A 57,335-nucleotide genomic window follows, 5' to 3' on the forward strand; every position below is an offset into this window, starting at 1 on the left:
GGCCGAGGGCTTGTCCTCAGTTGCTCGCGTCCACTGTGTTTGTTCTGAAGCAACGAACAGTTGCTGGTTGAGCAGAACCCACTTAATTGAAGAGTGTGCTTGTTCGCTCGAAACCGATAGGGTTTCGGTGGTCATAGCGTTAGGGAAACGCCCGGTTACATTCCGAACCCGGAAGCTAAGCCTTTCAGCGCCGATGGTACTGCAGGGGGGACCCTGTGGGAGAGTAGGACGCCGCCGAACAATATTTCAGGACCCTTGGTCCCAGCGTTCACGCTGGGACCAAGGGTCCTTTTGTTTTTCCGCTTTGCTTTGCCGAAGCGCGTCGGGCAGCCGACTGCGCGAGAATGACTGCAGTACCCGAAGACTAGGAGTCACGATGTCCACCAACTCTCCCGACGATCGTCCGGAGCGCGAGTCGCGCCGTCAGGACGGTGGTGACCGGGGCGGCTACCGCGGTGGTCGAGACGACCGCGGTCCGCGTCGTGACAACGACCGGGGTGGTTACGGCGGGCGTCGTGACGACAGCCGTGGTGGCTCCTCCAGCGGCGGTTACCCCCGCCGTGACGACCGCGGCGGCCGTCCCGCCGGCGGTGGCGGTAGCTCGTACGGGCGTCGTGATGACCGTCCGGCTCCGCGTCGTGATGATGACCGTGGTGGGTTCCGTCGCGATGACAGCCGTGGCGGCTCCTCGGGCGGTGGTTTCCGCCGTGACGACAGCCGTGGTGGGTCCTCCGGCGGTGGGTACGGGCGTCGTGATGACCGTCCGGCTCCGCGTCGTGACGATGACCGTGGTGGGTTCCGTCGCGATGACAGCCGTGGTGGGTCCTCCGGCGGTGGGTTCCGCCGTGACGACAGCCGCGGGGGCGGTAGCTCCTACGGGCGTCGTGATGACCGTCCCGCTCCGCGTCGTGATGATGACCGTGGTGGGTTCCGTCGCGATGACAGCCGTGGTGGGTCCTCCGGCGGTGGGTTCCGTCGGGACGACAGCCGTGGCGGCGGTAGCTCCTACGGCCGTCGCGATGACCGTCTGGCTCCGCGTCGTGATGACGACCGCGGTGGTTTCCGTCGGGACGACAATCGCGGTGGTGGCGGCTCGTACGGCCGTCGTGACGATCGTCCGGCTCCGCGTCGTGATGATGACCGTGGTGGGTTCCGGCGTGACGACCGGGGCGACCGTGGTGGGTTCTCCGGCGGCGGCTTCCGGCGTGACGACAACCGTGGCGGCGGCAGCTCCTACGGCCGTCGTGATGACAGCCGTGGTGGTGGCTCGTACGGGCGTCGTGACGATCGTCCGGCTCCGCGTCGTGACGATGACCGTGATGGGTTCCGTCGCGATGACAGCCGTGGTGGGTCCTCCGGCGGTGGGTTCCGCCGTGACGACAGCCGCGGGGGCGGTAGCTCGTACGGGCGTCGTGATGACCGGCCGGCTCCGCGTCGTGATGACGAGCGTGGTGGCTCGTACGGGCGTCGGGACGATCGTCCGGCTCCCCGTCGTGACGATGACCGCGGTGGATTCCGCCGTGACGACAGCCGTGGCGGCGGTGGCTCGTACGGGCGTCGTGATGACCGGCCGGCTCCGCGTCGTGATGACGAGCGTGGTGGCTCGTACGGGCGTCGGGACGATCGTCCGGCTCCCCGTCGTGATGACGACCGCGGTGGGTTCCGCCGTGACGACCGGGGCGACCGCGGTGGGTACCGCGGGCGGAACGACCGGCGGGACGACCGGGGTGGCTACGGGGCGCGTGACGAGCGCGGTGGCTTCGGGCGTCGGGACGACCGGGATCGCGACCGCGACCGCGAGCCCGTCAAGCGGCTGCCGATCGACGAGGACGTCACCGGCGACGAGATCGACGCGGATGTGCGCCAGGAGCTGATGAGCCTGCCCAAGGGCCTCGCCGAGGAGGTTGCGTGCAACCTGGTGATGGTCGCGCGGCTCATCGACGAGGAGCCCGAGCAGGCCTACGCCTACTCCCGCATCGCGCTGCGGCTCGCCTCTCGTGTGGCCGCCGTTCGCGAGGCCGCCGGCTTCGCCGCGTACGCCACGCAGAAGTACTCGGAGGCGCTCGCGGAGTTCCGTGCCGCGCGTCGGATGACCGGCTCCGTCGAGCTGTGGCCCGTCATGGCGGACTGCGAGCGCGGGCTCGGCCGTCCCGAGCGCGCGCTGGCGATGGCCGGCGAGCCCGAGGTGGCCAAGCTCGACAAGGCCGGCCAGGTCGAGATGCGCCTGGTCGCGGCCGGGGCGCGGCGGGACATGGGGCAGCTGGACGCCGCCATCGTGACCCTGCAGAGCCCCGAGCTCGCGTCGAACTCCGCACAGCCCTGGACCGCGCGACTGCGGTACGCCTACGCCGACGCGCTCCTTGCCGCCGAGCGTGAGGACGAGGCCCGCGAGTGGTTCGCCAAGGCGCTCGAGGCGGACAAGGAAGGCACGACCGACGCCTCCGACCGGCTCGCCGAGCTCGACGGTATCGACTTCGTCGACGCCATGGTCGAGGACGACATCGAGCCCGACAGCGACATCGACGCCGAGGGTGACCTCGACGAGCCGCGCGTCGAGATCGAGGACGAGCCCGACTTCGACGACGAGGGTGAGGAAGAGGACGACTTCGAGGGCGACGACGCCGAGATCGTCCGCGCCGCCGAGGTCGTCGACGCCGACCTGGTGGAGCCCGCGCCGGGCGAGCCCGTCCCGTCGGTCGAGAAGATCGAGAAGATCGAGAAGGACGCCTGACGTCTGGCAAAGGACGTCCGACGCCTGACGTCTGACAAGTGAAGTGAAAGGAGGCGGTGCCCCACCCGGGGCACCGCCTCTTTTTTTGTGTCAGTTCACGGTCAGGCTGCGCAGCACCAGGCCCGTTGCCGGCTTCGGGCCGAACGACGTCGACTTGCGGGGCATCGTGACGCCCTGGCGGGCCAGGTCCCGGACGACTTCCTCGCGTACGGGATGCATCAGGACCGCCGTCTTGTTGTGGCGTTCCGCCTGCTCGACGGCCGCGGCCGTGTCGTGGATGTACGCGATGTCGTCGGGCGTGTCCGGGATGCGCCAGATCTCGTCGAGCAGGGTCGAGTGCAGGACCGTCGCGTCCAGTGAGCGCCAGGCCGGCGGCCGGTCGGCCCGGATCGTACGGGCGAGCAGTGCCTCGTCCGGGCGGTCCAGGAGGTGGAAGCGGCCGTCGCCCGCGAGCAGGAAGGCGTTGCTCTCGGACGCCGCTTCGCTCAGCGCCTCCAGGGCGCGGGCGAGCGGGACGTCGAGCGTGCGGATGCGGAAGGCGTCCGAATCCGTGACCGCGGCCAGGGCCTTGGCCACCGGGAGGCGGTGCAGGAGGCGGTGGATCGCGCGGACCCGCAGTGGGTAGCGGGCGGTGTCGACGAGCAGGACCAGGCCGAAGTCCCAGGGGCCCGGCGAGCTCTGTTCGTCGCGCAGGCGCAGGTAGGTGGCCCAGCGGTGGTGGCCGTCGGCGATGACCGCCTGGTGGGCCGTGAGGTCGGCCTGGACCTCCGCGAGATCGGCCGGATCCGTGAGTGCCCACAGGCGGTGGCGGAAACCGTCCTCCGTGGTGGTGCGCAGGAGCGGCTCGCGCAGGATGGCGCGGTCGATGACGGCGGTCGCGCCGGTCGGGGTGCTGTTGCCGTGGTAGGTCAGGAGCAGTGGTTCGAGGTGGGCGGCGGTGGTGCGCATGAGGTCCGCGCGGTCCTCGACCACGTGCGGCATCACGTCCTCGTGCGGCAGGACGATGCCGGCGGCTGGCTCGGACAGGGCGAGCGCCCCGATGAGACCGCGCTGCAGTATGCCGTCGCCCTCCTGCTCGTAGACGTACAGGGCCGGCTCGGGATCCGGGGCGAGGACGCCCTCGTCGAGCCAGTCGTCCAGGGTCAGGGCGGCCTTCCGGTTGCGGGCGGCCGGGGAGGACGCCTGCGGGAGGATCAGCCGGACGATGTTGTAGGGATCCGCCGACTCCAGGTGCAGCAGCCCGTCGGGGCGTACGACCACGTCGTACGGCGGTGAGGTCACCGCGGCGAGGCTGCCCACCCGCTCGGGAACATAGCGCAGTCCGCGGAACGGGATCAGGCGCAGCCCGAGGTCCGCACGCCCAGTTGTGCTCATCTGTGCATCGTATGTGGGAGACGGGCATGCGCGATGATCGGGGGGAGAGCATCGAACAAGGAGTGGATGAAGATGAGCCAGACCGGCCGGATCATGCCGAGCGGCAGCCAGCGGGCGCTGAACGAGGCGTACGACACGGCCCTGCTGGATCTGGACGGGGTGGTCTACGCGGGCGGTGCGGCGATCGCGCATGCCGTCGATGCGCTCGCCGTGGCGCGGGACGGCGGGATGCATCTCGCCTACGTGACCAACAACGCGCTGCGGACGCCGGACGCGGTGGCCGCGCACCTCACCGAGCTCGGCGTGCCCGCCGAGCCGGCCGATGTGATCACCTCCGCGCAGGCGGTGGCCCGGCTCATCGCCGATCAACTCCCGCAGGGGTCAAGGGTGTTGCTCATCGGCGGCGAGGGGCTGCGGGTCGCGCTGATCGAGCGCGGGCTCGTGCCGGTGGAGTCGGCCGACGACGATCCGGCGGCCGTGGTGCAGGGGTACGGCGGCCCGGACATCACCTGGGCGCGGTTCGCGGAGGCCTCGTACGCGGTGGCCCGCGGGGTGCCGTGGTTCGCCTCCAACACCGATCTGACGATTCCGAGCGGGCGGGGGATCGCGCCCGGCAACGGCGCCGCGGTCGAGGTCGTCCGGATCGCGACCGGCGCCGAGCCCCAGGTGGCGGGCAAGCCGCTGCCCCCGATGCACCGCGAGACGGTGCTGCGGACCGGCGCCGAGCGGCCGCTGGTGGTGGGGGACCGGCTCGACACGGACATCGAGGGCGCGTTCAACGGCGGCGTCGACTCGCTGCTCGTGCTGACCGGGGTCACCGATGCCGCGCAGCTCCTGGCCGCGCGGCCGGAGCACCGGCCCACCTTCGTCGACGCGGATCTGCGCGGCCTGCTGACCGGGCAGCCCGAAGTGGCCCGGAAGGAGGACGGGTTCGTGTGCGGCGGGTGGACCGCGTCCGTTGCCGACGGGGCGTTTGCGCTCGACGGGGACGGGGAGGCGATGGACGGGCTGCGGGCGCTGTGCGCGGCCGCCTGGACCCAGGCCGGCGACGGGGTGTGCGATCTCGACCCGTCGAAGGTGCTGGAGCTGCTGGGGCTCTGAGCTGCTTGAACCCGGGGGCGGGCTCGGCTGAATGCAGGGTAGGCTAGCCTAACTTGTCGTGTTGGTAGACAGTCCTCCTCAGCCGCGCGACGGGACCACGTCCGCGCCCCCGGCCCCGACGGCCAGGCGCCGTACGCTACGAGCCGCCGGTCTGGTCGTGTCCGTGGGCGCCCTGGCGCTCGTAGCCGTCGCCAGCATCGCCGTCGGCGCGAAACCCATGCCGCTCGGCGACGTCTGGCACGGCCTCTTCCACGCCTCCGGCACCGCCAACGACGTCCTCATCCACGACGTACGGGTGCCGCGGACGCTGCTCGGGCTGCTCGTCGGGGCCGCGCTCGGGCTGGCCGGCGCGGTCATGCAGGCGCTCACCCGCAATCCGCTCGCCGAACCCGGCATCCTCGGGGTCAACGCGGGAGCGGCGGCCGCGGTGGTCTCCGCGATCAGCTTCCTCGGGGTCAACTCCCTCACGGGGTATGTGTGGTTCGCCTTCCTGGGCGCGGGTGTCGTGTCGGCCGCGGTGTACCTGCTCGGCGGCAGCCGGGCCGCCACCCCAGTGCGGCTCGCGCTCGCGGGGACGGCGGCGAGCGCCGCGCTCTACGGCTACATCAACGCCATACAGCTCACCGACTCCACCGCTCTCGACCAGCTGAGGTTCTGGCAGGTCGGCTCGCTGGCCACGGCGGACATGGCGACCGTCACCAAGGTCGCGCCGTTCATCCTCGTCGGGCTCGTCGTCGCCCTGCTGCTCGCGCGGCCGCTCAACGCGATGGCCATGGGCGACGACACCGCCCGCGCGCTCGGCGCCCGTCTCACCCGGACCCGCATCACGTCGATGGCCGTGATCACCCTGCTGTGCGGGGCCGCGACCGCCGCGTGCGGGCCCATCGTGTTCATCGGGCTCATGGTCCCGCACATCGTCCGGGCCATCACCGGGCCCGACCTGCGCTGGATCCTGCCGTACGCGGCCGTGCTCTCGCCCGTGCTGCTGCTCGGCTCCGACGTGGTCGGGCGGGTCATCACGCGGCCCGGCGAACTCCAGGTCGGCATCGTCACCGCGCTCATCGGCGGGCCCGTCTTCATCTGTCTCGTACGCCGCAAGAGGATGGCCCAGCTGTGAAGGCGATACGTATCCCCGGCGGCCTCTCCTTCCGGGCCGAGCCGCGCGCGCTCGCCGTGATCTGCGGGCTCACCGTTCTCGCGCTCGCGGCCGGCGTCGTCCTGATCGGCACCGGCGACTTCTCGATCGGCCCCGCCGACGTCGTGAGCAGCCTGCTCGGCTCCGGCACGCCCGCGCAGGACTTCATCGTCAACGAGCTGCGGCTGCCGCGCGTGCTCGTGGCACTCCTCGTGGGCGCCTCGCTCGGGATCTCGGGGGCGCTGTTCCAGTCCATCTCCCGCAATCCGCTGGGCAGTCCGGACGTCATCGGCTTCGGGCAGGGCTCCTCGGTCGGCGCGCTCACGGTCATCGTGTTCTTCCAGGGCGGCGCGGTCGCGGTCTCGTTCGGCGCGCTGGTCGGCGGGCTCGCGACCGGGATCGCCGTCTACCTCCTGGCCTGGAAGAAGGGCGTGCACGGCTACCGGCTCGTGCTTGTCGGCATCGGCGCGGCAGCGATGCTCACCGCCTGCATTCACTACCTGCTCACCAAGTCGACCCTGGTCGACGCCACCCGCGCGACGGTCTGGCTCACCGGCTCCCTCGACGGGCGCGACTGGGCCCAGGTCCGGCCGCTGTTCGTGCTGTTCGTGGTGCTGCTTCCGGTGGTCCTCGGGTACGGGCGGCCGCTGAGGATGCTGGAGATGGGCGACGACGCGGCGTACGCGCTCGGCGTGCCGGTGCAGCGGACCCGTACCGTCCTGATGCTCGGCGCGGTGCTGTTGAACGCCTCCGCGACCGCGGCCGCCGGGCCCATCTCCTTCGTCGCGCTGACCGCGCCGCAGCTGGCCCGTCGCCTCACCCGCGCGACCGGGCCGAACATCCTCGCCTCCGCGTGCATGGGCGCTGCCCTGCTGGTCGTCGCCGACTGGGCGGCACAGCGGCTGTTCGGCGAGAGCACGCTGCCGGTGGGGGTGCTCACCGGGATGGTCGGCGGCGTCTATCTGCTCTGGCTCCTCGTCACCGAGCGCAGGGCGGGCCGCATATGAGCAGCCGACCCGCGACGCCCACCACCCCCAACTCTCTTGCGGATCACGGCACTTCACCCAGGAGTACGAGCATGCAGCGCCTCAGCGCCGAATCGGTCACCCTCGGCTACGACCAGCGGGTGATCGCCAAGGACCTGTCGGTCGAGATCCCGGACAACTCCTTCACGGTGATCGTCGGGCCCAACGCGTGCGGCAAGTCGACCCTGCTGCGCGCCCTGTCCCGGATGCTCAAGCCGGACCGGGGGCGGGTGCTGCTCGACGGGCAGAGCATCCACGCGCTGCCCGCGAAGAAGGTCGCCAGGACGCTCGGGCTGCTCCCGCAGTCCTCCATCGCGCCGGACGGGATCACGGTGGGGGACCTCGTGGCGCGCGGGCGCTATCCGCACCAGGGGCTGCTGCGGCAGTGGTCGCCCGAGGACGAGCGGATCGTCCAGGAGTCCATGGACGCGACCGGGGTCGGCGGGCTCGGTGAGCGGTACGTCGACGAGCTGTCCGGGGGGCAGCGGCAGCGGGTCTGGATCGCCATGGCGCTCGCTCAGCAGACGCCGTTGCTGCTGCTCGACGAGCCGACGACGTTTCTGGACATCCAGCACCAGATCGAGGTGCTGGACCTTTGCGCTCAGCTCCATGAGTCGCAGGGGCGGACGCTGGTGGCCGTGCTGCACGATCTCAACCAGGCGGCTCGGTACGCCTCTCACCTCATCGCCATGAGGGAGGGGGAGGTGGTGGCTTCGGGGGAGCCGGGTTCCGTGGTCACGGCGGAGCTGGTCGAGCGGGTGTTCGGGGTGCGGTGTCAGGTGATTCCGGATCCGGAGACGGGGACGCCGCTGGTGGTGCCGGCGGCGCCTCGGCGTGGGGCTCCGGTGGGCTGAGTTCCCCACCCCGCCCCTTCCCGAGGCCCTCCGGGGGTTGGGAAGGGTGCAGCCCGTCTTCCTGGGGCTCCGCCCCAGACCCCGTTCGCGCCTTGAGGGCGCTCGTCCTCAATCTCCCCCAAGGCCTCAAGGGCCAGGGGGGACCCCCATGACGGGCTGAAATGCTCGGTGCGGACCGGCATCAACCCTGCCAGGGGCGCGGGGAACTGCGGCCGGGGGTGGTCAGAGCAGGGTGCGCAGGCGGAGGAGGTCTCGGAAGCCTGCTTCCAGGCGGACCCTGCCCGACGCCCAGGCCTTCGCGAAGTTCAGCTCCCCGTCCACCATCGCCACCAGATCGTCCCCCTTCATCGCCAGGCGGATCTGTGCCTTCTCCCGCGGCGGGCCGGAAGCCGTGTCGTGGACCTCGATGCGCCCGGACCGGAGGCGGCCCGCGAACGTGACGTCCAGGTCCGTGATGTGGCAGCTCAGCGAGCGGTCCAGCGCGGCGGCGGAATGCACCTCGCCCTCCGCCCGGGCCAGATTGTCCGAAAGTTTGTCGAGTGCGCTGCGGCACTCCTCCATGGTCGCCATCGTGATCGACCGTACCTCAGGGCTTCGCGGTAGCGTCTTGGCATGAGCGACTCGATGCCGGGCCCCGAGACGGAAGCGATCATGGAACCCGAGCCGGGGCCCGAGGTGGCCGGGCCCTCTCCCCTTGGCGTACCCCGTAGCCCTACCGGTGACGCCGGGATCGACGTCCTCGTCGAGCGGCTCGGGGACGTCGACCACCTCGGTACGGACGGCCACCTCGAGGTGTACGAGGATGTACACCGGGGGCTGCGTGACTCGCTGACCGCGCTCGATGCCCGGCAGGGGCCGGGAACCTCCGGCTGAACCCGGCCGTTGGCCGACCAGCGCCCCTGGGCGGTCCGCCGGACCGCCCGGAACTACGACTACAGGAGCTGAACCGAACGTGGCAGGAGTGGCACGCCGCCGCCTCGACGCCGAGCTGGTGCGCCGGAAACTCGCGCGGTCGCGGGAGCACGCCGCCCAGCTGATCGCCGCGGGGCGGGTGAGTGTCGGCAAGACCGTCGCCACGAAGTCCGCGACGCAGGTCGAGACCGCTGCCGCCATCGTGGTCGTCGAGGACGACAGCGACCCCGACTACGTCTCGCGCGGCGGACACAAGCTCGCCGGTGCCCTCGCGGCCTTCGTGCCGCAGGGGCTCAGGATCGAGGGGCGGCGGGCGCTCGACGCGGGCGCCTCCACCGGCGGCTTCACCGATGTGCTGCTGCGCGCCGGAGCCGGGCACGTGGTCGCCGTCGACGTCGGCTACGGACAGCTCGCCTGGTCCCTGCAGAGTGACGAGCGGGTCACCGTGAAGGACCGTACGAACGTACGCGAGTTGACGCTCGACGACATCGACGGGCAGCCCGCGGACATCGTCGTGGGCGATCTCTCCTTCATCGCGCTCGGCCTGGTCCTGCCCGCCCTCGTGCGCTGCTCGGCGCCCGACGCGGACCTGGTCCTCATGGTCAAGCCGCAGTTCGAGATCGGCAAGGAGCGGCTCGGGAGCGGCGGCGTCGTGCGCAGCCCCGAACTGCGGGCCGAGACGGTGCGGACCGTGGCGGCGCAGGCGGCCACGCTCGGCCTCGGGGTCGTCGGGGTCACCGCGAGCCCGCTGCCCGGGCCTTCCGGCAACGTCGAGTACTTTCTGTGGCTGCGGGCCGGGGCGCCCGCGCTCGATCCCGCGGACGTGGAGCGCGCAGTGGCGGAGGGACCTCGTTGAGCTCGTCGGAGAACAACCCGGAGAACAGCACGGCGGCACGCACCGTATTCCTGCTCGCGCACACCGGAAGGCCGGCCGCCATCCGCAGCGCGGAGCTGGTCGTCCGGGGCCTGCTGCGCAGCGGCCTCGGCGTACGGGTGCTGCGGGCGGAAGCGGCCGACCTGCCGCTGCCCGCCGAGGCGGAGATCGTCGAGGAGGCCACCCCCGAGTGCCTCGACGCCTGTGAGCTGCTCATCGTCCTCGGCGGTGACGGCACGCTGCTGCGCGGCGCCGAGCTCGCCCGGGCGTCCGGCGTGCCGATGCTCGGCGTCAACCTCGGCCGCGTCGGCTTCCTCGCGGAGGCCGAGCGCGACGACCTCGACAAGGTCGTCGACCGGGTCGTGACACGGGCCTACGAGGTCGAGGAGCGGATGACCCTCGACGTCGTCGTGCACAACAACGGCGATGTGGTGCACCAGGACTGGGCCCTCAACGAGGCGGCCGTCCAGAAGGTCTCGCCCGAGCGGATGCTGGAGGTCGTCCTGGAGATCGACGGCCGTCCCGTGACCGGGTTCGGCTGCGACGGCATCGTGTGCGCCACCCCGACCGGTTCGACCGCGTACGCCTTCTCGGCCGGCGGGCCCGTGGTGTGGCCCGAGGTCGAGGCGCTGCTCATGGTGCCGATCAGCGCGCACGCGCTGTTCGCCAAGCCCCTGGTCACCTCGCCCACCTCGGTGCTCGCGGTCGAGGTGCAGCCGCACACGCCGCACGGCGTGCTGTGGTGCGACGGGCGCCGCACGGTCGAACTCCCTTCGGGCGCGCGGGTGGAGGTGCGGCGAGGGGCCGTTCCGGTACGGCTCGCCCGGCTGCACCACGCCTCGTTCACCGACCGGCTCGTCGCCAAGTTCGCCCTGCCGGTGTCGGGTTGGCGCGGCGCGCCGCACTGACCGGTCCGTATACGGAGGGCCTCAGGACGCGGCCAGCGTCCTGATCGCCCGCCTGCGCAGCGCCGACCGCACCGGCACGCCCGTGGCCAGCAGGGTGAGCACCAGCGTGCCGCCGGGTATGCCGAGCGCGGTCGGCCACGGCAGGTACGGGATCCACGAGCCGAACGCGGCCGTCAGCATCGGGGCCAGGGTCGCGAGCGCGACCACCGCGCCGAGCACCAGGGCCGTGGCCGCGACGATGCCCGCCTCCCACGCCGCCATCGAGCGGACCTGGCCCGGCAGGGTGCCGACCACCCGGAGCAGGGCTATGTCGCGGCGCCGCTCGAAGGAGATCATCGCCAGGGTGTTGGCCGCGGCGATCGCGGCGAAGCCGGCGTACAGAGCGGTGCCGAAGTAGTCCAGCCAGACCTCGCCCGCGCTGCCCGACGAACCCGTGTAGTGGGCCGCCGTCGTATGCATCGCGATCTTGGTGAGCCCGAAGCCCGTGACCAGGACCAGCGGCACGACCGCGGCCGAGAAGCGGCGCGGCTGCGAGCGGACGTTGAGCATCGCCAGGCGCGCGCTGCCGCCGAACCGGCGGGCCGGCGCCGAGACGAGCCGGGCGGCCGGGCCGACGACCTTCGGGCCGAGCAGCCCCGCGCCGACGCAGAACAGCAGCAGCACCAGGAACGAGGCCTGCGCCGCGTCGTCGGACGACTGGTGGGCGAGGGACACCGACAGGGCGCCGCCGCCCGCCACCGCGATCACGCCGAGCGGGGCCCGCACCCTGCCGAGCCCGCGCCGGCCCGCCGACGCCTCGTCCAGGGCCCTTGCCGGGCGCAGCAGCGAGAAGCGCAGCGAGGCAAAGAACGCGGCGAGCGCCGAGGTCACCACGGCGACGGCCAGACACACGGGCAGCGCGGACCAGGTGAACCGGTACGTCACTTCGGCCGGGACCAGCCCGTGGTCGCGCAGCCCCGCGAACCAGACCCGGCTCAGCAGGCCGCCGCCGAGCAGGAACCCGGCGAGCGCGGCCGGCACCGCGGCCGCGACCGCCTGGACCACCACGGCCCGCCGCACCTGCCGCGGCCGGGCGCCGATGGCCCGTACGAGGGCGAGCTCGCGGTGCTGCTGGGTCACCGCGGTGCCCATCGTCGAGGCGATCACGAAGATCGACATGTAGATGGAGCCGATGAGCATCACCACTGCCATGTTGCCGATGCCGTTGGCCGCGAGTGCGCCGCGGGCCTCGGCGGACAGGCCCTTTGTCGATGTGCTGACGAGGAGAGTCATCGACGCGCTCACCACGGTCGCGGCGAACAGCGCGGCCACGAACGTCCCGACGAACGCCGGGCGGTGGCCGCGCAGGGCGGAGTGGGCCAGTCCTGTGCTCATGCGTCAAGCCTCGTGGGCAAGGTGGTGCCAGGACCATCCGGCCAGCCTCATGATCTTGCTGAGGTTTTCCCCCGCATCGACGGTTCGGGCTCCACGAGAGGGTGACGGGCCGGGGGGCGTCGCACACCGGCCCCCGGACCTCGTAAGGTCGTGTCCGTGTTGGAGGAGATGCGGATACGGTCGCTCGGGGTCATCGACGACGCTGTCGTGGAGCTTTCGCCCGGTTTCACCGCGGTGACCGGCGAGACCGGCGCGGGCAAGACCATGGTCGTCACCAGCCTGGGGCTGCTGCTCGGCGGACGCGCCGACCCCGCCCTGGTGCGGATCGGCGCCAAGGCGGCGGTCGTCGAGGGGCGGATCGCGCTGCGGCCCGGCACCTCGGCGGTGCTGCGGGCCGAGGAGGCCGGGGCCGAGCTCGACGACGGCGCGCTGCTCGTGAGCCGTACCGTTTCGGCGGAGGGCCGCTCACGGGCGTTCCTCGGCGGGCGGTCGGTGCCGGTCGGGGTGCTCGCCGAACTCGCCGACGAACTTGTCGCGGTGCACGGCCAGACCGACCAGCAGGGCCTGCTGCGCCCGGCCCGGCAGCGCGAGGCGCTCGACCGGTACGCGGGTGACGCGGTGGCGGGCCCCCTCGCCAAGTACGCCGGGGCCTACAAGCGGCTGCGGGCCGTCGCCGTCGAGCTGGAGGAGCTGGTCACGCGGGCGCGCGAGCGTGCGCAGGAGGCCGATCTGCTGCGGTTCGGCCTGAACGAGATCGCCTCCGTCGAGCCGCTGCCCGGCGAGGACGCCGAGCTCGCGGCCGAGGCCGAACGGCTCGGGCACGCCGAGGCGCTCGCCTCCGCGGCGGCTATCGGGCACGCGGCCCTGGCCGGAAACCCCGAGGACCCGGAGAGCGTGGACGCCACGACCCTGGTCGCGGGCGCGCACAGGGCACTTGAGGCCGTACGTTCCCACGATCCCGCGCTCGCGGCGCTCGCCGAGCGCATCGGCGAGGTCGCCATCCTGCTCGGCGACGTGGCGGGCGAACTCGCCGGATACGCCGACGACCTGGACGCCGACCCGCTGCGGCTCGCCGCCGTCGAGGAGCGCCGGGCCGCCCTGACCGCCCTGACGCGCAAGTACGGCGAGGACATCACGGCCGTACTCGCCTGGGCGCAGGAAGGGGCCGCGCGGCTCACCGAGCTCGACGGCGACGACGACCGGATCGGGGAGCTCACGGCCGAGCGGGACGGGCTGCGGGCCGAACTGTCCGTGCTGGCCCAGGAGTTGACCAACGCCCGCACCGAGGCCGCGGCCCGGTTCGCCGAGGCCGTCACAGCCGAGCTCGCCTCGCTCGCGATGCCGCACGCACGGGTGTCGTTCGCGGTCGGCCAGAGCGAGGATCCCGAGGGCGTCGAGGTCGGCGGCAGGACGGTGGCGTACGGGCCGACCGGCGCCGACGAGGTCGAGCTGCTGCTCGCCCCGCACCCGGGCGCGCCGCCCCGGCCGATCGCCAAGGGCGCCTCGGGCGGTGAGCTCTCGCGGGTGATGCTCGCGGTGGAGGTCGTCTTCGCGGGCACCGACCCGGTGCCGACGTATCTCTTCGACGAGGTCGACGCGGGTGTCGGTGGCAAGGCGGCGGTCGAGATCGGCCGCAGGCTCGCCAAGCTCGCGAAGTCCGCGCAGGTCGTGGTGGTCACGCACCTGCCGCAGGTGGCGGCGTTCGCCGACCGCCAGCTCCTGGTCGAGAAGACCAACGACGGCACGGTCACGCGGTCCGGCGTCACGGTCCTGGAGGGCGAGGACCGGGTGCGAGAGCTGTCGCGCATGCTGGCCGGCCAGGAGGACTCGGAGACGGCCCGGGCGCACGCGGAGGAACTCCTGGCCACCGCCCGCGCGGACGGATAGCCCCCGTAGGGTGCCCGTATGACTGATGTGACGGGTGGGGTCAGGGCGTTCGGTGTGGCCGGGGCGGTGGCCCGGGCCGCCTATGCCGGGCTCAGGACGCGGCGGGACGAGCGGTTCACGCGGAAGAATTACGCGGGCCGCACCGTCGACCTGTACTCCGGTCCGGCCGTCGCACTCGGCGCGCTCGCCGGGAGCGCGACCCTGCGGACCCGCGCGGCCGGGCTCGTCGCGGTGGGGGCGGGCGCGCTGTGCGGGGCGTACGACGATGTCCGGGGGGACCACCGGCGCGGCTTCCGGGACCACCTCACGGCGCTGCGCAGCGGCGAAGTCACCAGCGGGGCCGTCAAGTTGATCGGGATCGGCGGCGCCGGTCTCGTCGCCGGGGCGCTGCTCAAGGAGCGGCCTGTCGACAAAGTCCTCGCCGGGGTGGTGGTGGCCGGAACCGCGCACCTCGTCAACCTGGTGGACCTGAGGCCCGGCCGCGCCACCGGCCTCGTCCTCGCGCTCGGCGCTCCGGGGCTGCTGCGCGGGCCCGAGGCGGCCGTGCCGATGGGAGCGGCCGCCGCGGTCCTCGCCGACGACCTCGGCGAGCGCACGATGATCGGCGACAGCGGCGCGCACGCGCTGGGGGCGGCCCTCGGAGTCGCCGTCGCCGGCGGCAACGGGCGGACCGGACTCGCCGTGCACGCCGCCGCGCTGCTCGCCGCGGCCGCCTGGGCGGAGTCCCGCATTCCGCGCTGAGGGCCGCGCGGCGACCGCTGGGCGGAGTCCTGTGTTCCGCGAGCCGAAACCCTTGGCGCACGTGTTCGTTCACCCATCGGGGTGTTTCGGGTGTGGTGATCTCCCCGGCGCGCCACGGAAGGAACCTCCGGACGGTGCCGGAACGCCCGTACGGACTGGCATCCTTGGCCGGGAACCACCGACCTCCACCGCCGACTCGGCCGCTCCGGGAGCCTGTTCACGTGACTCAGCTGCGTACGGTCCAAGTACTGGGCGGCGGCAGCGCGGGCAGCAGCGCGCACGTCAGGTCGCTCGCGGCCGGTCTGGTCGCGCGAGGCGTGCGCGTCACCGTCTGCGCGCCGGCCGAACTGGAGCGGGAGTACGACTTCCGCGCCGCCGGGGCTCATTTCGTACCGGTCTCGCGGCGCAGCGACCCGGCGGCGGTCGGCGCTCTGCGGGCCGCCTGCGCCGACGCGGACGTCGTCCACGCGCACGGGCTGCACGCGGCCGTACGCGCGGCCCTCGCGCTCCCGGGCCGCAAGGGCGTGCCGCTGGTCGTCACCTGGCACACCCGCGCGCACGCCGAAGGTGCCCGCGGGCAGGTCCTGCGTCTCCTGGAGCGCCGGGTCTCGCGGGCCGCGGCCGTGGTGCTCGCCACCTCCTCCGACCTCGTCGACCGGGCCCGCAGCCGCGGCGCGCGGGACGCCCGGCTCGCCGCGGTCGCCGTCCCCGCCCCGCGCCTTCCGTCCGGGCTCCTCGACGGCAAGGCGCGGGCCGAACTCGGCGCCGTGGAACGGCCGTTGCTGATGGCCGTGGGCAGCCTCGTCGAGCACCGCGGCTACGAGGTGCTTCTGGACGCGGCCCGCACCTGGCGCGATCTCGACACCGTGCCGCTGCTCGTCATCGCGGGGGAGGGGCGTGGGCGGGCCGCGCTGCAACGCCGGATCGAGGCGGAGTCCCTGCCGGTCCGGCTCGTCGGGCGGCGCGACGACATCACCGAGCTGCTCGCGGCCGCCGACATCGCGGTCCTGCCCAGCCGCTGGGAGGCCCGCTCGCTGCTCGCCCAGGAGGCGCTGCGCCTCGGGGTGCCGCTGGTCGCGACGGCCGTCGGCGGGGTGCCGGAGCTGGTGGGGGACGCGGCGCTGCTCGTCCCGTACGGGGACGCCGGGGCGCTCGCGGACGCGGTCGTACGCCTTCTCGCGGACCCTGAGGCATGCCGTGTGCTGGCCGAGGCCGGGCGGGCGCAGGCCGACACCTGGCCCACCGAGGACGAAACTGTTGCTCAAGTCCTGGCCGTCTACGACGAGTTGGTGCCCTCGTAGGCGCTAGCCCGCCACGTGTCTGCGGGCCCGCAGCGCGAGCGACAGGGCGAGCACCGTCTGCGGGTCGTCCAGATCCGTGCCGAGGAGGTCCGCGATGCGGGCCAGGCGGTTGTACAGGGTCTGGCGGTTGAGATGGAGCTCGCGGGCGGTCTCCGCCTTGCGGCCCGCGTGCGCCAGATAGGTCTGGAGGGTGGGCAGCAGGGGCGGCCGGGAGGCGCGGTCGTGGGCCTGGAGCGGGCCGATCGCGCGCTCCACGAACGCCGCGAGGTCGGGGTGTTCGCGCAGCCGCCACAGCAGCAGGTCGATGTCCAGGCGGCGGGCGTCGTACCAGCACCGCTCGGGCAGGCCCTGGGCGGCCGCCGCGGTTTCCGCCGCGTGCCTCAGGCCGGCCCCGGCCGCCGCCCAGCCACCGGCGACACCCACCACGACCACCGGCTGCGTCCCGGCCCGCGCGCCCATCAGGCCGGCCCGCTCGACGCCCGCCCGCAGAGCCGCCGCGACCCGGTCGGCCACCGCCGTACGCTCCGACTCCGAGCGCAGCCCGAGCAGCAGCGGCACCCGGCCCTCGACGGGGCGTACGCCGAGCAGGACCGGCACGCCGACCGAGGACAGCTCTTCGAGGACGGCCCGCGCAAGGACCGCCCAGTTGCCCGTCGGGGCGAGCTCCGAGGCCAGGCGCATCACCACCGGGAGCAGCGGCCCCTCGCCGGGCTTGAAGCCGAGGACCTTGGCCTGGCCGGGCGCGTCCTCGGGGGTGATGCGGCCCTCGGCGAGGTCGGTCAGGAAGTCGCCCCGGCCGCGCGCGGCCAGCTCCTCCTCCTGGCGGGCCTGCATGAGGACGACGGCCAGGATGCCCGCGGCCCGCTCGGCCGCCATCCGGTGCACGGGAAGGAGCGGCGGGCCGACCGCGAGCAGAGCCAGGCGGGCCCGTACCGAGCCCGCGCCGTGGCCGCCGCCCGGCACGTCCACCAGGACCGCGCCCGTCGGCGGCCCCGACGCGCGGGCCTCGCGCTGGCCGCGCAGCCCCTCCCAGACCTGGAGCGGGTCGGCGGCCGCCTCGCCCGCCTCGCAGGCCGCGGCGTACAGGAGCTGGCCGTCGGGAGTCTCCAGGAAGACCGGGTTGGCGGTGAAGTCGGCCAGAATGCCCAGGACTTGAGGGATCCCGCCGCCCCCGAGCAGCGCGCCCGTACAGCGCTGGTGGACCTCCTCGGCGCGCTGGAGCAGGGCGTAGTGGCCGTTGACGATCTCGGTGTGGATCTCCTCGGTCACCGCGACGAACGGCACTTCGCGGTGCAGCTGGACGAGCGGGAGCCCGGCGGCCCGCGCGGTTTCGACGATGGTGGCCGGGAGGCGGGCGAAGCGCGGGCCGAGCTCGACCACCAGGGCCGCGATGCCCCGGTCCGCGAGCCTTCGTACGAAGGCTCGCTGTTCGGCGGGGCGGGTGCCGAGCCCGAGCCCGGTGGTCAGGAGGAGCTCGCCGCCCTTGAGCAGCGAGGCGATGTTGGGCACCTCGCCCGCGTGCACCCAGCGCACTGTGCGCTGCAGCCGCTCGGCGCCCGCCACGACCTCCGGGAGGCCGCCGCGCAGCCCCGGCAGCTCAAGGGCCCGCTGCACGGTGATCCCGCCCTGCGTGTCCACCGCACCCACCTCTCGTCCCGCGGGACCCGGAGCCCGACCCCGGGACGACACCGCATGCGCCGGACGCTACCTGCGGTTACGCGCCCGGACCCGCCCGTTGTGGCGTACGTCACCCCGATATGCGGACGGGCCGCCTCCCGGGCACCCGTGGGCACCCGGGGACGACCCGTGGGCCGGTCCGACCGTCAGCCGCCGTACGCGCCCGACGCGGTGAGGCGCAGGGCCGTGTCGATCAGCGGAACGTGGCTGAAGGCCTGCGGGAAGTTGCCGACCTGGCGCTGGAGGTGCGGATCCCACTCCTCCGCGAGCAGCCCGAGGTCGTTGCGCAGGGCCAGGAGCTTCTCGAAGAGCTTGCGGGCCTCGTCGACCCGGCCGATCATCGCGAGGTCGTCCGCCAGCCAGAACGAGCAGGCCAGGAACGCGCCCTCCTCGCCCAGGAGGCCGTCCAGGTTGTCCGCGTCGCCGCCCGTGGTCGGGTAGCGCAGGATGAACCCGTCCGGCGTGGACAGCTCGCGCTGGATCGCCTCGATGGTGCCGATCACGCGCTTGTCGTCCGGCGGCAGGAAGCCCATCTGCGGGATGAGCAGCAACGACGCGTCCAGCTCCTGCGAGCCGTAGGACTGCGTGAAGGTGTTGCGTTCCTTGTCGTAGCCCTTCTCGCAGACGTCCCGGTGGATGTCGTCGCGCAGCTCGCGCCACTTGTCGAGCGGGCCGTCCGCGTCGCCGGACTCGATGAGCTTGATCGTGCGGTCGACGGCGACCCAGGCCATCACCTTGGAGTGCACGAAGTGGCGGCGCGGGCCGCGCACCTCCCAGATGCCCTCGTCCGGCTGGTCCCAGTGGCTCTCCAGGTAGCGGATCAGCTTGAGCTGGAGCAGCGAGGCGTAGTCGTTGCGGGCCAGGCCCGTCATGTGCGCCAGGTGCAGCGCCTCGGTGACCTCGCCGTACACGTCGAGCTGGAGCTGGTGGGCGGCGCCGTTGCCGGCCCGTACCGGCGTCGAGTTCTCGTACCCGGGCAGCCAGTCGAGCTCGGTCTCGCCGAGTTCCCGCTCGCCCGCGATGCCGTACATGATCTGGAGGTTCTCGGGGTCGCCCGCGACCGAGCGGAGCAGCCACTCGCGCCAGGCGCGGGCCTCCTCGCGGTAGCCGGTGCGCAGCAGCGAGGACAGGGTGATCGCGGCGTCCCGCAGCCAGGTGTAGCGGTAGTCCCAGTTGCGCTCGCCGCCGATGTGCTCGGGCAGCGAGGTGGTGGGCGCGGCCACGATGCCGCCGGTCGGGGCGTAGGTGAGCGCCTTCAGCGTGATCAGGGAGCGGACCACGGCCTCGCGGTAGGGCCCGTGGTAGGTGCAGTGCTCCACCCACTCCCGCCAGAAGTCCTCGGTCGCCACCAGGGACGCCTCGGGCTCCGGCAGCGCGGGCTCCTCGCGGTGCGAGGGCTGCCAGCTGATGGTGAACGCGACCCGCTCGCCGGGCGAGACCGTGAAGTCGGAGTACGTCGTGAGGTCCTTGCCGTACGTCTCCGCCTCGGTGTCCAGCCACACCGAATCGGGGCCCGCGACGGCCACCGTGCGGTTGTCGACCTTGTGCACCCACGGGGTGATCCGCCCGTAACTGAACCGCATGCGCAGCATGGAGCGCATCGGGACCCGGCCGGTGACGCCCTCCACGATGCGGATCAGCTGCGGGGCGCCGTCGCGCGGCGGCATGAAGTCGGTCACCCGGACCGTGCCGCGCGGGGTGTCCCACTCGGACTCCAGGATGAGCGAGTCGCCCCGGTAGCGGCGGCGGTCGGCCACCGGTGGCGTTTCGTCGGCACCGTGTGCCGGGCCGACCCGCCAGAAGCCGTGTTCCTCGGTGCCGAGCAGTCCGGCGAAGACGGCGTGCGAGTCGAAGCGGGGCAGGCACAGCCAGTCCGCCGTGCCGTCCCGGCAGACCAGTGCCGCGGTCTGCATGTCTCCGATGAGTGCGTAATCCTCGATGCGCCCGGCCACGTGCAATCTCCAGTCGAACGGCCACGTCCGCCCCCTGGGGGCGCTTACAGCGACAGCGGTCAAGGGTTCGCCAACGAGCGCATGTTCCGGATGACGGACGGGGTGTTTCCGTGCTACCAGGTGGCTCGGCAAGCGAGTGTCCGAGCAGGATACGACGCACCCTGGTGATCCGCTTGAGCCATCCTCGAACGCCGTTGGGCCGAATGGGTGAGGCTCGTACTCAGGGCTGACCGGCGCATACAGAGCGTGGCCGGACGCGGTCTCCCGTTGTCGCTGATACCCTGGTAGCCCGTGGCCGGGTGCTGAAAAAAGCCCCGAACCGCAGCGACGGCACCCCTGGAAACGCGTACGGATTCCGTACAAGATCCACACAGGGTGACCGGCACGCATTCCACACAGCGACCACGGGAGCCCCCTCTTGGCCATGCAGCCCAAGGCTTTGCGAAACAGCGCAGCCACGACGACCAAGCACATCTTCGTCACCGGGGGTGTCGCCTCTTCCCTCGGCAAGGGTCTGACTGCCTCCAGCCTGGGTGCGCTCCTCAAGGCGCGGGGCCTGCGGGTCACGATGCAGAAGCTCGACCCGTACCTGAACGTCGATCCGGGCACGATGAACCCGTTCCAGCACGGCGAGGTGTTCGTCACCAACGACGGCGCCGAGACCGACCTGGACATCGGCCACTACGAGCGCTTCCTCGACGTGGACCTCGACGGGTCCGCCAACGTGACGACCGGCCAGGTCTACTCGCAGGTCATCGCCAAGGAGCGGCGCGGCGAGTACCTCGGTGACACCGTCCAGGTCATCCCGCACATCACCAACGAGATCAAGCACCGCATCCGCCGGATGGCGACCGACGACGTCGACGTCGTCATCACCGAGGTCGGCGGCACGGTCGGCGACATCGAGTCGCTGCCGTTCCTGGAGACCGTCCGCCAGGTCCGCCACGAGGTCGGCCGCGACAACGTCTTCGTCGTGCACATCTCGCTGCTGCCCTACATCGGCCCCTCGGGCGAGCTGAAGACCAAGCCGACCCAGCACTCGGTCGCCGCCCTGCGCAACATCGGCATCCAGCCCGACGCGATCGTGCTGCGCGCCGACCGCGAGGTGCCGCTGTCCATCAAGCGCAAGATCTCGCTGATGTGCGACGTCGACGAGGCCGCCGTGGTCGCCGCCATCGACGCCAAGTCGATCTACGACATTCCCAAGGTGCTCCACACCGAGGGCCTGGACGCCTACGTCGTCCGCAAGCTGGACCTGCCGTTCCGCGATGTGGACTGGACGCAGTGGGACGACCTGCTCGACCGGGTCCACAACCCGCTGCACGAGGTGACCGTCGCCCTGGTCGGCAAGTACATCGACCTGCCCGACGCCTACCTCTCGATCACCGAGGCCATGCGGGCCGGCGGCTTCGCCAACAAGGCCCGCGTCAAGGTCAAGTGGGTCACCTCCGACGACTGCAAGACCCCGGCCGGCGCCAAGAAGCACCTCGGCGACGTGGACGCGATCCTGGTGCCCGGCGGCTTCGGCGACCGCGGCGTCAACGGCAAGATCGGCGCGATCCAGTACGCCCGCGAGAACAAGGTGCCGCTGCTCGGCATCTGCCTCGGCCTGCAGTGCATCGTCATCGAGGCGGCCCGCAACCTGGCCGGCATCCCGGACGCCAACTCCACCGAGTTCGACGCCGCCACCGCCCACCCCGTCATCTCGACGATGGAGGAGCAGCTGGCCTACGTCGAGGGCGCGGGCGACCTGGGCGGAACGATGCGGCTCGGCCTGTACCCGGCGAAGCTCGCCGAGGGCTCCATCGTCCGCGAGGTCTACGACGACCAGCCCTACGTCGAGGAGCGCCACCGCCACCGCTACGAGGTGAACAACACCTACCGCGCGGAGCTGGAGAAGAAGGCGGGCATCGTCTTCTCGGGCACCTCCCCGGACAACAAGCTCGTCGAGTACGTCGAGTACCCGCGCGAGGTGCACCCCTACCTGGTCGCCACCCAGGCGCACCCGGAGCTGCGCTCGCGCCCGACGCGCCCGCACCCGCTCTTCGCGGGCCTGGTCAAGGCCGCCGTCGAGCGCAAGACGGGCAAGACCGCCAAGTAGTCGCCACAAGTTAACGTTGCCGGGGTACGGACCTTTCCGAAGGAGCCGTACCCCGGTTCTGTTTTTGTGCGCGCACTGTGGGAGGACGCCGTCATGGCCATCGAGGACACCGCCGAACACTGGCAGATCGTGGCGACCGCCACCCCCTTCACCGGCCACAAGACCGGGGTGCGCACCGACGACGTCGTGATGCCCGACGGCGCGGTCCACCAGCGCGACTACCAGACCCACCCCGGCTCGGTGGCGATCGTCGCCCTGGACGACGAGGGCCGCGTCCTGGTGCTGCGCCAGTACCGCCACCCCGTACGCCAGAAGCTGTGGGAGATCCCGGCCGGGCTCCTGGACGTGCCCGGCGAGAACCCGCTGCACGCCGCCCAGCGCGAGCTGTACGAGGAGGCGCACGTCAAGGCCGAGCAGTGGCACGTCCTGACCGACGTGTACACGAGCCCCGGCGGCAGTGACGAAGCCGTACGGATCTTCCTGGCGCGGGACCTGTCCGAGGCGGAGGGGGAGCGCTTCGAGGTTTCCGAGGAGGAGGCCGACATGGAGCTGGCCCGCGTCCCGGTCGCCGATCTCGTACGGGGCGCGCTCGCGGGGGAGCTGCACAACACCTGCCTGGTGGTCGGCGTCCTGGCGCTGGCCGCGGCCTTGAACGGGGACGGCGTCGAGGCGCTGCGCCCGGCCGGGGCGCCCTGGCCGGCCCGCCCCTTCGAGGAGTGAGCCCGCCGTGCGGGTGACCGATCTGAAAATCCGCTGATCCGATCGGGCGACATCGGACGGAAGTGGGCCCTGCTCCCCCCAAACGGTCACGAAGGGTGAACTACGCTCGGACCGACCGTGCGGAGACCCGCATGGTCTCCAGGTGCGCAGGCGGACGGAGCGTGGCCCGTGACGGATCAGGCGGTGGACGTGGGCGGCGCTGCCGCCGGGCGGCGCACGGGTCAATTCCTGGGCAGGCAGCGGGAGTTGAAGGAGCTCCGGGCCGACATCGAACGGGCCGGACTTGACACCCTGTCAGGGAAGAAGTCGCCCCGGGCCAGGGTCCTGCTGATCGCGGGCCGGCCCGGCTCCGGCCGCACCGCGCTCGCCTGCGAACTCGCCCGCCAGGTGGCCGGCGACTACCCCGACGGCGTCCTGCGGGCCGCGCTCACCGAACCCGGCGGGGTCCGCGTTCCGGCCGACCGGGTCGCCCGGGAACTGCTCGACGCGCTGAAGGTCCCGGCGCCGCCCGGAGCGGGCCAGGACGAGCTGACCCAACTCGTGCGGGGCGCGCTAGCGGACCGCCGGGCGATCGTGCTGCTCGACGACGCTGCCGACGCCGAACAGGTCGGCCCGCTCCTGCCCGACACCTCCCCGTCGCTGGTCGTGGCCACCGCCGAGGGGCCGCTCACCGGAATTCCGGACGTACGCCCCTGCACGCTGGGCGGCCTCGACGTGAAGTCGGGCGTCGAACTCCTGGAAGGCTTCACCGGCGCGGTCCGCGTCACGGTGGACCCGCGCGCCGCCGAGACCCTCGTCGAGGCGTGCGGGGGACAGCCCGCGGCCCTCGTCCTGGTCGGCGGCTGGCTTCGCGCCCGTCCCAAGGCCGCCGTCTCCGACGTGGCCAAGCAGCTGCGCGCCATGTCCGACGACGGGGCCGAACTCCCCATCGCGGCACGGCCGTTGGCGCAGTCCTTCCGCCTTGTGTACGACTCCCTCACGCAGTCGGCCGCGCGGATGCTGCGACTGCTCTCCTTCGCCCCCGCCGGGATCGCCGACGCGCACACCGCCTCCGCCCTGGCCGGCTGCTCGGTCTCGGGGGCCCAGGCCGCCCTCGACGACTTCGTGGCGTGGGGACTGCTCCGGCCGGACCCGGACGCGCCCGAGCAGTACCGGGTGCCCGGCGCCCTGGCGCCGCTGCTTCGCACGCTCTGCGAGAGCGTGGACCGGCCCGGCGAGATCCAGCTGGCCCGGGCCCGGATGCTGGAGCGGACGGTGCGGCTGCTCCAGTCCTGCCGGGCGGTCACCGAGCCGGAGGGCTCGCCCGCCCGCAAGAAGCTCGCGGGCCTGCCGCGCGCCCTGCGCTTCCCCGGCGCGGCCGTCGCCGACGCCTGGCTGAGCGGCCGCAGGCCCGCGCTGCTCGCGGCCGCCCGGCTCGCGGTGGAGGACGGCGAGCTCGACACCCTGGCCCGGCGCCTGGTGGCCGCGCTGGTCCGCGCGCTCGCCGCGCACCGGGGCGCCGAGGCCGCGGCCCCCGACCTGTACGGCCTGCACCAGCTCGTCCTGGACGTCGCCGAGCGCCGCGAACTGCACCGCGAAAAGGCCGCGGCCCTGCTCAACCTGGGCGACCTGGACGCCGAGGCCGGGCGGACCACCGACGCCCTGGCCCGCTACCGGGCCGCCCTGGACGCGGGCCGCGCCGCGAACGACCCGTACGCGACCGGCCGCGCGATGGAATCCGTAGGCGGCGCCCACCAGGAGCTGGGCGACTGGCACCGGGCCGCCGACTGGTACGGGCGGGCCCTGTCCCATAGGCTCGCGCGCGGCGAGCGGGCGGACCAGGCCCGCCTCTACGGGCGGCTCGCCACCGTGCACACGTACGCGGGCCGCTACGGCGAGGCGCTGCGGGGCTGGCGGGCCGCGGTGGCCGGATACCGGCGGCTCGGCGATCTCCCCAGCCAGGCAAGGGCGTTGAGCGAGGCGGCCCGGGTCCAGGAGTACGCGGGGCGCCCCGAGGAGTCGCTGCGCACCTGCCGCGAGGCGGTCGAGTCCGCGCGCAAGGCCGGTGATCTGCGCCTCGAGGCCGCGCTCCAGCTCAGGCTCGCCGACACCCTGGACCGGCTCGGCGACCCGGCCGCGGCCCGGCTGCACCGGGCGGAGGCCGACAGATTGCTGGAAGATGAGCCGTCAAGGGCAGGGGGCCTGCGAAATCCGTAGTGCTTCGGCCAAAGATTAAAGCTTTGTAAGGGTAGACAGCGGGAAGACCTTCATTAGACTGGGTGAGCCGCAACTTCCTGCGGTGTGTCCCGGTGCGCCCGTGTGCGGCCGGGTATGTATCGCATTGCCCCCGTCTTCCCCTGAGTCAAGGACCGTGATCGACGTGAAGGTCGGTATCCCCCGCGAGGTCAAGAACAACGAGTTCCGGGTGGCCATCACCCCCGCCGGTGTGCACGAGCTCGTGCGCCACGGCCACCAGGTCTTCGTCGAGCAGAACGCCGGCGTCGGCTCCTCGATCACGGACGCCGAGTACGTCTCGGCCGGCGCGGAGATCCTCGCCACCGCTGACGAGGTCTGGGCCACCGCCGACCTGCTGCTGAAGGTCAAGGAGCCCATCGCGGAGGAGTACCACCGCCTCCGCAAGGACCAGACGCTCTTCACCTACCTGCACCTCGCCGCCTCCCGCGAGTGCACGGACGCCCTTCTGGAGTCCGGCACCACCGCGATCGCGTACGAGACCGTGGAGACGGCCAACCGCCAGCTGCCGCTGCTCGCCCCGATGTCCGAGGTCGCGGGCCGCTTGGCCCCGCAGGTCGGCGCCTACCACCTGATGCGCTCGGCCGGCGGCCGCGGCGTGCTGCCCGGCGGCGTCCCCGGCACCCACGCCGGCCGTGCCGTCGTCATCGGCGGCGGCGTCTCCGGCTGGAACGCGGCCCAGATCGCCGTCGGCATGGGCTTCCACGTGACCCTGCTCGACAAGGACATCAACAAGCTCCGCGAGGCCGACAAGATCTTCGGCACCAAGGTGCAGACGATCGTCTCCAACGCCTACGAGCTGGAGAAGGCCGTCATCGAGGCCGACCTCGTCATCGGCGCGGTGCTCATCCCCGGCGCCAAGGCACCGAAGCTGGTCACCAACGAGCTCGTCGCCAAGATGAAGCCCGGAAGTGTCCTTGTCGACATTGCGATCGACCAGGGCGGCTGCTTCGAGGACTCGCGTCCGACCACCCACGCCGAGCCGACCTTCATGGTCCACAACTCGGTCTTCTACTGCGTCGCCAACATGCCGGGCGCGGTGCCGAACACCTCCACCTACGCCCTCACCAACGCCACGCTGCCCTACATCGTGTCGCTGGCGAACAACGGCTGGGTCGAGGCGCTGCGCCGCGACGCCGCGCTCGCGCTCGGCCTCAACACCCATGACGGCCAGGTCGTTTACGGCCCGGTCGCCGAGGCCCACGGCCTCGACCAGGTCGAGCTGCACGCCCTGCTCGGCTAGTAAATCGCCGGTTCGTCAACGCGGACCGTCAACCTCGTACATCCGGCCGGACCTTGTCGACCAAGGTCCGGCCGGATGTGTATCGCGACACTTCCGCCCACCTGTGCCAGGCTCGCTCAACTCGCCTCGAACGTAACCCTTTAACCGTTTCGCGCACCGGTGAAACGCGCGTCTGAGTGCCCGTACGCCCTTGACAGAGTGGTGTTCGGTTGCCGACACATCGGGCCGGGTCCGGCGGATTGTGTTGCTGCGGACCGGTGACACGCCATAGAGTCGCCAACCGTCGGCATGGTGCCACGCTGACCTATCGATAAAGTTTCCTGGTCACGTCCAAGGAGGTAAGACGACTTGTGAATGAGTCGACATTTACTCCCGGAGGTGGTCAGTCAGGAATCCCTGCGGGGATGTCCGTACGGGGCCAGAGCCCTTCGGGGCCCGAGGCTGTCGGCTCCGTCGCGGTCCGCACCTTCGAAACCACCCAGCACATGACGACAGCCCCACGGATGATGGACGGCCTACACGTGAACGCCACGGCCGGCAACGAGAGCGGCCGGGAGACCGCCGCTCTCGCCGACTTTGACGAAGTGCCCCAGGGGCACTTCTACGACCCCGACGCCGAGTACGAGCCCGACCCCGAGTACGCGGCCACCCTCGCACCCGACGCTGCCCGCCAGCGCCGCGAGCGGATCGGCCCGACCGGACGGCCGCTGCCGTACTTCCCGATCCCGGGTCCGCTGACCGACCACGGTCCCGCGAAGATCATCGCGATGTGCAACCAGAAGGGCGGCGTGGGCAAGACGACGTCGACCATCAACCTGGGTGCCGCGCTCGCGGAGTACGGACGCCGCGTGCTGCTCGTCGACTTCGACCCGCAGGGTGCCCTGTCGGTCGGCCTCGGCGTGAACCCGATGGAACTCGACCTCACTGTCTACAACCTGCTCATGGAGCGGGGCATGTCGGCCGACGAGGTGCTGCTCAAGACCGCGGTCCCCAACATGGACCTGCTGCCGAGCAACATCGACCTGTCCGCCGCCGAGGTGCAGTTGGTGAGCGAGGTCGCGCGCGAGTCCACGCTCCAGCGGGCGCTGAAGCCGCTGATGCAGGACTACGACTACATCGTGATCGACTGTCAGCCCTCGCTCGGCCTGCTCACCGTCAACGCCCTGACGGCGGCTCACAAGGTGATCGTGCCGCTGGAGTGCGAGTTCTTCGCGCTGCGCGGTGTCGCGCTGCTCACCGAGACGATCGAGAAGGTGCAGGAACGCCTCAACCCCGACCTGGAGTTGGACGGCATCCTCGCCACCATGTACGACTCCCGCACGGTGCACAGCCGGGAGGTCCTGGCCCGCGTGGTCGAGGCCTTCGACGACCACGTCTACCACACGGTCATCGGCCGGACCGTGCGCTTCCCGGAGACCACGGTCGCCGGTGAGCCGATCACGACGTACGCCTCCAACTCCGTCGGCGCGGCCGCCTACCGTCAGCTCGCCAGGGAGGTGCTCGCCCGGTGTCACGCCGAGTGAGTCTGCCCGGGGCCGACGAACTGTTCCGTACGACCGGGGGGATGGCGCTCTCGCCGTCCGCCCCGAGGCGCGGGGCCAACGGCGAGGCGAGGGTGCCGGCTCCGGCGGGCGAGAGCGAGCCCGTCGCGGACGTGCCCGCGCCCGAGGCGGAGCACACCGCAGCCGAGGAGGACTCCGGCTCGGCCGAACCGCGCAGCCGGGGCGCCGCCGATGCGGAGACCGCCAAGGCCCGGCGCACGCCCGCACAGGGCGGCTCCTCCTCCGGCTCCGGCACTGCCCAGCAGCGGCGCCGCCAGCGGGCGGCCAACCGGCGGCCCAGCGGGCGCGAGCGGCACGACGAGAAGATCACCGTGTACGTCTCCGCGGAGGAGCTCATGGACCTGGAGCATGCGCGCCTGGTCCTGCGGGGGGAGCACGGGCTCGCGGTCGACCGCGGGCGCATCGTCCGCGAGGCCGTCGCCGTCGTCCTCGCGGACCTGGAGTCGCGGGGCGACGCGAGCATCCTCGTACGGCGTCTTCGGGGGCGGTAGCCGTTAGCCTGCGGCGGAGCCGCTCCGCCCGCCTCTCCACCCCCTGGACCACTCTTGCCGACTGCTGACGAGCCCCCTGCCCCCGCTGCGCGTGCGGGGCGCCGTGCGCTGGGTCGGGGGCCGGGGGGTTCTCTCCCCGCCCCGCCCCTTCCCGCTGTGACACCCGGCGGCTCCGCCGCGGGCCTCGGGGAGGATTCGCCGGCTGCGGGTCCGTGGTCGCCAGGGACTCCGCCGCCGGACCCCCGCTCCTCAAATGCCCCGGAGGCCGGGGCCGGCCCTGAGCAACCCCCCAGTGAGCCCGAGCCCTCCGACGGGCGGTTCACCGTTCGGCTTGCCAACTTCGAAGGGCCCTTCGACCTTCTGCTTCAGCTGATCTCCAAGCACAAGATGGACGTCACCGAGGTCGCCCTGTCCAAGGTCACCGACGAGTTCATGGCGCACATCAGGGGCATGGGGCCCGACTGGGACCTGGATCAGACCACCGAGTTCCTCGTGGTCGCCGCCACCCTGCTCGACCTCAAGGCCGCCCGGCTGCTGCCCGCCGCCGAGGTGGAGGACGAGGCCGATCTCGCGCTTCTGGAGGCGCGGGACCTGCTGTTCGCGCGGCTGCTGCAGTACCGGGCGTACAAGCGGATCGCCGACATCTTCAGTGAGCGGCTGGACGGGGAGGCGCGCCGCTACCCCCGTACCGTCGGCCTGGAGGCGCATCTCGCCGAGCTCCTGCCCGAGGTCGTCATCAGCATCGGTGCCGAGGGATTCGCCAAGCTGGCCGTGAAGGCCATGCAGCCCAGGGCGAAGCCGCAGGTGTACGTCGATCACATCCATGCCCCGCTGGTGTCCGTGCGGGAGCAGGCCGAGATCGTGGTGGCCCGGCTGCGGGAGACCGGAGAGGTCAGCTTCCGGGTGCTGGCCGAGGACGCGCCGGACACCCTCACCGTGGTCGCCCGGTTCCTGGCCCTCCTGGAGCTGTACCGCGAGAAGGCCGTGGTCCTGGACCAGGACGAGGCGCTGGGGGAGCTGATGGTGCGCTGGAGCGGCGGGGAGGGCGACGGGGCGCCGGCGGTGACCGACGAGTTCGACCAAGTGGTGACGGAGGAGGAGAACGCGTGACGGAGGAGCTGGAGCTGAAACCCGCCCTGGAAGCCGTCCTCATGGTCGTCGACGAGCCCGCCACCGAGGAGCACCTCGCGAAGGTTCTGGAACGGCCCAGGCGGGCCGTGGCGGACGCCCTGCGGGAGCTGGCCGACGAGTACACCGTCCAGGGCCGCGGATTCGAGCTGAGGCTCGTGGCGGGCGGCTGGCGGTTCTACAGCCGGGCCGCCTACGCCGACGCCGTCGAGGGCTTCGTCCTGGACGGCCAGCAGGCCCGGCTCACCCAGGCGGCCCTGGAGACCCTGGCGGTCGTCGCGTACCGCCAGCCGGTGAGCCGCTCGCGGGTCTCCGCGGTGCGCGGAGTGAACTGTGACGGGGTCATGCGGACCCTGCTCCAGCGGGGTCTGGTCGACGAGGCGGGCACGGAACCCGAAACAGGTGCGATCCTGTACAGGACGACGAACTACTTTCTGGAGCGGATGGGCCTGCGCGGCCTGGACGAGCTCCCGGAGCTCGCGCCCTTCCTCCCCGAGGCGGACGCGATCGAGGCCGAGACGCTGGAGGGTGTGCCGTCGTTCGATCCGGACGCGCCCGACGCGCCGGAAACCCCCGCAGACGACAAGACGGAAATGTGATGCGAAGCAGCAGCGGCAGGAACAGCAGCGGAAACAACGGCGGGAGCCGTGGTGGCAACAGCGGCGGCCGCGGCAGCAGCAGTGGTGGCGGTGGCCGGGGCGGCAACCGCGGCGCCGGTGGCGGGCGCGACGACCAGCGCAAGAGCGGCGGCCCGCGCCAGAGCGGCAGCGGCAAGACCCCCCGTCCCCGCCCCGAGGAGCGCACCTACGACGTGGGCGGCGACGCCCCCCGCGGCGGTCGCGGCGCTTCCGCGCGCGGAGGCGCCAAGGGTGGCCCGAAGGCGCCCCAGGGCGGTACCCCGGTGCGCCGCGGCCCGCACGGCCAGCGCCTGGGCCAGGCCCGCCCGCGCGAGCTCGACGCCAAGATCGAGCAGCGCAACCGTGACCGGTACGCCGACAAGCCGGACGTGAAGACCCCCAAGACCTTCCCGGGCGCCGAGCAGGAGGGCGAGCGGCTGCAGAAGGTCCTCGCCCGGGCCGGCATGGGCTCGCGCCGCGCCTGCGAGGAGCTGATCGAGCAGGCCCGCGTCGAGGTCAACGGCGAGATCGTGCTCGAACAGGGCAAGCGTGTCGACCCCGAGAAGGACGAGATCAAGGTGGACGGCCTGACCGTCGCCACCCAGTCGTACCTGTTCTTCGCGCTGAACAAGCCGGCCGGCGTCGTCTCCACCATGGAGGACCCGGACGGCCGCCAGTGCCTCGGTGACTACGTCACCAACCGCGAGACCCGGCTCTTCCACGTCGGCCGGCTCGACACCGAGACCGAGGGCATCATCCTGCTCACCAACCACGGCGAGCTGGCCCACCGTCTGACCCACCCCAAGTACGGCGTGAAGAAGACCTACCTGGCCGCCATCACGGGCCCGCTGCCGCGCGAGATCGGCAAGCGCCTCAAGGAGGGCATCCAGCTGGAGGACGGCTACGCGCGGGCCGACGCCTTCCGCGTCGTCCAGCAGACCGGCAAGAACTACCTCGTCGAGATCGAGCTCCACGAGGGCCGCAAGCACATCGTGCGCCGCATGATGGCCGAGGCCGGCTTCCCGGTCGAGAAGCTGGTGCGGGTCTCCTTCGGCCCGATCGGGCTCGGCGACCAGAAGTCCGGCTGGCTGCGCCGCCTCACCAACACCGAGGTCGGCATGCTGATGCGCGAGGTCGACCTCTAGACACCGCCAACACCCGCTGACAGAGCCCGGTTTCCCGTTTCGTACGGGGAGCCGGGCTCTTTCGTTGCGTGCGCCCCCGAAACCTCGTGAGGCCGCAAACCCTGTGAGGCTGCAAACCCTGTGCGCCCGCCCGAACAGCCTTGTGCGGTCGGCCCGAACGCCTTTATAGTCAGAGTGACCATTAAGGGGGTACGGGCGTGAGCCTCACCTGGACCGAGATCCTCGGCTTCGCGACCGGCGCGCTGTGTGTCTGGCTGGTGGCCCGGCAGCACATCGCCAACTGGCCGGTGGGACTCGCCAACAACGTGTTCTTCATCGTGCTGTTCCTCCAGGCGGGCCTGTACGCGGACGCCGGACTCCAAGTCGTCTTCATCGCCCTCGCCGTGTACGGCTGGTGGACCTGGGCCCACGGGGGTGGATCAGGTTCCGGCGCGCTTCCGGTCCGGCGGACGACCCGCACCGAGTGGCTGTGGCTGCTCGCGGCGGGGGCGGTGGGGACCGTCGCGCTCACCTTCCTGCTGGGCGCGGCCACCGATTCGACCGTCCCGTTCTGGGACGCGCTCACCACCGCCCTTTCCCTGACGGCGACGTACGGGCAGTGCAAGAAGCTCGTCGAGTCCTGGTGGCTGTGGATCGCGGCGGACGTGGTCTACATCCCGCTCTACGCCTACAAGGAGCTCTGTCTGACCTCGCTCCTGTACGCCGGGTTCCTGACGCTGTGCCTGGTCGGACTGCGCGGCTGGCGGCGCGAGCTCGGCGCGCGCCCGGCCCGGCTCGCGGAGGTGGCGGCATGAAGGCCCACGGACACGGCCTGGTCCTCGGCAAGTTCTATCCGCCGCACGCCGGCCACCACCACCTCGTCCGCACCGCCGCCGACCGCTGCGAGCGGCTCACCGTGCTGGTGTGCGCGGCCTCCGTCGAGACGATTCCGCTGGCCGAGCGGGTCCAGTGGATGCGCGAGGTACACCCGGACGCCCGGGTCCTGGGAGCCGTCGACGACATCGAGATGGACCTCAACGACCCCGGCATATGGGACGCTCACATGGCCGTCTTCCGGGGCGCCGTGCCCGAGCGCGTCGACGCGGTCTTCACCTCCGAGTCGTACGGCGACGAACTCGCCCGGCGCTTCGGCGCCGAGCACGTCCTCGTCGACCTCGACCGCACCCTGTTCCCCGTCTCCGGCACGGCCGTGCGCAAGGACCCGGTGGGCACCTGGGACTTCCTCGCGGAGCCGGTACGGGCCCGGCTCGCCCGGCGCGTGGTCGTGCTCGGCGCCGAGTCGACCGGCACCACCACCATGGCCCGCGCGCTCGCCGGGCATTACCGGGAGCGCGGCGGCCCCTGGGCGGGCACCCGGTGGGTCGAGGAGTACGGGCGCGAGTACAGCGAGGGCAAGCTCGCCGCCCTGCGCTCCCGCTACCCGCAGGCGCAGTGGGAGGACGTCGAGTTCGGCTCGGACGAGTTCCCGGTGATCGCCGAGCGGCAGAACGAGCGCGAGAACACCGCCGCCGGGCTCGGCTCGCCCGTGCTGTTCTGCGATACCGACTCCTTCGCCACCACCGTGTGGCACGAGCGCTACATGGGCCGCCGCAACCCGCGCGTCGAAGCCGCCGCCGAACGGGCCGCCGCCCACCACCTGTGGCTGCTCACCGACCACGAGGGCGTGCCCTTCGAGGACGACGGGCTGCGCGACGGCGAGGAGCTGCGGCCCTGGATGACCGACCGGTTCCGGGCCGAACTGACCCGTTCCGGGCGGGAGTTCATCGAATTGCGCGGCCCGCACGAGGAGCGGCTGGCCACCGCCGTCGCCGCCGTCGACGCGCTGCTCGACCGGGGCTGGGACCTCGGCGACCCGCTGCCGGAGCGACGATGACCGCCGTCGGCCCCCGGGCCCTGGAGGGGGGCGCCCGGGGGCCGGCGGGAAACGTGCCCGAGGGGTACGACCCGCACGCCTTCGAACCGTTCGCCGTCACCGTCGACCTCGCCGTCTTCACGGTCCGGGGCGGCGCCCTGCACGCGCTGCTCATCCGGCGCGGCCAGGAGCCGTACGCGGGGGCGTGGGCGCTGCCCGGCGGGTTCGTGCTGCCGCGCGAGTCCGCCGAGCTCGCGGCCCGGCGCGAACTGGCCGAGGAGACCGGCCTGCCCGACGACGTCGTGGCCGGGCTGCACCTGGAACAGCTGCGCACCTACAGCGAGCCGGACCGCGACCCCCGCATGCGGGTCGTGTCGGTGGCCTACACCGCGCTCGTGCCCGACCTGCCCGAACCTCGCGGCGGAGGCGACGCGGCGCACGCCGAGTGGATCGCCTTCGGCACCAGCGGACAGCTCGCCTTCGACCACGCCGACATCCTCGCCGACGCCCGCGAACGCGTCGGCGCCAAGCTCGAATACACCTGCCTCGCCACGTCGTTCTGCCCGCCCGAGTTCACCCTCGGCGAGCTGCGACAGGTCTACGAGACGGTCTGGGGCACCGCCCTGGACCGCCCCAACTTCCGCCGCAAGGTCCTTGCCACGCCCGGCTTCGTCGAGCAGGTGGCAGGCGCCTCGCGGCTGACCGGCGGCCGGGGCAAACCGGCCGCGCTCTACCGGGCGGGTCCGGCCACCGCGCTGCATCCGCCCCTTCTGCGCCCGGAGGGACGACAGTCATGAACCGTGCTGCGAAACAGACGGCGACCGGTGCCTTGATCGGCCTCGCGCTGGGGGATGCCCTCGGCTTCCCGACCGAGTTCAGCGATGTGCCCGCGATCCTGGCCAAGTGCGGGCCGTGGCGTGAGATGGCGCTGCCCAGCCCCGCGTTCGTCACCGACGACACCCAGATGACGCTCGCGCTCGGCCGCGGCATCCGTACCGCCATGGACCGCGGGCTGCTCGGCCCGGACCGGCTCGAAGGCCCGGTCCGCGCGGAGTTCGTCGACTGGTACCACTCGCCCGAGAACAACCGGGCCCCCGGCCGGACCTGCCTGGTGGCGTGCGCGAAGCTCGACAGCGGGCTGCCCTGGCAGCAGGCCGTCCAGCTCGGCTCCAAGGGCTGCGGCGCCAACATGCGGGTCGCCCCGATCGGGCTCGTTCCGGGTCTGAGCGAGGAACAGCGGGCGGGCGCCGCCCAGTTGCAGTCCGCACTCACCCACGGCCACCCGACCGCACTCGCCGCCAGCGACCTCACCGCGCGGGCGGTGTTCCTGCTCGCCCAGGGCGCCGACCCGATGGGCCTGGTCGGCCAGCTGCGCTCGTACGCGTACGAGAACCGCAACCGGTACCACGACCGCTGGCTCGGCGACCTGTGGACGCTTGCGCAGGACCCGACGCCCGGCCACTTCATCGCGCGCGGCTGGGACGACTGCCTGGACGCGCTCGACCGGGTGCTCAAGGCGCTGCGCAACCCCTCGCCCGAGACCGACCCCTGTCTGGAGACCGGCGACGGCTGGATCGCCGAGGAGGCCTTCGCCACGGGCCTGCTCTGCTTCCTGCTGTTCCCCGACGAACCGCTCACGGCGCTCCGCCGGGCCGCCTGCACCCAGGGCGACTCGGACTCCATCGCCTGCCTGGCCGGCGCGTTCGCCGGCGCCCACCTGGGAGCCGCGGCCTGGCCCAAGGAGTGGGCCGAACGCATCGAGTACCGCAGCGAACTCCTGACCCTGGGGGCCCTCTGGGATGCCTGAGCCCCTGCTACTGCCCGCCGCCGGGCACGACGCGCTGCACGACTTCGTCGTACGCGTCCGCCGTCAGGGCTGAGTCGCGGCGCACCCGGAACAGGAACTCCGCCACCCGGGCCCGGTCGGGCTCGGGTGGCAGGGGAGTGGCCGTGGCCGCCTCGTCGGACTCGGTGGCCAGGCGGGTCATCCAGGACTCCACCTCCGGCCAGGAGAACTCGCCCCGCCTGACCGCGAGCAGCCGCTCGCGCTCGGCGCCGACGTCGATGGTGAGCTCGCCGGTGCGCAGCAGATCGCGGCAGCTCGTCAGCAGCCGCAGCAGATGCATGGCGTGCTTCCACCGCGGCGCGCCGTGCTGCCGCACATCCGCGTCGAGCTTCTTGCGCTGGCCCAGCGCGTACCGGGCGAACGTCACGTGGGCCTGACGGGAGAGGAACGCGCCGCGCAGGGCCAGGAGTTCCCGCCCGGTGTCGTCGATGTGCTCGACGAGCGGGGAGTGCAGGCACTCCAGGGTGGTCGGATTGGCGCGCAGGGCCAGCTCGCAGAACCGCTCCAGCTCCCAGCTGAACTGTTCGTCCGCCGGGCCCTCGACATGTGTCGGGGGCTTGTCGAAGCGCCAGAACAGCGGGGTCGGCGCCAGATAGATCCCGCGCACGTCGGTGTCGCTGCCTTCGGTCGCGAGACCGAAGGCGCGCGAGCCCATGACGCAGGAGTAGACGGTGTGGCCGGCAACGAGTTCCTCTGGCGTCATGGCTTCATGGTCGCTGGTCAGGGCAGCATGATCGAACCGTTTTCGACGGTGATCTGCTGTGCGGGCAGCGGGCGCTGGGCGGGCCCGTTGGCCACCGAGGCGTCCGCGATCCGGTACTTGCTGCCGTGGCAGGGGCAGTTGATGGTGCCTCCGGACACGCTGGAGAGCGTGCAGCCCTGGTGGGTGCAGATCGCCGAGAAGCCCTTGAAGGTGCCGGCCTCCGGCTGGGTGACGACGACCTTCTGCTCCGCGAAGACCATGCCTCCGCCGACCGGGATGTCCGAGGTCTTGGCGAGTACCTTGCCGCCCTGGGCGGGCTGGCTCGCCTGGGCGGCGGCGGTCGTGGGCGGGCTCGGCCGGCCCGGGGTGGCGGAACCGGTGACCGTCGGAGGCGGCGTCGGACTTCCGCCGCCGTCCCCGGAGTCCGAACAGCCCGCCAGGGCCGCCGCTCCGGCCGCTCCCGCCGCCGCCACGAGTACCGTCCTGCGGCTGTTGGCTGCGTCCATCGTGTGCTCCTCAAGTCGTCACGCCGAATGTGAAGCCGTCACGCCGGACGTCCAGGGTCGTCAGGCCGTCCGTCCGGAAGGTTTTCTTCCGCCCCACCGGAAGCACGCGCGGCAGGAGCATCCTGGCGTCGAATGACCCCGGGACGAAGCACCGACGACCCGGAGTCCCGGCGCGTACTCGCCCAATCCCTCCATCCGGGCGGGGAACAGGCCCGCCGGGGTCACATCCGGGGCGTGAGGCCCAGCGCGCGCCCCTCGGCGTCCCGGCGCACTGCGAGGACCTCCGTCACGGCCGCCCGCTCGACGGGCCCGTACACATGCGGGAACAGGACGTCCCCGGTGCCCTCCCAGCGGACCTCCGCGGCCAGCGCCGATTCGTCGATGCGCAGGACCAGGAGCGGGCCGGGCACCTCGCGGTAGTGGGCGTCGGCGATGGACAGCGCGGAGGCCTCGTCGGCCGAGCAGTGCACGAAGCCCTCGGCGGCCAGCGAGGGCGGGGCGTAGGGCAGGCCGGGGGCGGCCGACCACTCGTCCAGGGGAACCACGTGCAGGATCATCCGTCGGTTCTACCGCAGACCCGCCCCGAACGGCTCCCCGGGACGCCGTTCGCCCAAGTGGCGGAGCCGAACCGATGAGGTCCCCGGACGGCCCGACCCGGGAGCGGAACCTGTGGCGCGGACGGCACGCGGCGGCCGTCCCCGTCTCGCAGGGCGGCCGCGGCCTCCGCGATGTCGGTGGCGCTGACTACGCTGAACGGGAACGAAGATCGAAGGCCGAAGTCCGAGGAGTACGTCGTGGCGGTACGAGCGGTCCGCGGGGCCGTCCAGCTTGAGCGGGACGAGGCCGGGCACATGGACGAGCAGGTCGGCGCGCTGCTCACCGAGATCCTGGAGCGCAACGGGCTGACTCCGGACGACCTCATCAGCATCTGGTTCACCGCCACCCCGGATCTGCACAGCGACTTCCCGGCCGCCGCCGCGCGCCAGCTGGGCATCACCGACGTACCCCTGATCTGCGCGCAGGAGCTCGACATAGCCGGCGCCATGCCCCGCGTGGTGCGGATCCTCGCGCACGTCGAGACCTACCTCGACAAGGCCGAGATCGCCCATGTCTACCTCGGCTCCGCCGCCGCCCTGCGCAAGGACATCGCCCAGTGAGAACCGCACTCGTCATCGGTACCGGCCTGATCGGCACCTCCGCCGCCCTGGCCCTCGCGAGCCGCGGGATCACCGTGCACCTCGCCGACCACGACCCGGGCCAGGCCCGCACCGCCGCCGCCCTCGGCGCCGGCACGGACGAGCCGCCCGAGGGCCGGGTCGACCTCGCCGTCGTGGCCGTGCCGCCTGCGCACGTGGCGGAGACCCTGGCCGGGGCGATCCGGGGCGGGATCGCCCGCGCGTACATCGACGTGGCCAGCGTCAAGGGCGGCCCGCGCCGCGAGCTGCTCGCCCTTGGCTGCGACCTGAGCGCGTACATCGGCACCCACCCCATGGCGGGCAAGGAGCGCTCGGGCCCGCTCGCCGCCACCGCCGACCTCTTCGAGGGCCGGCCCTGGGTGCTCACGCCGACCCGGGACACCGACACCGAGGTGCTCAACCTGGCGCTCGAACTGGTCGCGCTCTGCCGCGCCGTGCCGGTCGTCATGGACGCCGACGCCCACGACCGGGCCGTGGCCCTGGTCTCGCACACCCCGCAGCTGGTCTCCTCCATGGTCGCCGCCCGCCTCGAAGAGGCCGACGAGACGGCGGTACGGCTGTGCGGCCAGGGCATTCGGGACGTGACCCGCATCGCGGCCTCCGACCCCGGCATGTGGGTCGAGATCCTCTCCGCCAACCCGGGCCCGGTCGCCGACGTCCTGTCCGGGATCGCCGCCGACCTCGACGAGACGGTGCGCGCCCTGCGCTCCCTGGAGTCCGCAGACGAGGACAAGCGGCGCGGCGGCGCCGCCGGCATCGAGGACGTGCTGCGCCGCGGCAACGCGGGCCGCGTCAGGGTGCCGGGCAAGCACGGCGCGGCGCCCGCCACGTACGAGATCGTCGCCGTGCTCCTGAGCGACGAGCCGGGCGGTCTCGCGCGGCTGTTCGCGGACGCGGGCCGGGCCGGGGTCAACATCGAGGACGTCCGCATCGAGCACGCCACCGGCCAGCAGGCGGGTCTGGTCCAGCTCATGGTCGAGCCGGCCGCGGCCCCCGGCCTGACCGCTGCGCTGCGGGAGCGGGGCTGGTCGATCCGGCAGTGAGGCGGTGGGGCACCCGGGCGGGACGGGGGGCTCGCACGAGCCAGTAACCTTGTAGGGGGCGGATTTGCGCCCCGAGCAAACCCCGCCCCGTACCAGGAAGGTGTCCGTCACCGTGGAAAGCGCCGCCCGGACCGCTCCGGCAGCAGTGATTGTCGCCATCGACGGCCCCTCCGGCACCGGCAAGTCCAGCACCTCCAAGGCGGTCGCCGCCAAGCTGGGGCTGAGCTATCTGGACACCGGAGCCCAGTACCGGGCGATCACCTGGTGGATGATCAGCAACGGGATCGACATCGACGACCCGGCGGAGATCGCCGTCGCGGCCGCCAAGCCCGTGATCGTCTCCGGTACCGACCCGTCGGCGCCGACCATCACCGTGGACGGCGAGGACGCCTCCGGGCCGATCCGCACCCAGGACGTCACGTCCAAGGTGAGCGCGGTCAGCGCCGTCCCCGAGGTGCGGGCCCTGATCACCCAGCTCCAGCGCGACATCGCGGCGGGCGCCGGACAGGGCATCGTGGTCGAGGGCCGTGACATCGGCACGACCGTGCTGCCCGACGCCGACCTGAAGGTGTTCCTCACCGCCTCCCCCGAGGCGCGCGCGGCCCGCCGCAGCGGCGAGATCAAGGGTTCCGACGTGGCGGCCACCCAGGCAGCCCTGATCAAGCGGGACGCGGCGGACTCCGGCCGCAAGACCTCCCCGCTGGCCAAGGCCGACGACGCGGTCGAGGTGGACACCACCGAGCTCACCCTGGACCAGGTCATCGAGTGCGTGGTCACCCTCATCGAGGAGAAGCAGGCCACCAAGTGACGGCTCCCACGGAGCGTGGCGCCGAGATCGGGCGCCGGATCGGTGTCGGCCTGATGTACGGGCTGTGGAAGCCGCGGGTGCTCGGCGCCTGGCGGGTTCCGGCGAGCGGTCCGGTGATCCTCGCCGTCAACCACTCCCACAACATCGACGGCCCGATGGTCATGGGCACCGCCCCGCGCGGAACCCATTTCCTGATCAAGAAGGAAGCCTTCGTCGGGCCGCTCGGCCGGTTCCTCGAAGGCATCGGCCAGCTCAAGGTGGACCGGGCGGTCGCCGACCGCACCGCGATCACCGACGCGCTGGCCGTGCTCGACCAGGGCGGCGTCCTCGGGATCTTCCCCGAGGGCACCCGGGGCGACGGCGACTTCGCCTCGCTGCGGGCCGGCCTCGCCTACTTCGCCGTACGGTCGGGGGCGCCCATCGTCCCGGTCGCGGTGCTGGGAAGCACCGAGCGCCGCGGACGGTTGATAAAGGGGCTGCCGCCGCTGCGCAGCCGGGTGGACGTCGTCTTCGGGGACGCCTTCGAAGCGGGCGACGGCAGCGGAAGGCGCACCCGCAAAGCCCTGGACGAGGCCACCGTCCGCATCCAGGACCGGCTCACCGGCCACCTGGAGAACGCCAGGCGCCTGACCGGGCGCTAGGCCAGACTTTCAGTAGTGGACCGCCCGATCGCGATCCACCGATCACCACGATGAACGAGGTACGGACTTCATGAACGACCAGCACGAACACGGAGCGCTCGGCGACGCCGAGTACGCGGAGTTCATGGAGCTCGCCGCCGAAGAGGGCTTCGACGTCGAGGATGTCGAGGCCGCCATCGACGAGGCCGGCCACGGCCCGCTGCCGGCCCTCGCCGTCGTCGGCCGCCCGAACGTCGGCAAGTCGACCCTGGTGAACCGCATCATCGGCCGCCGCGAGGCCGTCGTCCAGGACAAGCCCGGCGTCACCCGTGACCGCGTCACCTACGAGGCCGAGTGGGCCGGCCGCCGCTTCAAGGTCGTCGACACCGGCGGCTGGGAGCAGGACGTCCTCGGCCTCGACGCCTCCGTCGCCGCCCAGGCCGAGTTCGCCATCGAGGCCGCCGACGCCGTCGTCTTCGTCGTCGATGCCACCGTGGGAGCCACCGACACCGACGAGGCCGTCGTCAAGCTCCTTCGCCGGGCCGGTAAGCCCGTCGTGCTCGCCGCGAACAAGGTCGACGGCATGTCCGGCGAGTCCGACGCCGCCGTCCTGTGGTCGCTCGGCCTCGGCGAGCCCTTCCCGATCTCCGCGCTGCACGGCCGCGGCACCGGCGACCTGCTCGACGAGATCCTCAAGGCGCTGCCCGAGGCCCCGCCGCAGCGCTTCGGCACCGCGGGGGGCGGCCCGCGCCGCATCGCCCTCATCGGCCGTCCGAACGTCGGCAAGTCCTCGCTCCTGAACCAGGTCGCGAAGGAGGAGCGGGTCGTCGTCAACGAGCTGTCCGGCACCACCCGCGACCCGGTCGACGAGCTCATCGAACTCGGCGGAATCACCTGGAAGTTCGTCGACACGGCGGGCATCCGCCGCCGCGTCCACCTCCAGGAGGGCGCCGACTACTACGCCTCGCTGCGGACCGCCGCCGCCGTCGAGAAGGCGGAGGTCGCGGTCGTCCTCATCGACACCAGCGAGTCGATCTCCGTGCAGGACCAGCGGATCATCACGATGGCCGTCGAGGCCGGGCGCGCGCTGGTCATCGCGTACAACAAGTGGGACACGCTCGACGAGGAGCGGCGCTACTACCTGGAGCGCGAGATCGAGACCGAGATGCAGCAGGTCGCCTGGGCGCCCCGGGTCAACGTCTCCGCGCTGACCGGCCGCCACATGGAGAAGCTGGTCCCGGCGATCGAGACGGCGCTCGCGGGCTGGGAGACCCGGATCCCGACCGGGCGTCTGAACGCCTTCCTCGGCGAGCTCGTGGCCGGTCACCCGCACCCGATCCGCGGCGGTAAGCAGCCGCGCATCCTGTTCGGTACGCAGGCGGGCACCAAGCCGCCCCGGTTCGTGCTCTTCGCCTCCGGCTTCATCGAGGCCGGCTACCGGCGCTTCATCGAGCGCCGGCTGCGCGAGGAGTTCGGCTTCGAGGGCACCCCGATCCACATCTCGGTGCGGGTGCGCGAGAAGCGCGGCCGTAAGAAGTGACCCCCTTGCGGGAGCGGGCCCTTCGCGAGGAGGGCTAGGGCCTGTCCGGTGGATCTGGTCGCCCGCGGTGCGGCTCAGCTCTTCAGTGCTGGTGAGCGGGGGCCTGGTGCGTCCAGCTGCAAGGCGGAGGATTGAGGCGACGCGGTGGGGGTTCCCCCTGTCCGAGCCAAGTCGAGGACTTGGGGGAGTCGGTGATTGACGACAACGCGGTGGGGGTCCCCCCTGGCCCATTAGGCCCTGGGGGAGGGCGCACCAGGGTCGCGCGTCCCAGACAAGATCCGCCGGACAGGCCCTAGAGGCCCCTGCGGGGGCCGGGCGGCAGTGCTGCCGGGACCTGGTGCCCGGTGTACTGCCGCCCGTGTGCGTTCATGGCGGGGTGCAGATGCCAGTTCCCGGCGTACGTGACGGGGAAGTGCTGGGTCTGGTGGCCGGTCTGCTGGCCGGCGCGGTTGCCGCCGTGCACCGTGGTGAACCCGCCGCCGAGCGCTCCGAACGCGGTGAACCCGAGATCCTCCTCGCCCGACCGGTCACCGGGGAGGGTGCGGAAGGACCTGAGGTACTCCGAGTACAGCGCGTCGTAGATCGGCGTGGGGGACGTGGGGGAGTGGGCTCCCGACGCGTCGCCCGAGGGGCGCATCGCAGGGATCTGGGCCTGGTACGGCTGGCGGGGCGGGTCATATGTGTGCACGTATGTGCCAACGACCCCGTACGGCCGGGGATGCGGGGTGTTTCGGCTTATCGGTAGCGCGGGTCCGGATGGCCCACGCCCCTTCCGCGCCCACCCCGTACCGGCCGGGGCGGGCGCGCGGGACGGCTCAGGTGCCGGCGAGCGGCATCGCGGCGGCCACCAGGCGGCCGTCGGCGGCGGCCTTTTCCAGGGCGTCCCTGAGCAGGTCCTCGCGCGGCTGCTGGCCGATCATGCCGACCGGGGCCGCGAAGACCAGGACGCGCTGCGACTTGTTGGCCGCGGCCCGCCAGCCGTCCGTCACCTGGAGCGGCTGGTGCGCCTGCCACCAGGAGACCGAGCTGCTGCCGCCGCCGGTGCCGGGCTGCAGGACCGCGTGCAGCTGGCCCATCGCGAGCAGCACGGACCACCCCGGAAGCACCGAGGGCAGCCGCCCCATGTCCGTCACCGGCACGAAGCCCTGCTCGATGAGGAGCGGGAGGAATTCGTCGGTGCTGCCGCCGGAGCCCGGCCGGGAGATCGGACCCGTCGGCTCGACGACGAGCGCGGGGTGCAGATCCCCCTCGATCAGCACCAGACCGCTGGTGATGCCGAGGACCGCCTGCTCGGGCGCCCCGCCGGCCGGCTCCGCGCCCGTGATGGAGCGCACGGCGCCCTGGAGCTGCTCCTCGGCGACCTGGACGACCTGGGAGGGGATGCAGCTGGCGTGGGCGAACGCGAGGACGGCGGTCTCCTCGCCGACGAACAGGACGGTGCTGGTGCGCTCCTGCTCGGAGTCGCCCGGCGTGCGGCAGGAGGTGCAGTCGTAGCTGCCCGGGGCGTTCTCGCCGGCGAGCAGCCGCTCGGCTTCTTCGTCGCCGATCTCGGCGCGGACGTCCTCACTGACGTCGAGCATGCGCGGCACGGGTGGCTCCTAGGAACTGAGTGGATGCGCCGGGCGGTTCCCGGCTTCTCTCGTACAAACGACAACGGGCGATCTGTGGCCGGGGTCACGCGCGAAGGCGAACGGAATCGAACCGTCCCCAGCGGAGGGTGAATTCACCCGCGGAACCCTTCACTCCCTGTCAACACCTGTGGGCGCCATGGAAGTTGACCCGGTGAGCTGAGTCACAGATCACTTCAATGACAGGTCGACAAATGGCGATATCCGCGCATCAAGTGGGTGTCCGGAAATCGCTGATACTCCCGGTAACGGGCAACTGGCCTCGAATGACGGGGCATTGGTTGATGCCGGAGCGTGCGGGTCCCTAGATTCCACCGCCGTGTGCATCGAGCACCGCCCGGGAACGCCCGCCGGCCGCACAGCCAGCTATGACCTTCCGGTGGGCGGGGGCGGCACGGAACGAGGCGCCGGACGCGCCGGAGACCGCGCCGCCCAGGGGGACCCCGGGTCCTTCGAGAGGGATTTCATGTCTGTTGGTACCAGTGGTTCCAGCTCCATACGCAGGCGTGGGACGGCAGTGCTGATCGGGGCCGCAGTCGTGGCACCGCTCGCCCTGCTCGGCGTCGCCGGTCCGGCCTCCGCGGCGGACAGCGGTGTGTGGGACCGCATCGCCCAGTGCGAAAGCGGTGGAAACTGGCACATCAACACCGGAAACGGCTACTACGGCGGGCTCCAGTTCGCCGCCGGGACCTGGCGGGCGCACGGCGGCGGGGCGTACGCCTCCACCGCCGACAGGGCCAGCAGGGCCCAGCAGATCGCCATCGCCACCAAGGTCCAGCGCTCGCAGGGCTGGGGTGCCTGGCCGGTCTGCTCGCGCCAGGCGGGGGCGTACGGCAGCGCCCCGGCGGCGGGCGAGCCCGCACAGAAGCCCGCCCGGAAGCCCGTACAGAAGCCCGCACAGAAGCCCGCACAGAAAAAAAAGGCCGAGAGCAGCCCGCAGCAGGCCGCTCCGAAGCCGCACAAGGCGCCCGCGCCCCAGCCGCGCACCGCCCCGCTCCGCGCCGAGAGCGCGCCCGTCGCCCCGGCCAGCGGCTCCTACACGGTCAGGAGCGGCGACACCCTGTCCGCCATCGCGGCGGCGCACGGCACCGGGTGGGAGGCGCTGTACGCGGCCAACAGGGCCGTCGTCGGGGGTGACCCGGATCTCATCGTCCCGGGGCAGCAGCTGAAGATCTGAGGCCCAGAGCCCCGTCCGGCCGTCCGGACGGGGCTCGCCGCTGTCCGGAAAGCGCCCCCACCGCCGCCGCCCTCCGCCCGTCACCGGGTGGACCTGTGGTGATCAACCCTTGGAGTACAGGTGACGGTCAACCCAAGTACAGTCCGTTCGTGACCGCAGGGTTTCGGTCCCGACCGGCCCGACCGGTCGAATGATCAAGAGCATGATCGATCGATCGATCGAACGACCAAGGGGACGCGTAGCGCATGCACATCTCATTCCTGCTGCACAACGCGTACAGCCTGGGCGGCACCATTCGGTCGACCTTCAACCTCGCCGGTGAGCTCGCCCGGCGGCACGACGTCGAGATCGTCTCCGTCTTCCGCCACCACGACGAGCCCACCCTCCCCGCGCCCGAAGGCGTGCGCCTGCGGCACCTCGTCGATCTGCGCAAGAGCAGTCCCGGATACGAGGGCGACCACCCCCAGCACCACCGGCCGGCCAAGGTCTTCCCGCGCGGCGACGGCCGCCACAGCCAGTACAGCCGGCTCACCGACGCCCGGATCGGCGACCACCTGCGGACGGTCGAGGCCGACGTCGTCGTCGGCACCCGGCCGGGCCTCAACGTGCACATCGCCCGCGAGACCCGGCCCGGCGTGGTCCGCGTCGGCCAGGAACACCTGACGCTCCCCGGACACAGCTACCGCCTGCGCAGCGAGATCGCCCACTCCTATCCGCTGCTCGACGCGATCACCACGGTCACCCGGGCCGACGCGGCGGCCTACCGGGAGCTGCGGCTGGCGGACGTGCGCATCGACGCGGTGCCCAACGGCGTGCCCTCGCCCCGTGTCGAGCCCGCCTCCGGCGACGGCAAGCTGGTCGTGGCGGCGGGGCGGCTCACCCCGGTCAAGCGGTACGACCTGCTCGTGAAGGCGTTCGCGCAGGTCGTCGCCGTACGGCCGGACTGGAAGCTGCGGATCTACGGCTCCGGCGACGCCTTCGGCAACGAACGCGAAACCCTGCGGAACCTCATCGACGATCTTGGCCTCTACAACCATGTGTTCCTCATGGGCCTGGCCGGCGATCTCGACAGCGAGTGGGTCAAGGGTTCCCTCGCGGCCGTCACCTCGAGCCACGAGTCCTTCGGCATGACCATCGTCGAGGCGATGCGCTGCGGACTCCCCGTCGTCTCCACGGACTGTCCACAGGGGCCACGCGAAATCATCGACGACGGGGTGGACGGCCGGCTCGTGGAGACCGGCAACGCCGACGCGGTGGCCGCGGCCCTGCTCGAACTGATCCAGGACGACGGACTGCGCCACCGCATGGCCAAGGCGGCCCTGGAGAGCTCCGAGCGCTTCGACCCGGCCAGGATCGCCGAACGCCACGAGGCGATCTTCGACGAACTGCACGCCCAGGGCGGCGGCAGCCGCTCCGCCGGGGCGCTGCGCGGCTCGCTGCACCGGGCCCGCAGCACCGCCCTCGACGGGGCCTACGCCCTGCGTCACAAGGCCGCCTCCGTGCTCCGGAAAGGGCAGACCGCATGACCACCACCGCCGAGTCCCCGGACACGGGCAGCGCCTCCGCGGCCCCGCGCGCCGACTGCATCGCCGACTCCGCGGGCGGGGTGACCTTCGACATCACGGGCGCCGGAGAGCCTGGTGCCGCGCTCGTCCTGCGCCGCCGCGGCACGAACCCCGGCCCCGATGTGCTGCTGCCGCTCACCCCGGCGGCCGAGGGTCTGCTCCGGGCGGTGCTGCCCAGCACGGTCGACCTCGCCGAGGGCGTGTGGGACGCCCATCTGCGCTTCGGCGAGGGCGCCGAACAGCGCCTGGAGCCGGGCACCCGGGACCTGCGCGCCCTCGTCGACCGAGAGCCGGGCCCGGACGCCGACCGGGTCGCGGTCCGCATCCCCTACCCGGGCCGCTCCGGCGAGCTCGTCGTCCGCAGCTGGCTGCGCAGACCGCACGCCGAGACCGGCCCGATCGGCTTCGGCGCGGGCGGCGTCACCGTGCACGGGCGGCTGTACGGAGTGGAGCTCGGCCCCGGCGCGACCGTCGAGGCGCGGCTGCGGGGCGGGGGCGGTCGCGTCCACCGGGTGCCCGCGACCGCCGACGGCGACGGCTTCGCCTTCACGCTCCCGTACGCCCCGCTCGCGGAGGGCCTTGACGCCAAGGAATGGCTCTGGGACCTGTGGCTGCTCACCGGCAACGGCCGCCCCGCGGTGCGCCTGGCCCGCATCCTGGACGACGTCCCGCTGAAGCAGGCGATCTTCGTATACCCGGGGTCGACGGTCGGCGCCGGAGTGGTCCGCCCCTACTACACGGGCGCGAACGACCTGAGCGTCCGCGTCGACGCGATACGGGGCTAAGGGGTGTCCCCCCAGGCCTCGGGCTCCCTCGTGGACGGCACCGCCACCGGCTCCTCCCCGGGCGGCAGGTCGTCGCGGAACGGGGCGAACTCCGGGTGGTGCAGATCGAAGGCCGGGGACTCGGTACGGATGCGCGGGATGGTCACGAAGTTGTGGCGCGGCGGCGGGCAGGACGTGGCCCACTCCAGCGAGCGGCCGAACCCCCACGGGTCGTCGACCTCCACCTTCTTGCCGTACCGCGCGGTCTTCCAGACGTTGTAGAAGAAGGGCAGCGTGGACATGCCGAGCAGGAACGCGCCGATCGACGAGATCATGTTGAGCGCCGTGAAGCCGTCCGCCGCCAGGTAGTCCGCGTACCGCCGGGGCATGCCTTCGGCGCCCAGCCAGTGCTGGACCAGGAACGTGACGTGGAAGCCGATGAACAGCGTCCAGAAGTGGATCTTGCCGAGCCGCTCGTCGAGCATCTTGCCGGTCAGTTTCGGCCACCAGAAGTAGAAGCCGCCGAACGTCGCGAAGACCACCGTGCCGAACACCACGTAGTGGAAGTGCGCCACCACGAAGTACGAGTCGGTGACGTGGAAGTCCAGCGGGGGCGAGGCCAGGATGACGCCCGTCAGGCCGCCGAACAGGAAGCTCACCAGGAAGCCGACCGCCCACAGCATGGGTGTCTCGAAGCTCAGTGAGCCCTTCAGCATGGTGCCGGTCCAGTTGAAGAACTTCACTCCGGTGGGCACCGCGATCAGGAAGGACATGAACGAGAAGAACGGCAGCAACACCGCTCCGGTCGCGAACATGTGGTGGGCCCACACCACGATGGACAGGCCGGTGATGGCCGCCGTCGCCCCGACCAGGGTCATGTAGCCGAAGATCGGCTTGCGGGAGAAGACCGGGATGATCTCCGTGATGATGCCGAAGAACGGCAGCGCGATGATGTAGACCTCGGGATGGCCGAAGAACCAGAAGAGGTGCTGCCACAGCAGCGCCCCTCCGTTCTGCGCCTCGAAGACCACCGAGCCGAACCTGCGGTCCGCCTCCAGGACGAGCAGCGCAGCAGCCAGCACCGGGAACGCGATGAGCACCAGGATCGAGGTGAACAGGACGTTCCAGGTGAAGACCGGCATCCGGAACATCGTCATGCCGGGGGCGCGCATCCCGATGATGGTGGTCACGAAGTTGACCGAGCCCAGGATGGTGCCGAAGCCGGAGAGCGCGAGCCCCATGATCCAGAGGTCGGCGCCCGCGCCGGGGGAGCGGGTCAGCGAGTTGAGCGGGGCGTAGGCGAACCACCCGAAGCTCGCGGGCCCGGTCGGCAGCAGCACCGAGCCGAGCACGATCAGGCCGCCGAAGAGGAACAGCCAGTACGCGAGCATGTTCAGGCGCGGGAAGGCCACATCGGGGGAGCCGATCTGCAACGGCATGATCGCGTTGGCGAACCCGGCGAAGGTCGGCGTCGCGAAGAGCAGCAGCATGATCGTGCCGTGCATGGTGAAGAGCTGGTTGTACTCCTCGTTCGTCATGATCTGCAGCCCCGGGCGGGCCAGTTCCGCCCGCATCAGGAGGGCCATCACACCCGCGACGAGGAAGAAGACGAACGACGTGATCAGGTAGAGGTGCCCGATCTTCTTGTGGTCGGTGGTGGTCAGCCAGTCCACGATCACCGCGCCCGGCCGGGCCGCCCTCGCGGGCTTTGCCGCCGGGGTCACCGTCTCCGTACCCATTGCACCCCCAGAGGTGTCTGGCGTCAGGCCAGGGGCCATGATGCTCGCGGTCGGGCCCGCCGCAACAGGGGGCGTACGCCATCCGGCCGAGCTTCGAGGGGCCCCGGTCACGGGGTTGCGGGTAGGGATTGTGTAAGGGTGCGGTGAATTACCCATGCGCCGTCAATTCCCGTCCATTGGACTGCCGGGCGGGAATTCCCCCGGCGTCCGGCGTAAGAATTCTGTCAATTCCAGTAATGCGTTCGACCGGCTGGAAGTGCGGCGTGCGATAACCGGGCAAGGGGTCAGGAACTGCCCGTACGAGTGACAGAGTTCGAAGCGCACCCGAGCCCGGATCCTGTGACAGAAGTGTGACTGGTGGGGTACCGGGGGCGGACAACCGGCAGGTTCCCACCCGGCCCACCGGCCCCGGCGGCCCCCCGCTTCCGTCGTCGGGGCGGCACGCCTACGGTGGGTGGCATGGCACCGATACCGTCCCACCCCGCACATCCCGACGACGCCCCCGAGTCCTACGTCGGCCTCGACGCCGAGGGCGCCGAGCGGCTCGCCAGGTCGCGCGGCTGGTCCACCGTCAGGGCGCTTCCGCCGGGCTCGATCATCACCATGGAGTATCTGGCGGGGCGGCTGAACTTCGAGGTCGAGGACGGCACCGTGACCCGCTGCTGGCACGGCTGAGACCGCTCCCGCGAGCGGATACGAGGAAGGCCCCCGGTGTTCACCGGGGGCCTTCGTGCCGTGTGCGTACCGTGCGGGTCGTCCGCGGGGCGTCAGCCGCCCAGGGGGCGGGCCGGGGCGGTGCGCGGCGTCCGCTCGGTGTGCGGGGGGCGCCGGGTGCCTGCCGGGACGACCGGGGGCCGCTCCGAACGGGCCGGCTGGTAGGGCCTGGCCGGGAGCGGCCGGCCGGGACCGCGCCCGCTCGCGACGCCGACCGGCTCGCGCACGGGGGCGTCGTCCTCCTCGTGCCCGCGCTGGGGCGGCATGGCCGGCACCGCGGGGACCGGAACCGGGGCCGAGGCGCTCGCGCGGGGCCGCCTGCGCTCGCGCACCTTCTCGCGCACGGCGAAGACGAAGGCCTCCGCGCGGGCGATCAGCGGCTCGAACCAGGGCAGGGCGAGCAGGATCAGCAGCCCGGCCGCCCAGCCGAGGAGCACGTCGCTCACCCAGTGCGTGCCGAGGTAGACCGTGGTCGCGCCGACGCCCAGGGCCACCATGGCCGAAATGACCGAGAGCCAGCGCCGGGCGCGCGGCGTGGTGGCGAGGTAGGCCAGGATGCCCCAGGTCACGACCGCGTTGGCGGTGTGCCCCGAGGGAAATATGTCGCCGCCGGCGAACAGCTCGGCGGACCCGATCTGTGTCGCGTAGTGCGGGCCGAGCCGGCCGAGGCCGAGCTTGACCGAACCGACCGTCATGTTGAGCAGCAGAAGGGCCGCCCCGAGGGTCAGGAGCGGCCGGAGTGTGTGCTGGCGCCAGGAGCGCCAGCCGAGCCAGGCCATCACCATCACCGCGGTGGGTCCGCGCTGGCCGAGGACCACGAAGTAGTCCAGGAAGGCGTGCAGCTGCGGCCACTGCTCGTACGGCCGGTACAGCATGACCTTCCAGTCCAGCTCGACGAGCCAGGACGAGCCCAGCACAGCGACGACGATGGCGAGGTAGAACGCCATCGTCGCGCCGAAGAGGACCACGCGGTGACGGCTCATCCGCGGGATCTCTATCTTCGGTGGCTCGGGCTCCCGGTCCAGGCGGGCGAAGATTCGGTCAGTACGCACTCAATCGACGTTACAGCGAGTGAGTGAGCGCCCAGGCCGATCCGGGGCCTTTGTGATGACGATGTGATGTGGAGTATGTCTCACGCCCACCTTTATTCCCGGACGCCGTGGAATACCCCGGGGCCTTGTCCTCTATTCATTCGACTCGGCGCAGGAAGGCTTGTTTGTATCCGTCGGAATTCCGTTTGCCGGGCGGGGGAGCGGAATTCATGCTTCGGTCACCGGTCGGGTACGGAGCGTAAAGATCACCCCATGGGTGGAACCTGCGTGGCGCACACCACACCTCGGCGGGGTTCGCCGTGAGAGGTGGACCACGCGCCACTCGGGGGAACTCGCGTAGTCTGACGAATCACTCGCCCGTCGATGCCGGGCCTCGGGGATCCCGATCAGGGCTGGTCACTGGTCCTCCGGGCCCACCGACCGCGAGAGTGGTGACGGCACGGTCCGTTGCGACCGCACCGTCCCGGACCCGGAGGGTCCGCAGTACTGGGAGGTACGTACATGACAGGGACGACCATGACCGGTGCGCGACCCGGTGTGCGCGCCGGCGGCGCCAACCGCTGGGTCATCCTCGTCGTCCTCTGTGTGAGCCTGCTGTTCGTGGCGCTCGACGCCACCGTCCTGCATGTCGCGATTCCTTCGGTCACCGAGGACCTGCGGCCCGGCTCCGTGGAACTCCTCTGGATCGTCGACGCCTACCCGCTGGTCTGCGCCGCCCTCCTCATCCTCTTCGGCACCCTGGGCGACCGGGTCGGCCGGCGCCGGGTGCTGCTGCTCGGCTATGCGATCTTCGGCGCCGCCTCCGCGGTCGCGGCGCTCGCCGAATCGGCGCCCGTGCTGATCGCGGCCCGCGCGCTGCTCGGCATCGGCGGCGCGATGATCATGCCCGCCACGCTCTCGATCCTGCGCGTCGTCTTCCCCGACCGCCGCGAGCGAGCCACCGCCATCGGCATCTGGACGGCGGTCGCCGCGATCGGTGCCGCCGTCGGACCGGTCCTCGGCGGCTTCCTCGTCCAGCACTTCTGGTGGGGTTCGGTCTTCCTGATCAACATCCCGCTGATGGCGCTGATCCTGCCGATCGGGCGCTGGATCGTGCCCGAGTCCAGGGGCAGCTCCGACGGGCCCTGGGACGTGCTCGGCGCGCTGATGGCGGCCGGCGGCATACTCGCCGTGGTGTTCGGCGTGAAGCGGCTCGGCGCCGGGCACGGCATAGCCGACGGCCGCACCCTGGCCGCCCTCTGCCTCGGCACCGCCCTGCTCATCGTCTTCGTCCGCAGGCAGCGCCGCCGCGCGCACCCGCTCATCGACATCCGGCTGTTCTCCCGGCCCGCCTTCGCCACCTCGGTCGGCTGCATCATCGTCGCCATGCTGGCCCTGGTCGGCCTGGAGCTCATAGCCGTCCAGTACCTCCAGCTGGTACTCGGCCTCTCTCCGCTCGAAACCGGTATGCGCATGCTGCCGCTCACCTTCGCCGCGATGGCGGCGGGCGCGACCGGCTCGTACACCCTGCGCGGGCTCGGCCCGCGCCGGATGGTCTGTACGGGCTTCGTTCTGACCGCGGGCGCCGTGCTGTTGCTCGTCCTCATGGGGCAGACCGACTGGCCGTCGCTGATGTTCGTCTCGTTCGTCATGCTCGGCTTCGGGCTCCAGACCACGCTCTTCGCGGCGTACGAATCGATGCTCAGCGAGGCCCCGCCCGAGCGGGCCGGTGGCGCCGCCGCCATCGGCGAGACCTCCTACCAGCTCGGCGCCGGCATGGGCATCGCGCTGCTCGGCAGTGTCATGAACGCCGCCTACGCACCGGGCCTCACGTCCGTCGGCGGGGTTCCCGCCAAGGCGTCGGCCGCCGCCTCCAACTCGCTCGGCGAGGCCTACGACGTCGCCGGCCGCCTCGGCGGCCCGGCCGGCGAGGCGCTGCGCACCGCGGCCCGGAACTCCTTCGTGCACGGCCTGCACGTCACGCTGTTCGTCAGCGCCGCCCTGCTGCTCCTCGGCGCGGTGGCCGGTCTGCGGCTGCCGCGGATCATGGACTGCTCGGTGGCCGGGCAGGAGCGGGAGCCCGAGCCGGAGGCCGCGTGCGAGCCCGAGCCGCGCAAGGCGCAGCAGCTGAGCGTGAAGCTGCCGTCCCCGGCGCGGCCCGGGGATGTGGCGACCGTGGAGTCTGGACGCACGGGACACTGACCCGTAACGTCAGCGCTCAGGTAATAACTAACACCGCTAGTTTTAGTTGAGCGAGAGCCGCGGAGGCGCCCTCATGTCCGCTCCTTCCTCCAAGCTGCCCCCCTTCGACCCGGCCGACCCGCTCGGCATCGACGACCTGCTGAGCCCCGAGGACCTCGCGATCCGCGACACCGTCCGCTCCTGGGCCGCCGACCGGGTCCTGCCGCACATCGCCGAGTGGTACGAGAACGGCGAGCTGCCCGGCATCCGTGAACTGGCCCGCGAACTCGGCTCGATCGGCGCCCTCGGCATGTCCCTGACCGGCTACGGCTGCGCGGGCGCCACCGCGGTCCAGTACGGGCTCGCCTGTCTGGAGCTGGAGGCCGCCGACTCCGGCATCCGCTCCCTCGTCTCCGTGCAGGGCTCGCTCGCCATGTACGCGATCTGGCGGTTCGGCTCCGAGGAGCAGAAGCGGCGATGGCTGCCCGGGATGGCCGCGGGCGAGATCATCGGCTGCTTCGGTCTCACCGAGCCCGACCACGGCTCCGACCCGGCCGGCATGCGCACGTACGCCAAGAAGGACGGCACCGACTGGGTGCTGAACGGCCGCAAGATGTGGATCACCAACGGTTCGGTGGCCGGCGTCGCGGTGGTCTGGGCCCAGACCGACGACGGCATCCGCGGCTTCGCCGTGCCGACCGACACCCCCGGCTTCTCCGCCCCCGAGATCAAGCACAAGTGGTCGCTGCGGGCCAGCGTCACCAGCGAGCTGGTCATGGACGAGGTGCGGCTCCCCGCCGACGCCGTACTCCCCGAAGTCACCGGACTCAAGGGCCCGCTCAGCTGCCTCTCGCACGCGCGGTACGGAATCGTGTGGGGCGCGATGGGTGCGGCCCGCGCCTCCTTCGAAGCGGCGGTCGACTACGCCAAGACCCGCGAACAGTTCGGAAAGCCCATCGGTGGCTTCCAGTTGACCCAGGCAAAGCTCGCCGACATGGCGCTCGAACTGCACAAGGGGATCCTGCTCGCCCACCATCTCGGCCGCCGCATGGACGCGGGGCGGCTCCGCCCTGAACAGGTCAGCTTCGGCAAGCTCAACAACGTACGGGAGGCGATCGAGATCTGCCGCACCTCGCGCACGGTCCTCGGCGCCAACGGGATCTCCCTCGAGTACCCCGTGATGCGGCACGCCACCAACCTGGAATCGGTGCTGACCTACGAGGGCACCGTCGAAATGCACCAGCTGGTGCTGGGCAAGGCGCTCACCGGACTTGATGCCTTCAGGTGATCCGGCGAGCGCCTCGCCCTAGCTCTGGTTGAAAAAGCCACCGGTCCGGCGGCCCGCGGGCTCGCCGTTGACGATCTGGGTGTCGACGGGGGTCAGCAGGAAGACCCTCGTCGCCACGCGCTCGATGGAGCCGCGCAGACCGAAGGTGAGTCCGGCCGCGAAGTCGACGACGCGCTTGGCGTCACCGGCGTCCATGGACGTCAGGTTCACGATGACCGGCACGCCCTCGCGGAACAGTTCCCCGATGCCCCGCGCGTCCCCGAAGCCGTCCGGCGTGACGGTGGCGATGCGGCGGTCCTGCTGCTCGGCCGCCTCGGAGGCCACCCGCACGCGCGGGTCGGTCACCCAGGCCTCGCCGGACTCGGCGGCACCTTCGGTGTACTCGTCGTCGTAGTAGCGGTCGTCGTTGTCCTCGACAAGTCCCAGCCAGGCACTGGCCTTGCGCACCGATCCCATGGACGCCTCCTCTCACAGCGGTCTTCTTCTTGCCACGTCTTCAGTTCCGCATCCCTATGGTCGTCCATGATGCGGATACCGCGCCAAGTGGATAGTCGCCGCGCAGGTGATTCGTGACGGTACTGGCACAGATCATGTGGCGATTCGTCAGGAATCCTCCGGGATAGGTACGGTACGCGAAACCGGGCGTAACAAAATTATGTATGTCCCTCCACACGAGTGACACAGGGCTCGTACGGGTGAACGGATCACTCGATACGATGCCTGCCGCACTGAAGAACGATGCGTTGGGCGGGGTGCTCAACGTCACTCGGGGGAGAGCTGTGTTCGGAATCGTCAGGCCTTGTTCGCACCGGCTCACCGAGGGCCTGAAGACGGAGTGGATGGCTCATCTCTGCGGGCTCTGCCTGGCACTTCGCTCCGACCACGGGCAGCTCGCCCGGGTCGTGACCAACTACGACGGCCTGATCGTCTCGGTTCTGACGGAGGCTCAGGCCGAGAGGAGCACCGGCTGGCGGCGCACCGCCGGGCCCTGCCCGCTGCGCGCGATGCGGACCGCGCCCGTCGCCCAGGGCGAGGGGGCCCGGCTCGCCGCGGCCGTCTCCCTTGTCCTCGCCTCGGCGAAGGTCCGCGACCACGTGGCCGACAGGGACGGCCTGTTGGGGCGCAAGCCGGTCGCGGTGGCGGCCCGCCGCATAGCCAGGAGCTGGGACCGGGCGGGCGCGCGCACCGGTGCCGAGCTCGGCTTCGACACGGCCGTGCTTGTGGACGCCGTCGACCGGCAGGGCGGCATCGAGGCGCTCGCCGGGCCAGGCACCTCGCTCCTCACCGTCACCGAGCCCACCGAGACGGCCACCGCGGCCGCCTTCGCGCACACCGCCGTACTCGCCGGAAAGCCGCACAACATGGCGCCGCTCGCCGAGGCCGGCCGGCTCTTCGGCCGGCTCGCGCATCTCCTGGACGCCGTGGAGGACCGGGAAACCGACGCCGCGTCAGGTGCCTGGAACCCGCTCGCCGCGACCGGTACGGATCTCGTCGAGGCGCGCAGGCTCGCCGACGACGCGGTGCACGGCATCCGGCTCGCCCTGCGCGACGTCGACTTCGTCGACAGCAAACTCGCCCACGTCCTGCTCGCCCACGAGCTGACCCAGTCCGTGAACCGCTCGTTCCGCACGACGGAGTGCGGGCACGCCCATGACGCGGCCGAGCCGCAGGCCTCGTACGGCCCCTACGGGCAGCCGCCCCAGCACGGCGGCAACCCGTACGGCTTCCCGCCGGAGCCCCCGCGTCCCCAGCCGCGCGGCTTCTTCGCGGGCTGCGCCGCGTTCCTCGGACTCTGCTGCACCTGCAAGATGTGCTGCGCGGACGAGTACGAGGGGCCCTGGTCGCGCAAGAAGCGCGAAGGGTGCTGCAGCGACTGCGACTGCGACTGCAGCTGCTGCGAGGTGTGTCAGTGTTGTGAATGCTGCGAGTGCCTCAGCTGCGCCAGCTGTTGAACCCGCCTGCTCGGCACGCTACTTGTGTTCCGGTGGTGAGATCTCCGACCGCTCTGTGCCCGACTCCGTCGTGCCCCACTTCGCCAGGATTCTGTCGTACGTCCCGTCCTTCTTCAGCTTGTTCACCGCGGCCTGGAAGGCGGGGGCCAAGGGGGTGCCCTTCTTGAAGGCGAAGCCCACGTCCAGGCGGTGGAACTCGTTGAGGAACTTCAGCCCCTCCTGGCGGCCCACCGCATACCGCAGGCCGTTGATCGTCGACATGACGACATCACTGCGGCCCTGCTGGAGCGAGATCCACAACGCCCCCTGGTCGCTGTAGGTCTGCACCGCGTACGGCTTCTTGCCGGCGGCCCCGCACTTGGGCTTGTTCTTCTCCAGGGTGGCCTCGAACGTGGTGCCCGCGCCGGTCGCCACGTTCAGCCCGCAGAGCTGGGCGAGGTCGGTGACGTTTGCGAGCTTGCTGTCCTTGCGGACGGCGAAACCCTGGCCGTCGTTGATGTAGGTGACGAAGTCGATCGTCCGGCGGCGCTCGTCGGTGACGCCGAAGTTGCCGGTGCCCAGGTCGTACTTGCCGCTGTCGAGCGCGGGCAGGATCACCTCGAAGGAGGCCACCTCGCGCTTCAGCTTCAGGCCGAGCACCTTGGCGGCGGCGTCCGCGAAGTCGACGTCCTGCCCGACCACCGTCTTCCCGTCCTCCAGGTAGGTGGCCCCCGGCGGGGTCCCGACGCTGGTGGCGACGGTGAGGGTGCCCGCCTTGCGGACGCGTTCGGGCAGCAGCGCCGCCGCGGCCTCGTCCTTCTGGACGGCCGACACCACATCGGCGGTGGGGATCTTTCCCTTCTGGCCGGCGGGCGCGGCGTTGCCGGCCGCCCCCACGTCCGCCGGGTCCCCGGACCCGCATGCCGTGAGGCCGAGTGCCGCGGCGGTGATCAGGGCGAACGCGGCGTAGTTGCGCGATCTGCTCAGGCTTCGGGACCTGCTCATGACGGGGTGCGCTCCAGAGATTTCGGGCAGGCGGAAGTGCCAGGAGTGATACGAGGCATGACGAGGGGAGGGGTGCGCGAGTGATCAGTGATGTGAAGGCGCGAGGAAGCGGCGCGAAGGCGCACGCAGGACGCGGAAGAAGCAGCCGTGCGAGGGGTCAGCTCAACAGGAGGAGGACCACACTCGACCGAAGTCGATGTGGGAGCGCGTGACCAGCCACTGCTGCGGATGCATGGCCCAAGTGGAACAGGCATCCGTTTCCGCGTCAACTGCGCTGAGACGCAACGCCCACAGTGCGGACAAGCTTGACAACCTCCAGCATGCAGCGCATAGCCTCGGGAACGGAAACCGTGCTGAGGGGCTCGGTTCCGCACCGCAGCGCGCCATGTGTTCGTGAAGGCCATTCCCGTGTTCGATCTCTGCATCCACGGAGCCTTCGCATGTCCCTCGCCCTGTCCGAAAGCCCGTCCGTAGCCCCTGAGGACGGCACCCCCGAATCCTTGCGCATCGTCCCCCTGCGCCGAACCGGCCAGCGGGCAGCGGCAGTTGTCGTGCTCGTGCTGCTCGGCCTCGTGCTCACCTCGGTCGTGCGCAACGAGGCCTTCCAGTGGGGCGTGGTCGCCGACTACTTCGCCACCACGGCCGTACTGCGCGGACTCTGGCTCACCCTGTGGCTCACCGCCGTCGTCATGGCGCTCGGGTTCGCGCTCGGCACGCTGCTCGCCGTCATGCGGTTGTCCGCCAACCCCGTTCTGAGGGCGGTGAGCTGGGGCTATGTCTGGCTGTTCCGGTCGACGCCGATCCTGGTGCAGCTGCTCTTCTGGTTCAACATCGGGGCGCTGTACCCGCAGATCCTCGGCGTCCGCACGGTCGATCTGATGGGTCCGGCCACCGTCGCCGTCGTCGGGCTCACCCTGCACGAGGCCGCGTACGCCGCCGAAGTGGTGCGCGGCGGCATCCTCTCCGTCGAGCGCGGCCAGATCGAGGCCGCCCAGTCGCTCGGCCTCGGACCCTGGCGCCGGCTGCGCCGCATCGTCCTGCCGCAGGCCATGCGCTCCATCGTGCCGCCCGCCGGGAACATGCTGATCGGCACCCTCAAGGGCACCTCGATCG

At 71.8% G+C, this 57,335-nt stretch carries 51 protein-coding genes, 1 rRNA gene and 1 pseudogene (1 of these 53 running past the window's edge); 39 read left to right on the forward strand and 14 right to left on the reverse strand.

Translation table 11 applies throughout. The features are described 5' to 3' along the window. The first annotated feature begins 123 nt into the window (after nt 1–123). The 3 genes and pseudogenes from rrf (at nt 124) to IE206_RS11005 (ending at nt 2,731) form a co-directional block, all read left to right on the forward strand. A 5S ribosomal RNA gene (gene rrf / locus IE206_RS10995) occupies nt 124–240 on the forward strand. 370 nt (nt 241–610) lie between these two features. Continuing rightward, nucleotides 611–1,777, forward strand: a pseudogene (locus IE206_RS43825) (hypothetical protein); the annotation flags it as partial. Between the two features lie 81 nt (nt 1,778–1,858). Further along, the gene (locus tag IE206_RS11005) at nt 1,859–2,731 is read left to right on the forward strand and encodes a tetratricopeptide repeat protein (protein WP_226598836.1); all 873 of its coding nucleotides are present in this window, start codon (nt 1,859–1,861) and stop codon (nt 2,729–2,731) included. A gap of 90 nt (nt 2,732–2,821) precedes the next feature. On the opposite strand, the gene IE206_RS11010 is transcribed toward IE206_RS11005, so the two are convergent. Then, on the reverse strand, nt 2,822–4,105 hold the full coding sequence (locus IE206_RS11010) for a DUF1015 domain-containing protein (protein WP_189961924.1): 1,284 nt from the start codon (nt 4,103–4,105) through the stop codon (nt 2,822–2,824). A gap of 72 nt (nt 4,106–4,177) precedes the next feature. Between IE206_RS11010 and IE206_RS11015 the strand changes: the two genes are divergently transcribed. The 4 genes from IE206_RS11015 (at nt 4,178) to IE206_RS11030 (ending at nt 8,220) form a co-directional block, all read left to right on the forward strand. Then, complete coding sequence (locus IE206_RS11015; RefSeq protein WP_189961925.1) at nt 4,178–5,206, forward strand: HAD-IIA family hydrolase; 1,029 nt, start codon at nt 4,178–4,180, stop codon at nt 5,204–5,206. A gap of 61 nt (nt 5,207–5,267) precedes the next feature. Beyond that, nucleotides 5,268–6,323, forward strand: a complete 1,056-nt coding sequence (locus IE206_RS11020) for an iron chelate uptake ABC transporter family permease subunit (RefSeq protein WP_373300910.1) — start codon at nt 5,268–5,270, stop codon at nt 6,321–6,323. Next, nucleotides 6,320–7,348, forward strand: coding sequence for a FecCD family ABC transporter permease (locus IE206_RS11025; protein WP_373300903.1), 1,029 nt, complete (start codon nt 6,320–6,322; stop codon nt 7,346–7,348). Before IE206_RS11020 ends, IE206_RS11025 begins: the two co-directional genes overlap by 4 nt. 71 nt (nt 7,349–7,419) lie before the next feature. After that, entirely contained in the window at nt 7,420–8,220 is an 801-nt protein-coding gene (locus tag IE206_RS11030; protein WP_189961927.1) for an ABC transporter ATP-binding protein, read from the forward strand. A gap of 222 nt (nt 8,221–8,442) precedes the next feature. On the opposite strand, the gene IE206_RS11035 is transcribed toward IE206_RS11030, so the two are convergent. Further along, a complete protein-coding gene (locus tag IE206_RS11035) occupies nt 8,443–8,790 on the reverse strand; it encodes an SCP2 sterol-binding domain-containing protein (RefSeq protein WP_189961928.1) in 348 nt (115 codons plus the stop codon). Nucleotides 8,791–8,832: 42 nt separating this feature from the next. Here IE206_RS11035 and IE206_RS11040 point away from each other — a divergent pair, with 42 nt between their 5' ends. The 3 genes from IE206_RS11040 to IE206_RS11050 all read left to right on the forward strand — a co-directional run bounded on the left by IE206_RS11040 (nt 8,833) and on the right by IE206_RS11050 (nt 10,914). Beyond that, complete coding sequence (locus IE206_RS11040) at nt 8,833–9,093, forward strand: hypothetical protein (RefSeq protein WP_189961929.1); 261 nt, start codon at nt 8,833–8,835, stop codon at nt 9,091–9,093. Nucleotides 9,094–9,172: 79 nt separating this feature from the next. After that, nucleotides 9,173–9,988: a TlyA family RNA methyltransferase gene (locus IE206_RS11045; RefSeq protein ID WP_189961930.1), complete on the forward strand. Its 816-nt coding sequence runs from the start codon at nt 9,173–9,175 to the stop codon at nt 9,986–9,988. Further along, on the forward strand, nt 9,985–10,914 hold the full coding sequence (locus tag IE206_RS11050) for an NAD kinase (protein WP_189961931.1): 930 nt from the start codon (nt 9,985–9,987) through the stop codon (nt 10,912–10,914). The genes IE206_RS11045 and IE206_RS11050 overlap by 4 nt, the downstream gene beginning before the upstream one ends. Nucleotides 10,915–10,935: 21 nt before the next feature. On the opposite strand, the gene IE206_RS11055 is transcribed toward IE206_RS11050, so the two are convergent. Continuing rightward, nucleotides 10,936–12,288: an FtsX-like permease family protein gene (locus IE206_RS11055; RefSeq protein WP_189961932.1), complete on the reverse strand. Its 1,353-nt coding sequence runs from the start codon at nt 12,286–12,288 to the stop codon at nt 10,936–10,938. Nucleotides 12,289–12,456: 168 nt separating this feature from the next. Here IE206_RS11055 and recN point away from each other — a divergent pair, with 168 nt between their 5' ends. The 3 genes from recN (at nt 12,457) to IE206_RS11070 (ending at nt 16,217) form a co-directional block, all read left to right on the forward strand. Beyond that, nucleotides 12,457–14,175 (forward strand): DNA repair protein RecN, encoded by a 1,719-nt coding sequence (gene recN / locus IE206_RS11060; RefSeq protein WP_189962312.1) that lies wholly within the window; start codon nt 12,457–12,459, stop codon nt 14,173–14,175. An 18-nt stretch (nt 14,176–14,193) separates the two neighbouring features. Continuing rightward, nucleotides 14,194–14,916: a hypothetical protein gene (locus IE206_RS11065; RefSeq protein WP_189961933.1), complete on the forward strand. Its 723-nt coding sequence runs from the start codon at nt 14,194–14,196 to the stop codon at nt 14,914–14,916. Nucleotides 14,917–15,137: 221 nt separating this feature from the next. Next, complete coding sequence (locus IE206_RS11070) at nt 15,138–16,217, forward strand: glycosyltransferase family 4 protein (protein WP_189961934.1); 1,080 nt, start codon at nt 15,138–15,140, stop codon at nt 16,215–16,217. Between the two features lie 3 nt (nt 16,218–16,220). Here the strand turns inward: IE206_RS11070 and IE206_RS11075 are convergent, their stop codons facing one another. Continuing rightward, complete coding sequence (locus IE206_RS11075) at nt 16,221–17,855, reverse strand: PucR family transcriptional regulator (protein ID WP_189961935.1); 1,635 nt, start codon at nt 17,853–17,855, stop codon at nt 16,221–16,223. Nucleotides 17,856–18,040: 185 nt separating this feature from the next. Further along, the gene (locus tag IE206_RS11080) at nt 18,041–19,846 is read right to left on the reverse strand and encodes a glycoside hydrolase family 15 protein (protein ID WP_189961936.1); all 1,806 of its coding nucleotides are present in this window, start codon (nt 19,844–19,846) and stop codon (nt 18,041–18,043) included. 424 nt (nt 19,847–20,270) lie between these two features. Here IE206_RS11080 and pyrG point away from each other — a divergent pair, with 424 nt between their 5' ends. The 13 genes from pyrG (at nt 20,271) to IE206_RS11145 (ending at nt 34,744) form a co-directional block, all read left to right on the forward strand. After that, a complete protein-coding gene (gene pyrG, locus IE206_RS11085) occupies nt 20,271–21,947 on the forward strand; it encodes a CTP synthase (RefSeq protein ID WP_189961937.1) in 1,677 nt (558 codons plus the stop codon). A gap of 93 nt (nt 21,948–22,040) precedes the next feature. Beyond that, nucleotides 22,041–22,667, forward strand: coding sequence for an NUDIX domain-containing protein (locus IE206_RS11090; protein ID WP_189961938.1), 627 nt, complete (start codon nt 22,041–22,043; stop codon nt 22,665–22,667). A gap of 168 nt (nt 22,668–22,835) precedes the next feature. Beyond that, nucleotides 22,836–24,863, forward strand: coding sequence for a tetratricopeptide repeat protein (locus IE206_RS11095; RefSeq protein ID WP_189961939.1), 2,028 nt, complete (start codon nt 22,836–22,838; stop codon nt 24,861–24,863). 163 nt (nt 24,864–25,026) lie between these two features. Continuing rightward, a complete protein-coding gene (gene ald / locus IE206_RS11100; RefSeq protein WP_189962313.1) occupies nt 25,027–26,142 on the forward strand; it encodes an alanine dehydrogenase in 1,116 nt (371 codons plus the stop codon). Nucleotides 26,143–26,546: 404 nt separating this feature from the next. Next, nucleotides 26,547–27,665 carry a ParA family protein gene (locus IE206_RS11105; RefSeq protein WP_053723364.1) on the forward strand — a complete coding sequence of 373 codons (1,119 nt, stop codon included), beginning with the start codon at nt 26,547–26,549 and terminating at the stop codon, nt 27,663–27,665. Beyond that, nucleotides 27,650–28,195 (forward strand): hypothetical protein, encoded by a 546-nt coding sequence (locus tag IE206_RS11110; protein ID WP_189961940.1) that lies wholly within the window; start codon nt 27,650–27,652, stop codon nt 28,193–28,195. The genes IE206_RS11105 and IE206_RS11110 overlap by 16 nt, the downstream gene beginning before the upstream one ends. Nucleotides 28,196–28,249: 54 nt before the next feature. Then, nucleotides 28,250–29,305 (forward strand): segregation and condensation protein A, encoded by a 1,056-nt coding sequence (locus IE206_RS11115; RefSeq protein WP_189961941.1) that lies wholly within the window; start codon nt 28,250–28,252, stop codon nt 29,303–29,305. After that, nucleotides 29,302–29,922, forward strand: coding sequence for an SMC-Scp complex subunit ScpB (gene scpB, locus IE206_RS11120; protein WP_053723367.1), 621 nt, complete (start codon nt 29,302–29,304; stop codon nt 29,920–29,922). The genes IE206_RS11115 and scpB overlap by 4 nt, the downstream gene beginning before the upstream one ends. After that, the gene (locus IE206_RS11125) at nt 29,922–31,085 is read left to right on the forward strand and encodes a pseudouridine synthase (RefSeq protein ID WP_189961942.1); all 1,164 of its coding nucleotides are present in this window, start codon (nt 29,922–29,924) and stop codon (nt 31,083–31,085) included. Before scpB ends, IE206_RS11125 begins: the two co-directional genes overlap by 1 nt. A 197-nt stretch (nt 31,086–31,282) precedes the next feature. Further along, a complete protein-coding gene (gene pnuC, locus IE206_RS11130) occupies nt 31,283–31,879 on the forward strand; it encodes a nicotinamide riboside transporter PnuC (protein ID WP_189961943.1) in 597 nt (198 codons plus the stop codon). Next, nucleotides 31,876–32,958: an AAA family ATPase gene (locus tag IE206_RS11135; RefSeq protein WP_189961944.1), complete on the forward strand. Its 1,083-nt coding sequence runs from the start codon at nt 31,876–31,878 to the stop codon at nt 32,956–32,958. The genes pnuC and IE206_RS11135 overlap by 4 nt, the downstream gene beginning before the upstream one ends. Then, the gene (locus IE206_RS11140; protein ID WP_189961945.1) at nt 32,955–33,734 is read left to right on the forward strand and encodes an NUDIX hydrolase; all 780 of its coding nucleotides are present in this window, start codon (nt 32,955–32,957) and stop codon (nt 33,732–33,734) included. The genes IE206_RS11135 and IE206_RS11140 overlap by 4 nt, the downstream gene beginning before the upstream one ends. Then, nucleotides 33,731–34,744 (forward strand): ADP-ribosylglycohydrolase family protein, encoded by a 1,014-nt coding sequence (locus IE206_RS11145; RefSeq protein ID WP_189961946.1) that lies wholly within the window; start codon nt 33,731–33,733, stop codon nt 34,742–34,744. The genes IE206_RS11140 and IE206_RS11145 overlap by 4 nt, the downstream gene beginning before the upstream one ends. Nucleotides 34,745–34,751: 7 nt before the next feature. On the opposite strand, the gene IE206_RS11150 is transcribed toward IE206_RS11145, so the two are convergent. From IE206_RS11150 to IE206_RS11160, 3 genes are all read right to left on the reverse strand, one after another. After that, the gene (locus tag IE206_RS11150; protein WP_189961947.1) at nt 34,752–35,486 is read right to left on the reverse strand and encodes a nucleotidyltransferase domain-containing protein; all 735 of its coding nucleotides are present in this window, start codon (nt 35,484–35,486) and stop codon (nt 34,752–34,754) included. 17 nt (nt 35,487–35,503) lie between these two features. Next, nucleotides 35,504–35,992, reverse strand: coding sequence for a Rieske (2Fe-2S) protein (locus IE206_RS11155; RefSeq protein ID WP_189961948.1), 489 nt, complete (start codon nt 35,990–35,992; stop codon nt 35,504–35,506). A gap of 221 nt (nt 35,993–36,213) precedes the next feature. After that, a complete protein-coding gene (locus IE206_RS11160; RefSeq protein WP_189961949.1) occupies nt 36,214–36,549 on the reverse strand; it encodes a DUF952 domain-containing protein in 336 nt (111 codons plus the stop codon). 237 nt (nt 36,550–36,786) lie between these two features. On the opposite strand from IE206_RS11160, the gene aroH reads away from it, so the two are divergent. The 5 genes from aroH (at nt 36,787) to der (ending at nt 41,199) form a co-directional block, all read left to right on the forward strand. Next, nucleotides 36,787–37,149: a chorismate mutase gene (gene aroH / locus IE206_RS11165; protein WP_053723523.1), complete on the forward strand. Its 363-nt coding sequence runs from the start codon at nt 36,787–36,789 to the stop codon at nt 37,147–37,149. After that, complete coding sequence (locus IE206_RS11170; protein ID WP_189961950.1) at nt 37,146–38,231, forward strand: prephenate dehydrogenase; 1,086 nt, start codon at nt 37,146–37,148, stop codon at nt 38,229–38,231. Before aroH ends, IE206_RS11170 begins: the two co-directional genes overlap by 4 nt. A gap of 100 nt (nt 38,232–38,331) precedes the next feature. Then, on the forward strand, nt 38,332–39,039 hold the full coding sequence (gene cmk, locus IE206_RS11175) for a (d)CMP kinase (protein ID WP_189961951.1): 708 nt from the start codon (nt 38,332–38,334) through the stop codon (nt 39,037–39,039). After that, nucleotides 39,036–39,680, forward strand: coding sequence for a lysophospholipid acyltransferase family protein (locus IE206_RS11180; protein WP_189961952.1), 645 nt, complete (start codon nt 39,036–39,038; stop codon nt 39,678–39,680). The genes cmk and IE206_RS11180 overlap by 4 nt, the downstream gene beginning before the upstream one ends. Before the next feature lie 70 nt (nt 39,681–39,750). Beyond that, nucleotides 39,751–41,199, forward strand: coding sequence for a ribosome biogenesis GTPase Der (gene der, locus IE206_RS11185; RefSeq protein ID WP_189961953.1), 1,449 nt, complete (start codon nt 39,751–39,753; stop codon nt 41,197–41,199). Between the two features lie 292 nt (nt 41,200–41,491). On the opposite strand, the gene IE206_RS11190 is transcribed toward der, so the two are convergent. Then, on the reverse strand, nt 41,492–41,887 hold the full coding sequence (locus IE206_RS11190; protein ID WP_189961954.1) for a hypothetical protein: 396 nt from the start codon (nt 41,885–41,887) through the stop codon (nt 41,492–41,494). 127 nt (nt 41,888–42,014) lie between these two features. Next, nucleotides 42,015–42,788 carry a DUF8842 C-terminal domain-containing protein gene (locus tag IE206_RS11195; protein WP_189961955.1) on the reverse strand — a complete coding sequence of 258 codons (774 nt, stop codon included), beginning with the start codon at nt 42,786–42,788 and terminating at the stop codon, nt 42,015–42,017. 505 nt (nt 42,789–43,293) lie between these two features. Between IE206_RS11195 and IE206_RS11200 the strand changes: the two genes are divergently transcribed. From IE206_RS11200 to IE206_RS11210, 3 genes are all read left to right on the forward strand, one after another. Next, entirely contained in the window at nt 43,294–44,004 is a 711-nt protein-coding gene (locus IE206_RS11200; protein ID WP_189961956.1) for a LysM peptidoglycan-binding domain-containing protein, read from the forward strand. 245 nt (nt 44,005–44,249) lie between these two features. Then, complete coding sequence (locus tag IE206_RS11205) at nt 44,250–45,530, forward strand: glycosyltransferase family 4 protein (protein WP_189961957.1); 1,281 nt, start codon at nt 44,250–44,252, stop codon at nt 45,528–45,530. Beyond that, entirely contained in the window at nt 45,527–46,354 is an 828-nt protein-coding gene (locus tag IE206_RS11210; protein ID WP_189961958.1) for a transferase, read from the forward strand. Before IE206_RS11205 ends, IE206_RS11210 begins: the two co-directional genes overlap by 4 nt. Here the strand turns inward: IE206_RS11210 and ctaD are convergent. Next, nucleotides 46,351–48,072: an aa3-type cytochrome oxidase subunit I gene (gene ctaD / locus IE206_RS11215; protein WP_226598755.1), complete on the reverse strand. Its 1,722-nt coding sequence runs from the start codon at nt 48,070–48,072 to the stop codon at nt 46,351–46,353. The genes IE206_RS11210 and ctaD overlap by 4 nt on opposite strands. A gap of 459 nt (nt 48,073–48,531) precedes the next feature. On the opposite strand from ctaD, the gene IE206_RS11220 reads away from it, so the two are divergent. Continuing rightward, complete coding sequence (locus IE206_RS11220; RefSeq protein WP_189961959.1) at nt 48,532–48,747, forward strand: I78 family peptidase inhibitor; 216 nt, start codon at nt 48,532–48,534, stop codon at nt 48,745–48,747. Between the two features lie 92 nt (nt 48,748–48,839). On the opposite strand, the gene IE206_RS11225 is transcribed toward IE206_RS11220, so the two are convergent. Next, nucleotides 48,840–49,838 (reverse strand): phosphatase PAP2 family protein, encoded by a 999-nt coding sequence (locus IE206_RS11225; protein ID WP_189961960.1) that lies wholly within the window; start codon nt 49,836–49,838, stop codon nt 48,840–48,842. A gap of 501 nt (nt 49,839–50,339) precedes the next feature. Between IE206_RS11225 and IE206_RS11230 the strand changes: the two genes are divergently transcribed. Continuing rightward, nucleotides 50,340–52,019: an MFS transporter gene (locus tag IE206_RS11230; RefSeq protein WP_189961961.1), complete on the forward strand. Its 1,680-nt coding sequence runs from the start codon at nt 50,340–50,342 to the stop codon at nt 52,017–52,019. Between the two features lie 73 nt (nt 52,020–52,092). Then, nucleotides 52,093–53,286, forward strand: a complete 1,194-nt coding sequence (locus IE206_RS11235; protein ID WP_189961962.1) for an acyl-CoA dehydrogenase family protein — start codon at nt 52,093–52,095, stop codon at nt 53,284–53,286. Between the two features lie 18 nt (nt 53,287–53,304). Here the strand turns inward: IE206_RS11235 and IE206_RS11240 are convergent, their stop codons facing one another. After that, the gene (locus IE206_RS11240; protein WP_189961963.1) at nt 53,305–53,742 is read right to left on the reverse strand and encodes a cell division protein SepF; all 438 of its coding nucleotides are present in this window, start codon (nt 53,740–53,742) and stop codon (nt 53,305–53,307) included. Nucleotides 53,743–54,065: 323 nt separating this feature from the next. Here IE206_RS11240 and IE206_RS11245 point away from each other — a divergent pair, with 323 nt between their 5' ends. Further along, nucleotides 54,066–55,238, forward strand: a complete 1,173-nt coding sequence (locus IE206_RS11245) for a DUF5685 family protein (protein WP_189961964.1) — start codon at nt 54,066–54,068, stop codon at nt 55,236–55,238. 18 nt (nt 55,239–55,256) lie between these two features. Here the strand turns inward: IE206_RS11245 and IE206_RS11250 are convergent, their stop codons facing one another. Continuing rightward, on the reverse strand, nt 55,257–56,204 hold the full coding sequence (locus IE206_RS11250; RefSeq protein ID WP_189962314.1) for an ABC transporter substrate-binding protein: 948 nt from the start codon (nt 56,202–56,204) through the stop codon (nt 55,257–55,259). 458 nt (nt 56,205–56,662) lie between these two features. On the opposite strand from IE206_RS11250, the gene IE206_RS11255 reads away from it, so the two are divergent. Continuing rightward, nucleotides 56,663–57,335: the 5' portion of an amino acid ABC transporter permease gene (locus tag IE206_RS11255; RefSeq protein WP_189961965.1), read on the forward strand. Its footprint extends 182 nt past the window's final position; the window shows 673 of its 855 coding nt (coding positions 1–673); its start codon is at nt 56,663–56,665; its stop codon lies off the right edge, out of view.

The sequence above is a fragment of the Streptomyces violascens genome (genome assembly GCF_014649955.1).
Classification (GTDB): Bacteria; Actinomycetota; Actinomycetes; order Streptomycetales; family Streptomycetaceae; genus Streptomyces; species Streptomyces violascens.

Bases quoted from the DNA above. Each gene is read 5' to 3' on its own strand.
- IE206_RS11010 (WP_189961924.1), bottom strand. From the start codon at position 4,105: ATGAGCACAACTGGGCGTGCGGACCTCGGGCTGCGCCTGATCCCGTTC.
- IE206_RS11015 (WP_189961925.1), top strand. From the start codon at position 4,178: ATGAGCCAGACCGGCCGGATCATGCCGAGCGGCAGCCAGCGGGCGCTG.
- IE206_RS11030 (WP_189961927.1), top strand. From the start codon at position 7,420: ATGCAGCGCCTCAGCGCCGAATCGGTCACCCTCGGCTACGACCAGCGG.
- IE206_RS11035 (WP_189961928.1), bottom strand. From the start codon at position 8,790: ATGGCGACCATGGAGGAGTGCCGCAGCGCACTCGACAAACTTTCGGAC.
- IE206_RS11040 (WP_189961929.1), top strand. From the start codon at position 8,833: ATGAGCGACTCGATGCCGGGCCCCGAGACGGAAGCGATCATGGAACCC.
- IE206_RS11055 (WP_189961932.1), bottom strand. From the start codon at position 12,288: ATGAGCACAGGACTGGCCCACTCCGCCCTGCGCGGCCACCGCCCGGCG.
- recN (WP_189962312.1), top strand. From the start codon at position 12,457: ATGCGGATACGGTCGCTCGGGGTCATCGACGACGCTGTCGTGGAGCTT.
- IE206_RS11065 (WP_189961933.1), top strand. From the start codon at position 14,194: ATGACTGATGTGACGGGTGGGGTCAGGGCGTTCGGTGTGGCCGGGGCG.
- pyrG (WP_189961937.1), top strand. From the start codon at position 20,271: ATGCAGCCCAAGGCTTTGCGAAACAGCGCAGCCACGACGACCAAGCAC.
- IE206_RS11090 (WP_189961938.1), top strand. From the start codon at position 22,041: ATGGCCATCGAGGACACCGCCGAACACTGGCAGATCGTGGCGACCGCC.
- IE206_RS11105 (WP_053723364.1), top strand. From the start codon at position 26,547: ATGTCCGTACGGGGCCAGAGCCCTTCGGGGCCCGAGGCTGTCGGCTCC.
- IE206_RS11125 (WP_189961942.1), top strand. From the start codon at position 29,922: ATGCGAAGCAGCAGCGGCAGGAACAGCAGCGGAAACAACGGCGGGAGC.
- IE206_RS11135 (WP_189961944.1), top strand. From the start codon at position 31,876: ATGAAGGCCCACGGACACGGCCTGGTCCTCGGCAAGTTCTATCCGCCG.
- IE206_RS11140 (WP_189961945.1), top strand. From the start codon at position 32,955: ATGACCGCCGTCGGCCCCCGGGCCCTGGAGGGGGGCGCCCGGGGGCCG.
- IE206_RS11145 (WP_189961946.1), top strand. From the start codon at position 33,731: ATGAACCGTGCTGCGAAACAGACGGCGACCGGTGCCTTGATCGGCCTC.
- IE206_RS11150 (WP_189961947.1), bottom strand. From the start codon at position 35,486: ATGACGCCAGAGGAACTCGTTGCCGGCCACACCGTCTACTCCTGCGTC.
- IE206_RS11155 (WP_189961948.1), bottom strand. From the start codon at position 35,992: ATGGACGCAGCCAACAGCCGCAGGACGGTACTCGTGGCGGCGGCGGGA.
- IE206_RS11160 (WP_189961949.1), bottom strand. From the start codon at position 36,549: ATGATCCTGCACGTGGTTCCCCTGGACGAGTGGTCGGCCGCCCCCGGC.
- der (WP_189961953.1), top strand. From the start codon at position 39,751: ATGAACGACCAGCACGAACACGGAGCGCTCGGCGACGCCGAGTACGCG.
- IE206_RS11200 (WP_189961956.1), top strand. From the start codon at position 43,294: ATGTCTGTTGGTACCAGTGGTTCCAGCTCCATACGCAGGCGTGGGACG.
- IE206_RS11205 (WP_189961957.1), top strand. From the start codon at position 44,250: ATGCACATCTCATTCCTGCTGCACAACGCGTACAGCCTGGGCGGCACC.
- IE206_RS11210 (WP_189961958.1), top strand. From the start codon at position 45,527: ATGACCACCACCGCCGAGTCCCCGGACACGGGCAGCGCCTCCGCGGCC.
- ctaD (WP_226598755.1), bottom strand. From the start codon at position 48,072: ATGGGTACGGAGACGGTGACCCCGGCGGCAAAGCCCGCGAGGGCGGCC.
- IE206_RS11220 (WP_189961959.1), top strand. From the start codon at position 48,532: ATGGCACCGATACCGTCCCACCCCGCACATCCCGACGACGCCCCCGAG.
- IE206_RS11230 (WP_189961961.1), top strand. From the start codon at position 50,340: ATGACAGGGACGACCATGACCGGTGCGCGACCCGGTGTGCGCGCCGGC.
- IE206_RS11235 (WP_189961962.1), top strand. From the start codon at position 52,093: ATGTCCGCTCCTTCCTCCAAGCTGCCCCCCTTCGACCCGGCCGACCCG.
- IE206_RS11240 (WP_189961963.1), bottom strand. From the start codon at position 53,742: ATGGGATCGGTGCGCAAGGCCAGTGCCTGGCTGGGACTTGTCGAGGAC.